This is a genomic window from Streptomyces bungoensis (assembly GCF_001514215.1).
GTDB lineage: Bacteria > Actinomycetota > Actinomycetes > Streptomycetales > Streptomycetaceae > Streptomyces > Streptomyces bungoensis.
Genome location: NZ_KQ948867.1, coordinates 155,258 through 198,358 on the forward strand (window position 1 = coordinate 155,258; position 43,101 = coordinate 198,358).

Sequence of the window (43,101 nt, forward strand, 5' to 3'; positions counted from 1 at the left end):
GCAGAAACCTTCACCCGGCGGCAGTACACAACTCTGTGCCGGCGGCACTAGATTTCCGGGCCGTGCTCGTCCAGCTTCCGGCGCATCTCCTCGTTCGAGCGGAGGGCGTCGTCCAGCCGGTCCTCCAGGTGGACGATGCGGCACGCGGCCTCGACGGGCGTCCCTTGGTCCACGAGCTCACGGGCGCGGGCGGCGACCCGCAACTGGCGCCTGGAGTACCGCCGGTGGCCGCCTTCCGAGCGCAGCGGCGTGATCAGCTCGGCCTCGCCGACGGCCCGGAGGAACGCGGGAGTGGTGCCGAGGACGTCGGCGGCCCGCCCCATGGTGTAGGCGGGGTAGTCGTCATCGTCGAGATTGCCGGCGACAGGGGGGTTCTCGGCGGGCATGGCACCTTCGTTCCGGAGTCACCACAACCCTAACCCCGGCGGACGAGCACATGTGGTCCGGCCATGACAGATTTCCGCGGCACGCCCGGTGGGTCCCCGGCCGTGGCCGGGGAGCCACCGGGCGCCGTCGGTCAGACGTGCCCGAAGAGCAGGCTGCCGGGCGCCTCCGGGTCAGCGACGGGCGCGGCATGCCGGTACCGCGGGTGGTGTCACGGCGCCTGCGTCCTCCAGATGCCGCGGCCGTGCGTGGCCACGTACACCTGGCTGCCGTCCGGGCTCGGCGACAGGTAGACCGCCGGCGAGGTGGGCAGGTTCGTGCCCAGGCGCGCCCAGTGGCCCGCCGAGGTGCTGGTGAACACGCCCAGGTCGGTGGCGACGACGAGCGTCCCGCCCTTGGTGATCAGCGCGGCGTTGGCCGGGGCGTCGGGGAAGGAGTCCGAGGCCGAGGCGTCGCCGCTGACGTCGGCCCAGGTGGCGCCGCCGTCCGTGGTCCTCCAGACGTGGCCGTAGCCGGCGCCCGGGCCCTCGTTCCAGTGCCGCGAGAAGCCGTTGACCACCGCGTACACCGTCCTGCCGGAGGCGTCGGACGGGTCGATGGTCAGGCCGGAGACGTAGCGGCTCGGGAAGGCGGCGGGCAGGTCCACCTGGTGCCAGGAGCCGCCGTGGTTGGTGGCGATGCCCCGCCCGAAGGTGCCGTCGACCCGGGAGCAGGGGCCGCACCAGGCCGCCCACGTCACGTGGTCGCGGCTGGCGATCGCCGTGGCGGAGTGGCCGGCGCCCAGGTCGTACAGCTTGGTCCAGTCGGCGCCGGAGGTGCTCTTCCAGGTCTGGGTGTTGCCCCAGACGTACTGGCCGCCCGCGACCCACAGGCCGTTCGGGTCGGTCTCGTCCGCGCCGAACGGGGCGATGAAGCGGGCCCCCGGGTCGCCGGGCGCGATGTCGGTGATCACGTCCTCGGAGCCGTCGTCGCTGGCGGTGTAGCCGCAGTTGTTCGTGATCTGCAGGGCCAGGTCGACGTACTCGCCGACCGTCTGGCAGCCGTTGTCCGGGTTGACCAGCTGGTCGCCGCCGTCACCGCCGAACGGGGAGACCATCTTCCCGTCGGGGTTCAGCTGCTGCCCCTGGTAGGTGGCGCCCTTGGGCGCGAGCAGCGAGACGCCGTTGTCCTGCAGGCCGCCCCAGACCGCCTCGCCGCTGCCGTCGGTCATCTTCCCCGCGCGCACCGAGTAGTACTGGAGGTTGCGCAGCGTGCCGGACTCGTTGAGGTTGCGCCAGCCGGCGGCGGTCTGCGCGGTGGGCCGGGCGTAGGCGCCGCCGTCGTTGCCGACGAACACCTCCGGCATGCCGCCCTTCCACTGGGAGAGGGCGAGGGCGTGCTGGTCGGAGTGCATCACGTCGCCGTCGCAGGAGTTCGCGGCCGGGTCGTACGAGAAGCACTTCATGCCGAAGTCCCAGTAGCGGCCGATCGCCTTCCAGGTGGCGCCGCCGTCCCGGGACTCGAACATCTCCTCGAGGCCGAGGTAGACGTGGTTCGGGTCGGTCGGGTCGACCGCGATGACCTGGTCGTACCAGGCCTGCGAGCCGGGCTGGTAGCCGGTCCCGATCTCGTTGACCTTCATCGCGGAGCCGGACGTGGACAGCGACGAGGAGGTGGCGATCTGCTTGAACGAGCCGTTCGCGTTGCCGCTCTGGCTGACGTACACGCCGGCGAGGACGGAGTACACCCCGGAGCCGGAGGACTTGTTGAGGAGCTTGGGGGACTCCATAGAGACGTACAGCCTGCTGCCGTCGGCCGCGTAGGCGAAGGCGGCGTTGCCGATCTCGGCGGGGTTGATCGCCCCGGTCGGGTTGGCGCGCTTCCAGGTGGTGCCGGCGTCGTCGGAGTAGTAGAAGCCGTTGTAGTCGGCGCCGCTGCGCCAGGCCACGTTGGCCAGCAGCTTCTTGCCGCCGCTGCCGGGCTGCACGGCGACGTCGTTGGCGATGTCCGCGTAGTGGCTGTCCACTCCGCAGCCCACCCCGCTGATGCCGACACCCGCGCAGGGAGCGAGGACCTTCGTCCAGGCCGCGTCCTGTCCGGCCGACAGCGGCCGCCGGAAGAGGCCGTGCGAGGAGGCCGCGAAGACGTAGCCGGCGGCCTTGTCGAAGGTGACGGTGTGGATGGAGGCGGAGTCCAGTTCCGTACCGCCCACCTTGTCGCCCTCGCCGAAGGTGCCGGTGACCGGGTCGGCGAGCCGGTAGACGCCGCTGCCCAGGTAGTTGTCGGACGCGGTGGTCGCCTCGCCGGTGGCCAGCCACAGCGAGCCGTCGGGCCCGACCGCGAGGGCGCCCACGGACAGGGCGGGCAGCCGGTCGGCGATCGGCGTCCAGGTCTTTCCGTCGTCGGTGGAGCGGAACACACCGCCGCTGGCGGCGCCCGCGTAGACCACGCCCTGGTGCGTCGGGTCGGTGGCCAGCGCGGCGATGCGGCCCGCCGAATGGCCCGCCCCACCGCCGGAGTTGGAGGCCGAGTGGTCGCGGTAGTGCAGCGCGTCCTCGTTGTAGGGCGAGGTGGTGACCTCGGACCAACCGCCGGACCTCACCGGCATGTTCTTGATGTGCGCCCAGGCGTCGGCGTACGCGCCCGGCGCGACCTGGTCGCTGGGGGACAGCCTCGGCTCGTTGAACGCGTCGAGGGACTCCATCAGTTCGTGGGACTCGTCGCCCGCCGTGTCGTGGCGGCTCGATCCCGTCCCGTCCGCTCCGTACGCGGTGACGGATCCCGTCCCCGCTATCAGGAGCGCGGCGGCGACCAGGGCGAACGCCGCCCGACCGCCGCTCTCCGCTCCGCGGCGCGGTCTGCGCCGTGCGGAATACACACGCATGCACTGTCTCCGGCTTCTTCGGCGTAAGCCGCGGCCGCCCCTACGGCCGCACTTGATCTCCTACTGCCGAGCGCCGGAACCGTACTCCCGTGCCCTGCCCCAACCACAGGGTCTTACAGCGAATTTATAGTCTGACAAACGTAACGATTGCCAAAAATGGCCTCGTTCGCCATGTCGCCTTATTCGGTGCAGCGCGGCCGCCCGTTCTTCCGTTACTGGCGACCGGCCCAGGCGCGCCGACTCCGGGCCCCCTCGGGTGCCGCCGGGCGGCACACCTCCTATTATCGAACATGTGAACGACCCCCGTCCGCCGACCCGTCTCGACATGCTGCGCTTCGCCCGCCGTGTCGTGGAGCAGCAGGCCGTGCGGCAGCTGGCCCTCATCGACCGGTGGATCGCGGACGAGGAGCAGCGGGAGGTGGAGCTGCGGGCGGCCCGGGCCCGGCGGGCGAGGGCGGCGGACTGGCTGATCCAGTACGGCCTGAGCAGGGCGAACGTGGACGCGGTGCACGCCGGTGACTGCTGGGCGGCGAAGCGGAGCGGGCGGTGCCGGCCGGTGACCCGGGAGCAGGCGGTGGAGGCGCTGCGGCAGCAGGTTCCGGCGTGCCCGCACTGCCGTCCGGACACCGAGCTGGGCGTCCTGGATTAGGAGCTGCCGCTGTTACTCACTTTCGGGTGAACGCGTTCCGGGTGACGGGGTGGCGGGCGCTGGCGGATGGTTGCCTGGGGCCCTTAATTTCGGGCGTGCCGCCCGCGAGACCCCGTCAACATCGAGCATTCAGGACATAAATGGTCATTGAATGCGAGAGTTACAGAAATCTGCCGGATCAGTAATACCCTTCGCATTTTCCTCACAACGCGGAGGTGCGGGGTGCAGGGTGTGGCTGTGCGGCCGGCCGGTCGTACACCAGCACAGCGCACCCGCCTGACCTGCCGTTCCACGGCTGCGTCGGCCGGGTGTGGGCACCCTCGAAGGGGGACCGAAGTGTCCGTTTCTTCATCCGTCCGTCGCCTGACCGCCACCGCCGCGATCGCGGCCGCCACCGTGGGCGCCGTGGCTCTGCCGGCCGCGGCCGCGGACCACCACCCGGGCGACCACCAGCGCCGCGCGGCGGTCTACATCAGCGGCGTGCGGGCCGACGCCCCGGGCCGCGACGACCGCCACCGCTCCCTCAACAGGGAGTGGGTGGACATCACCAACGCGACGCGCCGGACCGTGAACCTGAACGGCTGGACCCTCTCCGACGACGAAGGCCGCACCTACACCTTCCACCACGTGTGGCTCCAGGGCCGGGCCACGGTCCGGGTCCACACCGGCTTCGGCCGGGACACCCGCACCGACGTCTACCAGGACCGGCGCCGTGAGGTGTGGGACCACAACGGCGACACCGCCACCCTGCGCAACGACCACGGCCGCTTCATCGACGCCGTCTCCTGGGGAGACGACCACCGCCGCGACGGCGACCACCGCCGCGACGGCGACCACCGCCGCGACGGCGACCACCGCCACGACGGCGACCACCGCCACGACGACGACCACCGCGGCGGAAACCGCCACTGACCTCCCGGCCGACGGCTGACACCAGCCGGCGACCGAGCGCGCACGGGTGGGCCACTCCTTCCACGGGGTGGCCCACCTCGCTACGTGCGAAGCCGGTCCCGTGCTGCTGGATCCTGAGAACACCCTGCTCGTTCGCGGTGCCACGCCCGTGCTCCTGCCGGCCGGGGCACCCGTACACGACGCCCTCCCGCCGCTGACCGCGCCGGGCGGGAAGGCGCGGTTGTGCGAGGGATGGAGCATCGTCCCCCGACTCACCCTGTGCGTCGTGGACGGACCGGGCGACCACGGACTCGTCCTCCCCGCTCTCGCCGCGCCGGTGGTCGGCGGGACGGACGCCGGCACGGCACCGAGCGGCATGGGCGACTGGTGCGCGGATGCGGAGCGGGCCGGCGGAGCAGTCGTCATGTCCCTGGACCGGCTGCCCGAGGCACTCGACCGGTCGGCCTTGCTGTCCTCGGGCGCCGCGCGGGGTGGCTTCGTGCCCGCGCTTTCCTGATCGCACACGGCCGGCCCCCGAAAACCTCTCGCACCTGCCTGCCCGGCCCGCTACGGTCTCGGGCGTGTTCCCACCGCGGGGAGCCGCACAGCACCGTGCGGCCGCCTGGCAGTTCCCACGCTGAGAGCAGGTTTCGCCCATGGCATGTCGTATCAGCGAGCTCGTACTCGGTTGCCGCGACCCGGAGGTGCTGGCGCGGTTCTGGTGCGAGGTCCTGGACTTCGTGGTGCTCGACCGCGAAGAGGACGGCAGCATGGAGATCGGGCCGCGCGAGGGCTTCGGCGGCGCACAGCCGACGATCTTCCTCAGCCGCAGGGACGAGCCGGAGCCGGGCAAGTCCCGGCTGCACATCGACGTCAACGCCACCGACCGCGACCAGGACGCCGAACTCGAACGCCTCCTGAAGCTCGGCGCGCGCCCGGCCGACATCGGCCAGACCGGCGAGGAGCAGTGGCACGTCCTCGCCGACCCCGAGGGCAACGAGTTCTGCCTGCTCAAGGCGCGCCTCAACCCGCTCTGACGGCTCCGCGTCCGTGCGGTGCCGGGGCGACCTCGTCGCTGTACGGCACCCGACAGCCGACGCGTGGCGGCGTCGTGGTCGGGAAAGTCCGACCGGCAGGGCAGTCGAACCCTCTTCCCCACCCGTCTTTACAGGGGAACGAGGGAGGGCGCATTGAACGCCGACGAGGAACGCCAGTTCCGCGAGTTCGTGGCGGCGCGGTCGAGATCGCTGCTGCACACGGCCTACCTGCTGACCGGGGACTGGGAGCAGGGCCGGGACCTGCTCCAGACCGCGCTCGCCTCCACCGCTCGGCGCTGGTCGAGGCTGCGTGACCGGGAGCAGCCGGAGATCTATGTGCGCCGGGCTCTCTACCACGCCCAGGTGGATCGCTTCCGGCTCCTCAGCTGGGGGCGGGAGACGGTCACGGACACCCTGCCGGACCAGCCGTCCGGGCAGGTCGCCGACTGGGCCGACACCGTGGTCCAGCGGCAGGACATCATGGCCGCGCTGCGGCGGTTGCCCAAGCGCCAGCGTGCGGTGATCGTGCTGCGTTACTTCGAGGACCGGCCGGACAACGAGATCGCCGCGATCCTGGGCGTCGCCCAGGGAACGGTCCGCAGCCAGACCCACAAGGCCCTCACCTCTCTCCGCGCCACCCTGGCCGAGACAGGGCCGTCGGTCTCCCCTTGCACTGCCTCCGGAAGGGGCGTGATCGCATGAACGACTCGACCGAACACCCGCTGCACGAGACGCTGCTGCACGACGCCTTGCACGCCCATGTCCGGGAGAGCGGCGGTGACGCCGCCGGTGCCCATGCGGTCGGTCTGGCCGACGGCGCGTTGCGGGTCGCCCGGCGGCGGCAGCGGCTGGCCCGCGCCGGGGTCGGCGCCGTCGCGGCCGCCGTGGTCGCCACCGCCTGGGTGGCCGTCGCGGAGGGCACGCCCCAGCGCGCGCACGTGGTCGAGCCCGCCGCAGGGGACGGCACCGGGAACACCGGGACGGCGGCCCCGGTCTCCCTCCTGCCGGTCACTTCGTCCGTGGAGCACGCCTGCGCCCAGGGCAGCGACGGCTACACCGTGCGGGCGACCCCGACCCAGCCGGCGTTGTGCGTCCACGCCGACCGGGCCAGGGGCATGACCGACGTCCGTGTCACCTCCGCGAAGGCGGAGAAGAGCACCGTCGACGGCACCTGGCAGGTCGAGGTGACCCTCAGCCCCGCCGACCGGACCCGTTTCGCCGCCCTCACCGGCTCCATCGCGGCGGCTCCGGCCCCGCGCAACGGATTCGCCGTCGTCATCGACGGCAGGCTCTGGGGCAACCCCTTCGTGACCACCTCGATCACCGGCGGCCGTTTCGAGATCGTCGGGGCGCACGTCGGTGACCTCACCAGCGCCACCGCCCACGACCTCGCCCGCCGGCTGGATCCCGGCAGGTGAGCGGCCGCGTCCTTCGAGCGCTACCTCTCGACCGTCACCTGAAGCGGCGTCAGGTCCGGGCTCGGAGCGGGCTTGTCGCTCCCGGCGGCCAGGGGCTGGGCCGTGGGGCTCTGCGGTGCGACTCCCTTGTAGTAGGGGGTGCAGACGTAGTGGTCACCCACGCTGACGGACGAACCGATCTTCGCGAGGACCGATGCGCTGACCGAGCCGTTGCCACCGAAGACGGCCACGCGGTTCACGCTCGCCGACGTCCGTTCCGGGTAGTCCTTGGTGGAGAACGGCAGCGAGGTGACGTCGGTCCACAGAAGCGGGCCGAACGTGGTCATCACCGACGACGCTCATAGGTGGTCCGTGCGCGTACCGTCACTCTGGACCATGGGGGTGAAGGTCTGTGTTGTACGCACACGAGGTGATCCTGAACGAACTCGCACAGGGGCGTAGACCGGTGACCGAGGGCGTGGAGTGGTTCGAGGGCCTCTCAGAGGACGACCAACGCAAGGTCCTTCGCGCACTGGTGCTGTTCTGCGGGCAGGCCCGAGCCCGCGAGGGGGACGTGCCGGAGAGCATCGCGCGTTTCCGGCATCCGCCCCACCCACACGCCGGCGGTGATGCTGACGGGAACGCAGACGGATAGGCCAAGGCCTTGGGCGCTGAAGTTCGGGCGCCTCGTGAGCTTGAATATCGCCGGGGCTTCCGTCTGACCTTGGAGCCAGCCCATAATCTGTCCGATCGGGGGTGGGGTGTCCGATTTCTTCCTCTGGTTCCAGGCGTTCTTCTGGGAGTATCTGGCTTTTGCAGCTTTGCTCGCCCTTGTTTTCCTGGTCGGCGGCGCAGGCTGGCGGGGCAGTGTCCTATGGGGGCTGGTGCTCGGCACGCTCCTGCCCTTGTCGATCTTCGTCGGATTCCGCGTCTTGGGGGTCTAGCCGTTGGCGTCGTGGTTCGCGGCGCGGGCACCAAGCAGTGCGGCCGTGCTGCTGAGCAACGACTGTGCCGCTCTCCGGGCTGGCCTGGCACGTCAGTACCCGAAGAAGTGAAGGGCTGGGGCCCTGACCTGCGGCCGTGTAATCGATCACGGCCCGTCAACCGGTGATATCAGGAGAGCGGATGCTCCTGTGGCAGTGGCTCCCCGAACGAACTGGATGCGCCGCTCGTCGCAGGCGCCGATGGCGTGGAAGTTCCGACGGGCCTCAGTCAGACTCAGCCGGCCGTTCGGTCCACCGCGTACCCTGTCGGCGTCGTGATCGTCCTGGCCGTCGTCCTCCCAGAAGCACACGGGGCAGATCTCATAGAGGCCGCGCTCGGCAAGCGTCAGGTAGCCACAGCACGGACACCGATAGGGCCCGCCCTGTGGGCCGCGGTTCACGTTGATGAAGGGTTCAGTCACGGCCGCATCCTGGCGAAGTGCCGCTGCCTGCGCATCCGGATATGCCGCCCGATCTACAGTCCTGGTTTTGGAAGATCGCGTACGCGGAAAGCGCTCACCTGGGACCACGCCTGTCCCACCGGGGCGTGCCGCTGGACGAGATCAAGCGGCTCGTCGGGCACTCGGGGACGGCCGTGACCGAGGAGGTCTACCGGAAGCAGATCCGGCCCGTGATCCAGACCGGCGCCGTGGAATGGACGGCATCTTCGGCACGCAGGAACGGCGGCCGTAGGCACGCGGGAAGCGGTAGTCACGCAGAGAGACACCCGGCAGAAACAAGAAGACCACCTAGGAACGTTCCTAGGTGGTCTTCTTGCTGTTACGGCTGTCGGGGTGGCGGGATTTGAACCCACGACCTCTTCGTCCCGAACGAAGCGCGCTGCCAAGCTGCGCTACACCCCGGTGTCGCTGCTCGTCGCGGCGACGTCGTTTACTTTAGCCCACTGGTGGCCGGAGACGAAATCCGATTCAGAGGTGGCGCCGGACCGGGGTCGGGCGGGTGTGGTCCAGGGCGACCAGGAGGGCCGCGAGGCCGTAGACGGCGAGGCCGAGGAGGAGGGCGTTGGCGAGGGTGCTGCGGTAGCCGTGGGCCTCGGCGTCGAGGAAGGGGTAGAGGTAGCGGGCGGGGGCGGACGGTGCGAGGACGGCACCTCGCGTGAGGTAGAAGGCCAGGTAGGCCAGGGGGAAGAGCAGCCAGGTCGCCGTGTGGCGCAGGTGGAGGCGGGGCGCGGGGGTGAGGAGCAGCCAGTCCAGGAGGGCCGCCGCGGGGGCCACCGTGTGGAGCAGTTGGAGCGTGCCCCACGGGGCGTGCCAGCGGGCTGGGGGAGCGGTCGCGTCCGTCATGGAGAACGGGGGCGTCGTGTGGGGCAGCAGCAGGTGGTACGACAGGGCCGCGACCAGTACGTAGAGGAGCGCCGCGCCGGTCACGGACGCCGGCAGGGGACGGCGGGGCCGCCACGCCCGGTACGCCGACAGGAGCATGACCGCGGCCAGGACGATGTTCGCCTGGACGCTGAAGTAGGTGAGGGCCCGGGCCGGGGTGCTCACGAGCATCGCCAGGGTGACGCCGGCCGCTGCCGTGAGGGCGGTGGCGAGGCGGAACGCCGCCGCCAGGGGGCGGCGGACCGGGGCCACCACCGCCGAGGCCGGCACCGGGGAGGGCTGCAGGAAGGGCGCGCCCGGGATCGCGGGGAGGTCCGGGATGTCCCTGGGTATCGGGGCCGTCATGCCCCCACGCTAGGGAGGCGAGGACCGATGGGGCGATATGGGATGACCTGTACGGGTGAAGGCCTGTTCCTCGAGCCGTTCCGTACGGCTCCCCGCCGCCCCAGCCCCTACTCCCGCCCCACCAGCGTCAGCAGCGTCGCCTCCGGAGGGCAGGCGAAGCGGACCGGGGTGTAGCGGTTGGTGCCGCAGCCCGCCGAGACGTGGAGGTAGGACGTGCGGCCCTCGGCGGTGTGGGTGGAGAGGCCCTTCACCCGGTCGGTGTCCAGGTCGCAGTTGGTGACCAGGGCGCCGTAGAAGGGGACGCACAGCTGGCCGCCGTGCGTGTGGCCGGCCAGGATCAGCGGGTAGTCGTCCGCCGCGAAGGAGTCGAGGACGCGCAGGTACGGGGCGTGCACGACGCCCATCGAGAAGTCGTACGTACCGGACGGGCCGCCCGCCACCCGGGCGTACCGGTCCCGCTTGATGTGGGGATCGTCCAGGCCGGTGAGCTCGATGGAGACGCCCTCGACCTTCAGGACGCCGCGGGTGTTCGTCAGGTTCAGCCAGCCCGCCGCGTCGAAGCCGTCCCGCAGGTCCTCCCAGGGATTGTGGATCACCCCGACGGCCGGCGCGTTGCCGTTCAGTCCGTGGCGGCCGCTGGCCTTCTCGAACAGGTAGCGGGCGGGATTGCGGAGCCTGGGGCCGTAGTAGTCGTTGGAGCCGAAGACGTAGGCGCCGGGGAACTCCATCAGCGGCCCCAGGGCGTCCATGACCTCGGGGACGCCCTCGGGGTCCGAGAGGTTGTCGCCCGTGTTGATCACGAAGTCGGGGCGCAGCCCCGCCAGCGACTGCAGCCAGCGCTGCTTCTTGCGCTGGCCGCCGACCATGTGGATGTCGGAGACCTGCAGGACGCGCAGCGGGCGCATGCCCGGCGGGAGGACCGGGACCGTCACCCGCCGCAGACGGAAGGAGCGGGCCTCGAAGCCTGCCGCGTAGACGAGACCGGCGGCGCCGGCCGCCATGATTCCCAGAGGTACTCCGTATCGCGCGCGCATATGACCATCGTGTCAGATACGGCGGCGGCCCCGGGATCGCCGCCCGGCAAAACGGAGCGCGTGCGGACCGCCGTACCTGCGACAATCGATCGCATGACCACCACGCTCAAGTCGAAGCTGCAGGAAGACCTCAACGCCGCGATCAAGGAGCGCGACGAGCTCCGCTCCTCGACGCTCCGGCTGACGCTCACCGCGATCACCAAGGAGGAGGTCGCGGGCAAGGAGAAGCGGGAGCTGTCCGACGACGAGGTCCTCAAGGTGATCACCAAGGAGGCCAAGAAGCGCCGCGAGGCTGCCGAGGCCTTCGCGCAGGGTGGTCGCGCGGAGTCGGCCGAGCGGGAGAAGGCGGAGGGCGAGGTGCTCGCCGCGTACCTGCCCAAGCAGCTGTCCGACGAGGAGCTGGACGCGATCGTCGCCCAGGCCGTGCAGGAGGCGAAGGCGGCCGGTGCCGAGGGGCCGCGGGCCATGGGCGCCGTCATGAAGATCGTCAACCCGAAGGTGGCCGGCCAGGCCGAGGGCGGCCGCGTCGCCGCCGCGGTGAAGAAGCTGCTGCAGGGCTGAGAAGCCGCACGCCGGAAGCCCGGAAGCCCGGAAGCCCGGAAGCCCGGAAGCCCGGAAGGCCGTGACGCGATTACGGCGGCGGGGCCGCACCCCTTGATCGGAGTGCGGCCCCGCCGCCGTGTCGGAAGGCCCGAGCCCCGCCGCCGTGTCGGAAGGCCCGAGGGCCCGGAGGGGTGACGCGTCAGCCGCGCTGGCCCCCGTTGCCGTTCCCGTTGGTCCCGCCGTTGGTCTGGCCCTGGATGAAGTTGCCGGGGAGGGAGAAGGTCGGCGTCGGGAAGGCGCCGCCGGTGGTGTCACCCGTGCTTCCCCCGGTTGTTGCCCCCGTTGTTCCCCCGTCCGTCGGTCCGCCGATCAGTCCGCCGATCAGTCCCCCCGAGTTGTCCCCGTTCTTGCCCCCGTTGTCCCCCCCGCTGCCTTTTCCCTGGCCGTCCCCGTTGTTGTCGTCGGGGATGTCGACCAGGTTGAAGTCCTCCACGGGCTTGCCCGACAGGGCGCCGGCCATCATGTCGCGCCAGATCGGTCCGGGGACCGCACCGCCGAAGACCTTGTCGTACGGGACGCCGCCGATGGTGATGCCCACCATCTGGCGCCGGTGCGCGGGGTCGCCGACCCAGACCGCGCCCGCCATGTTCGGGGTGTAGCCGACGAACCAGGCCGCGTAGCGCTTGTCCGTCGTACCCGTCTTGCCCGCGCTCGGGCGGTCCTCCAGGCCGGCCTGCTGACCCGTACCGTCCTCGACGACGCCCCTGAGCAGCGTGCTCACCGTGTCGGCGGTCTTCTCCGACATCGCGCGCGAGCAGGTCGACTTGGGCACCTGGAGCGACTTCTGCCGGCTGCCGATCTTCTGCGTGATCGACTCGATGGCGATCGGCGTGCAGTACATGCCGCGCGAGGCGAAGGTGGCGTACGCGTTCGCCATCGTCAGCGGGGACATCTCCTGGGTGCCGAGCGCGATGGACGGCGCCTGGTCGATCTTGCGGCCGTCCGCGCGCTCCACGCCCATCTTCTTGGCCATGTCGATGACGGGGCAGATGCCGATGTCGCTGATCAGCTGCACGTAGTAGGTGTTGACCGACTTGGCGGTCGCCTCCTTCATGCCGTACGGCCCGTGCTCCGAGGTGTTCTCGTTCGTCAGCTTGGCCGGCTTGCGCGGGTCGTTGCGCCACGTCTTGCCGTCGCACGCGGCCACGGGGCTCGGGTAGGGCATCTGGTACGGCGACGAGTACTGCTGGGTCGCCGGCTTGCCGCCCTCGATGGCCGCCGCCGCCACTATCGGCTTGAACGTCGAACCGGGCTGGTATCCGGCGCCGCCGCCCATGCCCTGGTTCACGGACAGGTTGATCTGCGTCTCGTGCTTGTCGAAGCCGTACGGCCGCGACTGCCCCATGGCGAGGATCTTGCCGGTGCCGGGCTCGACGATGGTCGCCGCGGTCGCCACCGCGTCGCTCTTGTAGACGTGGTTCTTGATGGACGACTGCGCGGACTGCTGTGCCTGCGGGTCGAGCGTCGTACGGATCGTCAGGCCGCCCTTGTTCCACAGCTTGGCCCGGACCTGCCGGGACTTGCCGAAGACCGGGTCGTTCAGGAAGACCTCGCGCACGTAGTCGCAGAAGAAGCCGGCGCCGTCGGTCGCCGTGATGCAGCCGTTCCTCGGCTTGCTCGGGTGCAGGCCGAGCGGCTTCTCCTTCGCCCGGTCGGCCTCCGCCTGGGAGACGTCGCCGACCTCGGCCATGCGCTGCAGGACGGTGTTGCGCCGCTTGGTCGCCTCGGCCTCGTCGTTGACCGGGTCGTAGCGGCTCGGGGACTGCACGATGCCGGCGAGCAGCGCCGACTCCTGCAGGTTCAGGTCCTTGGCGTGCTTGGAGAAGTAGCGCTGGGCGGCCGCCTCGACGCCGTAGGCCTGCTCGCCGAAGAAGGTGATGTTCAGGTAGTTCTCGAGGATCCTCTTCTTGCCGAGCTTCTCCTCGATCTGGATCGCGTACTTCAGCTCACGGATCTTGCGGCCGAGGGTCTGCTGGGTGGCCTCGGCGACCTTCGTCGGGTCGTCGCCGGCCTCCTCGATGAAGTAGTTCTTCACCAGCTGCTGGGTGAGCGTGGAGGCGCCCTGCGCGACCCCGCCCTCCTGCGCGTTCTTGTTCAGGGCGCGCAGGACGCCCTTGAGGTCGATCGCGCCGTGCTTGTAGAAGCGCGAGTCCTCGATCGCGACGATCGCCTTCTGCATGTACGGCGAGATGTCCTTGAGGTCCACCACCGTGCGGTCGCGGGAGTAGACGGTCGCGATCTGGTTGCCCCGGCTGTCCAGGATCGTGGTGCGCTGGCTGAGCTGGGGGCTCTTGAGGTTGGCCGGGATCTCGTCGAAGCTCTGGACCGATCCCTTCGCCGCGAGACCGAGGGCGCCGGCCGCGGGCAGCGCGATGCCCGCCATCACGGCTCCCGCCAGCACACTGACACCGAGGAACTTGGCGGCCTGCTGCGTTGCCGAGAGTCCGCCGCCCGAGCGCTTCTTTGGCATGGGGGCAGCCTAAACCGTACTGATGATCGTTCCGGTGAGGCGGCCGTTCCCGAAGTGTTTGGGTGCCGGATCGTGATGTCCGGGACATATGCCCGCATCACGGCACGGCGAAGCGGGGACGCCGACCTTCTCATTCGCCGGACAGGCGTACAGGCCTTGGCCTAAGCTGCTGCCAACTGTCACAGCGGCGCGGCCACGTATCAATACGTCCGGCGACCCCGAATCGTTCCGGAAGTACCCCGGCTTTCTGGTGGGGGCGTGTCCGAATCCGCCTCGTGTGTCATCCGGTGCCCCTTGTGGCGCACCACAGCCGTCCCGGTTTGCCGGGTTGATCACGCTTGTCACCTGCTCACTCCCGCGGGTGATCTGCCGCTGACCCATAGTCCGTTCGGGCCATTCAAGATTGGGCCCGCAGGGGCTGTTGCGCTGTGCCCACCTTCCGTAACGTCCTCAACTGGCGGCGGTGAATATGCCGCTGCCGCCGTGGGGGAGCCTCGATTCGGGAGAGGACGGCGCCGGTATGGGCTGGGTAACCGACTGGAGTGCGCAGGCCGCCTGCCGCACTACCGATCCGGATGAACTGTTCGTTCAGGGAGCAGCGCAGAACAGGGCCAAGGCGGTGTGCACCGGATGTCCGGTACGCACGGAATGCCTTGCGGACGCGCTGGACAACCGCGTCGAATTCGGCGTGTGGGGAGGCATGACGGAGCGGGAGCGCCGCGCACTGCTGCGCCGGCGGCCCACGGTGACCTCCTGGCGCAGGCTGCTGGAGACCGCCCGCTCGGAGTACGAGCGCGGAGCGGGCATCGTGCCGCTCGACAACGACGAGGTGTACGAGAACTACGCGGCGGTGAGCTGAGGCCGTCGCCCTTCCGGCACCCCGGCACGAGCCCCGCACGGGGCGACTCCGGCCGGCCGTCGGGCAGGGGAGGCCATGGCCGGGTCCACGTCTTGGGCTGCGTCATCCGCCGTCAGGGAGCGGCAGCGGATGATGGCCTGTCGCGCCCGCAAGCGGCAGCCGGCCCGCCCGGTCTGCGCCCGCGTGCGCCCGGTGCATGCCGGTTGGGCGTGCGCCACTCGGTGACGGCACGACAGGCCGGCCGCGTGCGCCCCGGCGCTACGACGGCTCCGTGCGCCCCAACGCCAGCCGGTCCCCGATGTCGCGCAGGCCCGTGAGGTCGTGCACGTCGCCGGGCAGGGCGGGCACCTCGACGACCGACACCTCGGGGTGGCGGGCGGTGAACCGGTCACGTGTGCGCTGCTCACGCGCGAGCAGGTGCATGCGCTCGGCGTGCAGCCGCAGCAGGCCGGCGGCCAGCTGGTCGACGGAGCGCTCCGAGGCGGCGGGGGAGCCTTCTTCGGACGCCGAAGCAGGTGATTCTGAAGCGGATGATTCTGAACTGCCGTGCGTGTCGGGAGAGTTACGAAGTCCAGCTTTCCCGTCCCCCTGATCCACAATGCCGGGGTCCTCAAGATTTTCCGCGGCGGCGAGCGCGCGCTCGGCCGACAGGCCGCCCGCGCCACTGCCGTGGACCCGGTTGAGCACCAGACCCACCAGCGGCATGTCCTCCGCGGCCAGCCGCTCCACGAAGTACGCGGCCTCGCGCAGCGCGTCCCGCTCCGGGGCCGCCACCACCAGGAACGCCGTGCCGGGCGCCTGGAGCAGCTTGTACGTGGCGTCCGCGCGCGTACGGAAGCCGCCGAAGGTGGTGTCCATCGCGGACACGAACGTCTGGACGTCCTTCAGCAGCTGACCGCCCAGCAGCTTGCCCAGCGTGCCGGTCATCATCGACATGCCGACGCTGAGGAACTTCATCCCCGCGCGGCCGCCGAGCTTCGCCGGAGCCGTCAGGAGGCGGATGAGCCGGCCGTCCAGGAAGGAGCCGAGCCGCTTGGGCGCGTCCAGGAAGTCCAGCGCCGAACGGGACGGCGGGGTGTCGACCACGATCAGGTCCCACTCGTCCCTGGCCCGCAGCTGGCCCAGCTTCTCCATCGCCATGTACTCCTGCGTGCCCGCGAAGCCCGCCGAGAGCGACTGGTAGAAGGGGTTCGCCAGGATCGCGGCCGCCCGCTCGGCGTCCGCGTGCGCCTCGACGACCTCGTCGAAGGTGCGCTTCATGTCGAGCATCATGGCGTGCAGTTCGCCGCCGCCCTCCGTGCCCTTCACCCGCCGCGGCACGTTGTCCAGCGAGTCGATGCCCATCGACTGGGCCAGCCTGCGCGCCGGGTCGATGGTGAGGACGACCACCTTGCGGCCCCGCTCGGCCGCCCTGAGGCCCAGCGCCGCCGCGGTCGTCGTCTTGCCGACGCCGCCCGAACCGCAGCACACCACGATCCGGGTCCCCGGATCGTCCAGCAGGGCGTCCACGTCGAGCACGCGCGCGGAGGACAGGTGGGGGCGGCCGGTCTCCTGGGCGCCCCCGGTCTGGGCCGGGTCCGGACTCATGACAACCCCTGCTTCCGCAGCTCGGTGGCGAGTTCGTACAGTCCCGCGAGGTCCATGCCCTCCGCGAGCAGGGGCAGTTCGCCCAGCGGCAGGCCCAGCTCGCCGAGGACCGCGCGCTGCTCCTGCTCCAGCGCGTACCGCTCGGCGTACTCCGTGGCCTGCTCCAGCAGCGGGTCCACCAGCCGCTCGGCGTGCCCGCCGCGCCGCGCCCCGCCGAGCCCGGCGGCCGACAGGGACTGCGCGAGGGAGGAGCGCGGCACCGTCCGTACGAGTTCCAGGTCGGCCTCGTCCAACACCTCGGGCCGCACCATGTTCACGATGACCCTGCCCACCGGCAGCCGCGCCGCGCGGAGTTCGGCGATGCCGTCGGCGGTCTCCTGGACGGGCATCTCCTCCAGCAGCGTCACCAGGTGCACCGCCGACTCCTGCGACTTCAGCACGCGCATGACCGCCTGCGCCTGATTGTGTATAGGGCCGATCTTCGCCAGGCCCGCCACCTCGTCGTTGACGTTCAGGAAGCGGGTGATGCGCCCGGTGGGCGGCGCGTCCATGACGACGTGGTCGTAGACGAACCGGCCCGACCTGTCCTTGCGCCGCACCGCCTCGCACGCCTTGCCGGTGAGGAGCACGTCTCTCAGTCCGGGCGCGATGGTGGTGGCGAAGTCGATCGCGCCGAGCTTCTTCAGGGCCCGGCCGGCGCCGCCGAGCTTGTAGAACATCTGGAGATAGTCCAAAAGGGCCAGTTCGGGGTCGATGGCCAGGGCATACACCTCCCCGCCCCCGGGAGCCACCGCGATCTTCCGTTCTTCGTAGGGCAGCGCCTCCGTTTCGAAGAGCTGTGCGATGCCCTGCCGGCCCTCGACCTCGACGAGAAGCGTCCGCTTCCCCTCGGTCGCGAGGGCCAGCGCGAGTGCGGCGGCGACCGTCGTCTTTCCGGTCCCGCCCTTGCCGCTGACGACCTGGAGCCTGCTCACGTCTTCGAGCCTAACCAGTCCGGCTGACACTCACGCGGGAGGCCGTGGATGACAACGGCTACAGTCGGCCCCATGACCAAGTGGGAATACGCAACCGTGCCACTGCTCGTCCACGCCACGAAGCAGATCCTGGACACCTGGGGCGAGGACGGCTGGGAGCTGGTCCAGGTCGTGCCCGGGCCGAACAACCCCGAGCAGCTCGTGGCCTACCTGAAGCGGGAGAAGCAGGCGTGAGCGCGGTCGAGGCCCGGCTGGCCGAACTGGGGCTGACCCTGCCGGAGGTCGTGCCGCCCTTGGCCGCCTACCAGCCGGCCGTGCGCTCCGGCGCGTACGTGTACACCGCCGGCCAGCTGCCGATGGTGGAGGGCAAGCTGCCGGTCACCGGCAAGGTGGGCGCCGAGGTCACCGCGGAGGAGGCCAAGGACCTGGCCCGCACCTGCGCGCTGAACGCGCTGGCCGCCGTGAAGTCCGTCACCGGCGACCTGGACCGCATCGCGCGCGTGGTGAAGGTCGTCGGCTTCGTCGCCTCGGCCGCCGACTTCACCGGGCAGCCCGGTGTCCTCAACGGCGCCAGCGAGCTGCTCGGCGAGGTCCTCGGCGACAAGGGCGTCCACGCGCGCAGCGCGGTCGGCGTCGCGGTGCTGCCGCTGGACGCGCCGGTGGAGGTCGAGATCCAGGTCGAGCTGGCCCCCTGAGGCCGCCGGGCGGTGCCCGCGGAGGTGCCGCCGGGCCGCTGACCTCGGGCAGCCCTCGAACATTCGCCCTACACGGGATAGCCTCCGGCCATGGCGAACGGTCAGTGGTACCCCCCGGAGTGGCCGGACCGCATCCGCGCGCTCGCGGACGGCACTCTCACCCCGGTGTCCCCCCGGCGCGCGGCGACGGTGCTGCTCCTGCGGGACACCACCGCCGGGCCGGTCGTCCACATGCTGCGCAGACGCGCCTCCATGGCCTTCGCCGGAGGCGCGTACGCCTATCCGGGTGGCGGCGTCGACCCGCGTGACGACGACCGCCTGATCCGCTGGGCCGGCCCCCCGCGCGCGTGGTGGGCCGAGCGCCTCGGCGTCGACGAGAGCGGCGCGCAGGCCATCGTCTGCGCGGCCGTCCGGGAGACGTACGAGGAGGCGGGCGTCCTGCTCGCCGGACCCGGCCCGGAGTCGGTCGTCGGCGACACCACCGGCGCGGACTGGGAGGCGGACCGCGCCGCCCTGGTCGCGCGCGAGCTGTCCTTCGCGGAGTTCCTGGACCGCCGCGGCCTGGTGCTGCGCTCCGACCTGCTGGGCGCCTGGACCCGCTGGATCACCCCGGAGTTCGAGGCCCGCCGCTACGACACCTGGTTCTTCGTGGCCGCCCTGCCAGAAGGCCAGCGCACCCGCAACGCCTCCACCGAGGCCGACCGCACGGTGTGGATCCGTCCCGAGGAGGCCGCCGCCGGGTACGACCGGGGCGAGCTGCTGATGATGCCGCCCACCATCGCCACCCTGCGCCAGCTGCTGCCGTACGCCACCGCAGCCGAGGCACTCGCCGCGGCGCCCGCGCGCGACATGACCCCGGTACTGGCCAGTGCCCGCCTGGAGGACGGCCGGATCGTGCTGTCCTGGCCGGGGCACGACGAGTTCACCAAGCACGTCCCGACCGCCCCGACGATTCCCGGTGGAGGCCCCGCATGACCGACGCAGCGGCCCTGCCCGGCCAGCCCCGGGGCGGGGTCCTGTCCGGCCCGGCCACCGAACGGGCCGTCAACGTGCTCGCCCCGAACGCCTCCGCGATGACCCTGGACGGCACCAACACCTGGATCGTGGCCGAGCCCGACTCCGACCTGGCCGTCGTGATCGACCCGGGCCCGCTGGACGACGCCCATCTGCGGGCCGTCGTCGACACCGCCGAGAGGGCCGGCCGGCGCACGGCCCTCACCCTGCTGACCCACGGCCACCCCGACCACGCCGAGGGCGCCGCCCGGTTCGCCGAGCTGACCGGCACGCGCGTGCGTGCGCTGGACCCGGCGCTGCGGCTCGGGGACGAGGGCCTGGCCGCGGGGGACGTGATCACGGTCGGCGGCTTGGAGCTGAGGGTCGTACCGACCCCCGGCCACACCGCGGACTCGCTCTGCTTCCACCTCCCGGCCGACCGGGCGGTGCTGACCGGCGACACCGTCCTCGGGCGCGGTACGACGATGGTGGCGCACCCGGACGGCCGCCTCGGCGACTACCTGGACTCCCTGCGCCGCCTCAGGTCGCTCACCGTCGACGACGGCGTCCGCACGGTCCTGCCGGGCCACGGGCCGGTCCTGGAGGACGCCCAGGGCGCCGTCGAGTACTACCTAGCGCACCGCGCCCACCGCCTCGCCCAGATCGAGACGGCCGTGGAGAACGGCCACCGCACCCCCGAGGAGGTCGTCGCCCACGTCTACGCCGACGTGGACCGCTCCCTGTGGCCGGCGGCGGAGCTGTCGGTACGGGCCCAACTGGATTACCTGCGCGAGCACGGGCTCATCTAGGGCCTCTCGTTCGGATCAGGCCGGGCTCGCGGGCCCTGGAGCCGGGGCCGGTCGGTCCCCGGGGCGCGGGGCCTTCACGCCGTGCACGCGCGCGTACTCCGCGGCGAGCCAGGGGCCGAGGTCGTCCACGTACGACGCCAGGACGGCCGGATCGCCGACCGGCTCGTAGCCGTACTCCGCCGCCGTGCGCAGCTGCCCGGCGCGCTCGGGGTGGTAGGCGCCGCACACGGCGGCCATCTCCCGCAGGTCGCTCGTCCAGCCCTGCCAGCGGGGCATGACGAGCGTGAAGCCGGTGCGCACGAGGTGCCGGGACAGGAAGCGGACGAGCGGCCTGCGGGCGTCCTCGGTGTCCTCGGCCGCCGCGATCCGGCGGCGCCAGCGCGGCAGCAGCCGGCCCAGGTCGCCGTTGGTCTCGCGGGCCAGCAGCGAGTCGGGGCGGTAGCGGGGCAGGTGCGCGGCGAGGTCGTCCCCGAGCAGCGGGGTGCACAGGCAGGCCACGAACCAGCCCAGGTCGTACGTCTCCGGCTCGCTCAGCAGCCGCGCCCGGCCGTACAGCAGCGTGCCGACGCCGTCGATCTGCGCGAACTCCCCGTCCAGCGCCGCCCCGAGGGCGCGTACGGCCTCCCGGTCGGCGTCCTGCGGCTCCTCGCCGAGGGCGACCAGCAGGTCCAGGTCGCTGCGGCCCACGCGCGCGGTGCCGCGCGGGATCGACCCGTAGAGATACGCGCTGTGCAGGCGGGCGCCGAACAGACCGGTCAACCGGTCGCGCGCGGCGGCCACCACCGGGCGGAAGACGGGTGCCACGCGCGCGAGGGAGCCTTCGCGCGCGATGAAGCCCTGGGCGTCGAGACCGTGAGGGGCGGGAGGTTCGGGCAGGCGCATGCGGTCACTGTGCCCGAACCTGCCCCTTCGGGGCGGCAGTCCCCGGGACGGTCAGCGGGAGCGCTTGGCGAGCCTCTCGACGTCCAGCAGGATGACGGCCCGCGCCTCCAGGCGCAGCCAACCGCGCTGGGCGAAGTCCGCCAGCGCCTTGTTCACGGTCTCGCGCGAGGCGCCGACCAGCTGGGCCAGCTCCTCCTGCGTGAGGTCGTGGACGACGTGGATGCCCTCCTCGGACTGCACGCCGAAGCGGCGGGAGAGGTCCAGCAGGGCGCGCGCCACACGGCCGGGGACGTCGGAGAAGACCAGGTCGGACATGGCGTCGTTGGTCTTGCGCAGACGACGGGCCACGGCGCGCAGCAGGGCGCCGGCCACCTCGGGGCGCACGTTCAGCCAGGGCTGCAGGTCGCCGTGGCCGAGACCCAGCAGCTTGACCTCGGTCAGCGCGGTCGCGGTCGCCGTGCGCGGGCCCGGGTCGAACAGCGACAGCTCGCCGATCAGCTCGCCGGGTCCGACGACGGCGAGCATGTTCTCGCGGCCGTCGGGGGAGGTGCGGTGCAGCTTGACCTTGCCCTCGGTGACGACGTACAGCCGGTCCCCGGGGTCGCCCTCGTGGAACAGGGAGTCGCCGCGCGCGAGGGTCACCTCGCTCATGGAGGCGCGAAGCTCCGCGGCCTGCTCGTCGTCGAGAGCCGCGAAGAGCGGGTTGCGCCGCAGAACGTCGTCCACTGAGTTCTCTCCTTGTCGACCTGCTCAGGGGATCTTGCTCCCCCGTGTGCCAGGGGACCGTGTTCCCCATTTTGCCGGACGGTCCAAACAGTGTGATCTGTCACAAGGATGCCGTACAGGTGTCCCAACGTAAGCGGCAGGGGTCCAATCGGGGGCCGATCTTCGGGGAGCGGGGCGATTGTCGGTGCCGGGCTTTAGGCTGGCCGGGTGTCCAAATCGCCGGTGAAAGCACGGGACAAGGGGGCTGAGCGGGTGGTTGCACGTCGCGATTCCGCTGTGGGCGAACAGAGTTCCGGCAGTAGTAATAAAAACGGCAAAGCGGACAAAAAGGAAAAGGTTGCGGCGAAGCCTCCGGCCGCGGAGTCCCGGACCGCGCTCGTCCGCCGCGCCCGCCGCATCAACCGCGAACTCGCCGAGGTCTACCCGTACGCCCACCCGGAACTGGACTTCGACAACCCCTTCCAGCTGCTGGTGGCCACGGTCCTGTCGGCCCAGACCACCGACCTGCGCGTCAACCAGACGACCCCGGCGCTCTTCGCCAAGTACCCCACCCCCGAGGACCTCGCCGCCGCCAACCCGGAGGAGGTCGAGGAGATCCTGCGCCCCTGCGGCTTCTTCCGGGCCAAGACCAAGTCGGTCATAGGGCTCTCCAAGGCGCTCGTGGCGGAGTTCGGCGGCGAGGTCCCCGGGAAGCTGGAGGACCTGGTCAAGCTGCCCGGGGTCGGCCGCAAGACCGCCTTCGTGGTGCTCGGCAACGCCTTCGGACGGCCCGGCATCACCGTGGACACGCACTTCCAGCGGCTGGTGCGGCGCTGGCGGTGGACCGAGGAGACCGACCCCGACAAGATCGAGGCGGCCGTCGGCGCCCTGTTCCCGAAGAGCGACTGGACCGACCTCTCCCACCACGTGATCTGGCACGGCCGCCGCATCTGCCACGCCCGCAGGCCCGCGTGCGGCGCCTGCCCCGTCGCCCCGCTCTGCCCGGCCTACGGCGAGGGCGAGACCGACCCGGAGAAGGCGAAGAAGCTCCTGAAGTACGAGAAGGGCGGCTTCCCCGGCCAGCGACTGAAGCCCCCGCAGGCCTACCTCGACGCGGGCGGCAGGCCGGCGCCGCCGCTGGGGGCCGGATGACGGAACGATCTCGGTGCCCTCGGGCGTTGGACACGGCAGGACGGGGGTGGCGATGACGTACACGCACGACACGCAGGGCGGCCCGGTGGCGCTGAGCAAGGCGGGCCTGCCCGACTGGCTGGACCCGGTGGTGCGGGCGGCGGAGACGGTCCAGCCGATCCAGCTCAGCCGCTTCCTGCCGCCGGAGAACGGCGCGGGACGCCAGTCGGCGGTGCTCATCCTGTTCGGCGAGGGCGAGCGGGGCCCGGAGCTGCTGCTGATGGAGCGGGCCGGCTCGCTGCGCTCCCATGCCGGCCAGCCCGCCTTCCCCGGCGGCGCCCTCGACCCGGAGGACGGCGACCCGGGCGGCGACGGCCCGCTCAGAGCGGCGCTGCGCGAGGCCGAGGAGGAGACGGGCCTCGACCCCGCCGGCGTCCAGCTCTTCGGCGCGCTGCCCGCGCTCTACATCCCGGTCAGCGACTTCGTCGTGACCCCCGTGCTCGGCTGGTGGCGCGAGCCCAGCCCGGTCGGTGTCGTCGACCCGAACGAGACCGCCCGCGTCTTCACCGTCCCCGTGGTGGATCTCACGGACCCCGCCAACCGCGCCACCACCGTCCACCCCAGCGGCCACCGGGGCCCGGCATTCCTGGTCGAATCCGCCCTGGTGTGGGGCTTCACGGCCGGCGTGATCGACCGCCTGCTGCACTTCGCGGGCTGGGAGCGCCCCTGGGACAGGAAGAAGCAGGTCCCGCTCGACTGGCGGTCATGACAGGGTGAACCCCGTGCCGTGTCGTCCCGGGGGCGGTGTGCCCCGCCACCGTGGTGCGCGGGGCCGGGTTCCCGGCCGACCTGCTGGGACCGGAGTGGATAGGCGAGGCCTGAAGCGGTGAACGTGCTGGACATCCTGTTGCTGGTCGCGGCCGTGTGGTTCGCGGTCGTCGGCTACCGCCAGGGCTTCGTCGTCGGCATCCTGTCGGTGATCGGGTTCCTCGGCGGCGGTCTCGTCGCCGTGTACACGCTGCCCGTCATCTGGGACGCCGTGACCGGCGACGCGGAGGTCGGCATGGTCGCCGTCGTCGTCGCCGTGGTCGTCGTCATCGTCTGCGCCTCCGTCGGACAGGCCCTGACCACCCACCTCGGCAACAAGCTGCGCCGGTACATCACCTGGTCCCCGGCCCGCGCCCTGGACGCCACCGGCGGCGCGCTGGTCAACGTCCTGGCGATGCTCCTGGTCGCCTGGCTGCTCGGCTCGGCCCTCGCCCAGACCACGCTGCCCACGCTGGGCCGTGAGGTGCGCGGCTCCAAGGTGCTGCTGGGCGTGCAGGAGGCGCTGCCCGACGAGGCCAACACCTGGTTCAAGGACTTCACCTCCGTCCTCGCGCAGAACGGCTTCCCGCAGGTCTTCAGCCCGTTCTCGAACGAGCCGATCAAGGAGGTCCAGCCGCCCGACCCCGCCCTCGCCCGCAGCCGGGTCGCGACGGGCGCCCAGCGGTCCATCGTCAAGGTGACCGGCACCGCGCAGAGCTGCGGCAAGGTGCTGGAGGGCACCGGCTTCGTGTTCGCCGACCGCCGCGTCATGACCAACGCGCACGTCGTCGGAGGCGTGGACGAGCCCACCGTGCAGATCGGGGGAGAGGGCCGCCGCTACGACGCGAAGGTCGTGCTGTACGACTGGAAGCGCGACATCGCCGTCCTCGACGTACCGGACCTGAAGGCGACCGCCCTCCGGTTCGCCCCGCGGGACGCGGGCGGCGGCGAAGGCGCGATCGTCGCGGGCTTCCCGGAGAACGGGTCGTACGACGTGCGCGCCGCGCGGGTCCGCGGGCGCATCACCGCCCACGGCCCGGACATCTACCACCGCGGCACGGTCAGCCGCGACGTCTACTCCCTGTACGCGACCGTCCGCCAGGGCAACTCCGGCGGCCCGCTGCTCACCCCGGACGGCAAGGTGTACGGCGTCGTGTTCGCCAAGTCCTTGGACGACGCCGACACCGGCTACGCGCTCACGGCCGACGAGATCCGGCAGGACATCGCCCGGGGCCGCACGGCGAACGAACAGGTGGGCACCGACAGCTGCGCCCTGTGACGGCCTGAAGTGCCCGCGGCGTCCGCGTCCGCAGCGGAGGAGTCAGCCGCGCGGGTGGCGCAGGCGTACCGAGACCCAGCGGGCCCGGCGGCGCAGGATGCGCGGAATCCCCACCCTCAACTCCGCCTCCACGAGCTGCGGAGTGCCTCGCTGCGCGGAGACCGGCCCGGCGGCCGGGCGGCGGTTGCGGGGTGCGTCACTGTAGTCGTGCGTCCAGCCCATACCCGGACTTGTGCCCTGCCCCAAGGTCGATAACCGCCTGCGCGCCCCCCAATTGGCCTATGCGGCAGGCATGTGGCCGTTCGACGGACAAGTGTTCAGCAACCGGATACTCCCCGCACCGGTCCGCTCACCGGTCCGGTTCGGGATCCTCCAGCCAGTTGACCAGCTCGGTGGAGAACGCCGCCGGGTCCTCCTCGTGCGGGAAGTGCCCGAGCCCGTCGAACAGGCGCCAGCGGTAGGGCGCTTCGACGTACTCACCGGAACCGGCCGCGCTGCGCGTGCGGGTCACCGGGTCGAGGGAGCCGTGCAGATGCAGCGTCGGCACCCGGACCGGCCGCTTCATCCGGCGGTTGAACTGGATGCCGTCCGGGCGGGCCAGCGAGCGCACCAGCCAGCGGTACGGCTCGATCGAGCAGTGCGCGGTCGACGGGATGCACATGGCCCGCTGGTAGGTCTCCACGGCCTCGTCCTCCGGCAGCCGCGGCCCGGACCACTCCCGGATCAGCCGGCCCACCAGAGCGCCGTCGTCGGCCGTCAGCTGCCGCTCGGGGATCCACGGCCGCTGGAACCCCCAGATGTAGGAACTCGCCGCCGTCTGCCGGGCGTCCCGCAGCATCGCGGAGCGCCAGCGCCGGGGGTGCGGCATCGAGACGACCGCGAGCCGCCGCACGAGCTTGGGGCGCATCGCCGCCGCCGTCCACGCCAGATAGCCGCCGAGGTCGTGCCCGACCAGCGCGGCGTCCGGCTCGCCGAGCGAGCGGATGACGCCGGTGACGTCGAGGGCGAGGTTGGCGGGGTCGTACCCGCGCGGCGTGCGGTCGCTGCCGCCGACGCCGCGCAGGTCCATCGCCACCGCCCGGTAGCCCGCGTCGGCGAGCGCGACCAGCTGGTGGCGCCAGGTCCACCAGAACTGCGGGAAGCCGTGCAGCAGCAGGACCAGGGGTCCGTCGCCGAGTTCGGCGATGTGGAAGCGTGCGCCGTTGGCGGCGACGTCTCTGTGCGTCCAGGGTCCTTCGAGCCGTACGGCCGAAGAAGCGGCGGGCTCCGTCATGACGACGAGCGTGCCACGGCCTCGATGGCCTGCGGCGTCCGGCCCTCGACCGGCTCCGGACGCGGATGCGGCTTGGCGTTCTGCAGCACGCCGGCCGTCTCCTTCACCGACGCGGCCACCTTCTGCGGGCCCTGGCTCTTCTTGGCCTTCTTCGCGAACACCGTGCCGATGAGGGCGAGCAGACCGGCGATCAGCACGTTGGCCGCGAAGGACAGCAGGAAGCAGACGGCCAGGTTCCAGCCGCTCCAGGTCCGGATGCCGTACGCCAGCGCGAAGTTGAGCATCGGCAGGGAGAACAGCAGCACCGCGCCGGCCACCGAGAAGGCGCCGCCGCTGACCGCGCCGCGCTTGACGTCCTGCTTGAGCTGGGCCTTGGCCAGCGCGATCTCGTCGTGCACCAGTGCCGACATTTCGGTCGTCGCCGAGGCGAACAGCTGGCCGATGCTGCGTTCGGCGCCGACCGGGCTGCCGTCGGGTGCGCTCATCGCGTTCTCCCTGTGAAGTCGTGTCTGCCGCATGGGGGCCGTCTTGTTTTGTACCGTCTCGTCAGATCATGCCGGACGACGGTCCTCCTCGCCTGCCCCGCCCGGCACTTCTTATAGCCCGTGGCGCGCCGCCTCGGCCTTCTCGGCGGCGAGGCGGCGGTGCTCGGCGGCCTTGTCCTCGTAGATCCGTGCCATGCGCAGGTGGTAGGCCGGATCGTCCTCCTCGTAGACGTCCGGGATGCCGTCCTGGTCCTCGTCGCGCTCCTCCTCCGCACACAGGCCGCGGTACTTGGCGTTGCGGAGCTTCAGCAGCACCGTGGCGCACAGGGCCGCCAGCAGCGATCCGATGAGGACGGAGGCCTTCACCTCGTCGGTGAGGACCGGCTGCCCGTCGAAGGCCAGTTCGCCGATGAGCAGGGAGACGGTGAAGCCGATCCCGGCGAGGGTGGCCACGGCGAACACGTCGGCCCAGGCGAGGTCCTCGCTGAGGGAGGCGCGGGTGAACCGGGCGGTCAGCCAGGTGCCGCCGAAGATGCCGAGCGTCTTGCCGAGGACCAGGCCGAGCACCACCCCGAGCGTCTCCGGCCGGGTGAACACGTCCACGAGCGCCCCGCCCGAGACCTTCACACCCGCGCTGAACAGCGCGAACAGCGGCACGGCGAGCCCGGCCGACAGGGGCCGCACCAGGTGGGCGATCCGCTCGCCCGGCGCGTGCTCCTCGCCCTCCCGGGTGGTGCACCGCAGCATCAGGCCCATCGCGACGCCCGCGATGGTGGCGTGCACGCCGCTGTTGTACATCAGCGCCCAGATGACGGCTCCCAGCGGCACGTACACGTACCAGCCGCGCACCCCCTTGCGCAGCAGCAGCCAGAAGACCACCAGGCCGGCGGCGGCTCCGCCGAGCGCGGGGAAGTCGATCCGGTCGGTGAAGAACACCGCGATGATCAGGATGGCGATGAGGTCGTCGACGACCGCGAGGGTCAGCAGGAAGGCGCGCAGGGCGCTCGGCAGGGAGGTGCCGATGACCGCGAGGACTGCGAGCGCGAAGGCGATGTCCGTGGCGGTGGGCACCGCCCAGCCCTGGAGGGAGCCGCCCCCGGTCAGGTTGGTGAAGGTGTACACCAGCGCCGGTACGGCCATCCCGCACAGCGCGGCCACCACGGGCAGGACCGCCGCCCGGGGATCGCGCAGGTCGCCCGCGACCAGTTCGCGCTTGAGCTCGATGCCGGCCACGAAGAAGAACACCGCGAGCAGCCCGTCGGCGGCCCAGTGGGCGACCGACAGGTGCAGACCGAGGGCGCCTGGGCCGAAGTGGAGGTGGCTGAGGGACTCGTAGCTGGAGCGCAGCGCCGGGATGTTCGCCCACAGGAGCGCGGCCACGGCCGCGACCAGCAGCAGGAGACCGCCGACGGTCTCGGTGCGCAGCGCGTCCGCGACGACGGTCCGCTCGGGCAGGGACAGGCGTCCGAGGACCTTGCGGGCGGGGTGCGGGGTGCGGGGCGCGGCCACGGTGGCGACCTCCGGGTCGGTACGGCGTCTGTCAGCCGTCGCGGGGTCGCCGACGGCCTCGCCGACCAGACTTCCCGGCACACCATGGAGCTGCCAGTTTACCCGGCTTTACCTTGTGCGGTCGGTGCGGCGCGCGAGAGGGGGCGCTCCACCGGCGCTCGCGCCCCCTCTCGGCACTCTTTCTCAGCTCCTCGTGAGCTCTCTGTCAGCCCTCCGTCAGTCCTCCGTCAGTCCTCGCTCGGTGCCGCCGGGAGCTGGGACTGGATGAGGTCCATGACCGTGGAGTCGGTCAGCGTGGTGACGTCACCGAGCTGGCGGTTCTCGGCCACGTCCCGCAGCAGCCGGCGCATGATCTTGCCGGAGCGGGTCTTCGGCAGCTCCGCCACCGGCAGGATCCGCTTCGGCTTCGCGATCGGGCCGAGCGTGGCACCGACGTGGTCGCGCAGCTCGCCGATCAGCTTCTCGTCCTCCGACGCGGTGCCGCGCAGGATGACGAAGGCGACGATGGCCTGGCCGGTGGTCTCGTCGGTGGCGCCGACGACGGCCGCCTCGGCGACCGACGGGTGCGAGACGAGCGCCGACTCCACCTCGGTGGTGGAGATGTTGTGACCGGAGACCAGCATGACGTCGTCCACCCGGCCGAGGAGCCAGATGTCGCCGTCGTCGTCCTTCTTCGCGCCGTCACCGGCGAAGTACTTGCCCTCGAACCGCGACCAGTAGGTGTCGATGAACCGCTGGTCGTCGCCCCAGATGGTGCGCAGCATCGACGGCCACGGCTCGGTGAGCACCAGGTAGCCACCGCCGCCGTTGGGCACCTCGTTGGCCTCGTCGTCGACGACCGTCGCGGAGATGCCGGGCAGGGCGCGCTGCGCCGAGCCGGGCTTGGCCTCGGTGACGCCGGGCAGCGGCGAGATCATCATCGCGCCGGTCTCGGTCTGCCACCAGGTGTCCACGACCGGCGTCCGGTCCGCCCCGATGTTCTTGCGGTACCAGATCCACGCCTCGGGGTTGATCGGCTCGCCGACGGACCCGAGCACCCGCAGGGAGGACAGGTCGAAGTCGGCGGGGATGTGGTCGCCCCACTTCATGAACGTGCGGATCGCGGTCGGCGCGGTGTAGAGGACCGTGACCCGGTACTTCTCCACGATCTCCCAGAACCGGCCCTGGTGCGGGGTGTCCGGCGTGCCCTCGTACATGACCTGGGTCGCGCCGTTGGCCAGCGGGCCGTAGACGATGTACGAGTGGCCGGTGACCCAGCCGACGTCGGCCGTGCACCAGTAGACGTCGGTCTCCGGCTTGAGGTCGAAGACCGCCCAGTGCGTGTACGCCGTCTGCGTGAGGTAGCCGCCGGAGGTGTGCAGGATGCCCTTCGGCTTACCGGTCGTGCCCGAGGTGTAGAGGATGAACAGCGGGTGCTCCGCCTCGAACGCCTCCGGGGTGTGCTCGGCGGACTGCCGTCCCACCAGGTCGTGCCACCACACGTCCCGCTCGCCGTCCCAGGCCACGTCCTGGCCGGTGCGGCGCACCACGAGCACGTGCTCGACGTTGTCGACCTTGGCGATCGCCTCGTCGACGGCCGGCTTGAGCGCGGACGCCTTGCCGCGCCGCCAGCCGCCGTCGGAGGTGATGACGATCCTGGCATCCGCGTCCTGGATCCGGGTCGCGAGCGCGTCGGCCGAGAAGCCGCCGAAGACGACCGAGTGCGCGGCGCCGATCCGGGCCGAGGCCAGCATCGCGATCGCGGTCTCCGGGATCATCGGCATGTAGATGGCGACCCGGTCACCCTTGCGGACACCGAGCTCCAGCAGGGCGTTGGCGGCCCTGCAGACCTCGTCCTTCAGCTCCGCGTAGGTGATCGACCGGCTGTCGCCGGGCTCGCCCTCGAAGTGGATGGCGACCCGGTCCCCGTGCCCGGCCTCGACGTGCCGGTCCACGCAGTTGTACGCGACGTTCAGCTCGCCGTCCTTGAACCACTTCGCGAACGGCGGGTTGGACCAGTCCAGCGTCTCGGTCGGTTCCTTGGCCCAGGTCAGCCGACGGGCCTGCTCCGCCCAGAAGCCGAGCCGGTCAGCCTTGGCCTCTTCGTAAGCCTCCGCCGTGACGTTGGCGTTCGCGGCCAGGTCAGCGGGCGGCGCGAAGCGTCGCTCCTCCTTCAGAAGGTTGGCCAGGCTCTCGTTGCTCACGACATCTCCCTTTCCCGGGGTGTCCATTGTGTCCCAGGCCACAGCTCATCAGACGTGACGGGTCGATGACAAGGGTTGACGGGAATATTGGTTTAGACCTGTCGTGCGGTGGGCTGCTCACGACCGGCCGTGCACCTTCTCCGCCGCCTTCATGGCCCCTCCGACCTCGTCTCTCACTTCTTCCGTCACCCCTTTCCCATGCCGTTCTCCTGCCTCCTGCGGCACGTGCTCGAACACCTCGCCGTCCGCCTTCCCCGCGAGCAGATACGCCTGTGCCTCGCCCACGTGGAAGTACATCCCGTGCAGCTCGAGCGCACCGGCCGCCAGCGCCCGTGCGACCGGGGTGTGGGCCCGCAGGTGCTCCAACTGCTGGACCACGTTGGTCAGGCACAGCTGCTCCACAGCGTCCGCGGGCGCCCGCGCGGCCAGCCGGGGCCGGGCGCGGAGGTCGCCGGCCATCCGCTCCAGGCTCGGCAGGCCGTGCCTCAGCCACCGCCGCAGCGGGGTCGGCGCACCCCCGGGCCCGGCGGTCAGCAGCGCCTGCATGGCCCCGCACCCGGAGTGCCCGCACACCGTGATGGACCGCACCCCGAGCACGTCCACCGCGTACTCGACGGCGGCCGCCACCGAGTCGTCGCCGTGCTCCTCGCCCGGCGGCGGCACCAGGTTGCCGACGTTGCGGACGACGAACAGGTCGCCGGGACCACTGGCCGTGATCATCGACGTGACGAGCCGGGAGTCGGCACAGGTGAGGAAGAGCTGCGAGGGCCGCTGCCCCTCCCGCGCCAGCCGAGCCAGCTCCTCGCGCACCAGCGGCGCGGTGTTGCGCTGGAAGGAGCTGATGCCGCGGGCGAGCTCGTGGGAGGCCGGCGTGGCGGGGGCCGCCGGCACCCCGGTGAAGCAGGTCTGGTGGTTGCGCCAGGGCGTCCAGGGCCGGCACCGGCACGCCGGCCGCGGGGTCGGGGCGTCGGCCCGGACCGCGCTGCGCCGTCCGGTCAGCTCGGCGGTACCCCCGCGCGCGGTGTGGGCGCTGCGCCAGTCCTGCAGTGACTCGTACGCCGCGTGGTCCATGAACGAACCGTCCAACTCCACCACGGCAGGGGCGCCGTGGGGCACGAGGTGCAGGGCTCTGCTGAGCCGGGGGACGGCCAGGAACGTCAACTGGCCTCTTACGCGGACGTGATGGACTCCTTCCTTCTCGTCGTGCGTGATGCGGGTGCGGGTGAGGCGGCGCAGGGCGAGGGCGACCGCCACGGCGACCCCGAGGGCCACGCCCTGCAGGACGCCGAGGAACACCACCCCGAGTGTGGTGGCGGCGTACACCGGCACTTCACGGTGGCGGGTCACCGTGCGGATGTGGTGCAGGGACACCATCTGGATGCCGACGGCCATCACCAGGGCGGCGAGCGAGGAGAGCGGGATCCGTTCCAGGAGCGGGACCATCAGCAGCGCGGCGACTACTACGAGAACGCCGTGGAACATCGTCGAGTTCCGGCTCACGGCACCGGAGTTCACATTCGCCGAACTCCGCACGGCCACACCCGCGACGGGCAGTCCGCCGAGCGCTCCGGAGACGATGTTGGCGGCTCCCTGCCCCAGCAGCTCGCGGTCCAGGTCCGAGCGGCCTACGCGGGCCTGGGGTCCGGGACGGGACGCGACCAGCTTGTCCACGGCGACCGCGCCGAGCAGCGACTGCACGCTGCACACCAGGGTCGTGCTGAGCACGGCGGCGGCGATGCCGAGCACCGGCCCCTCGGGCAGTCCGGCCAGGGCGTGACTGCGCCAGGACGGCAGGTCGACCCGGGGCAGCGCCAGCCCGGCCAGTGCCGCTGTGGCGGTGGCCCCGGCGACGGCGACCAGGGGGGCCGGGATCCGGCGCAGCAGGCTGCCGGCGCGGCCGGGGACGCGCGGCCAGGCCAGCAGCAGGGTCAGGGTCAGTGCGCTCATCGACACGGCGGCCGGGTCCAGGCGGGCCAACTGGGCGGGGAGGGCCAGCAGGTTGGCGAGGACAGAGCTGTCCGGGCTGCCGCCGAGGACGATGTGCAGCTGGGCCACGGCGATGGTGATGCCGATGCCGGCGAGCATCCCGTGGACCACGGCGGGGCTGACGGCGAGCGCGCCGCGGGCCACGCGCAGGCAGCCGAGGCCCAGTTGGGCGAGTCCGGCGAGGACGGTGATGCCGCAGGTGGCCTGCCAGCCGTAGCGGTGGATCAGGTCGGCGGTGACCACCGTGAGCCCGGCGGCGGGGCCGCTGACCTGCAGCGGGCAGCCGCCGAGCCGTCCAGCGACGAGCCCGCCGACGGCGGCGGCGACGAGGCCGGCCCGCAGCGGGGCACCGGTGGCCAGGGCGATGCCGAGGGACAGGGGCAGCGCGATGAGGAACACCGCGACGGACGCCGACACGTCGGCGCCCTGCGGGCGGAAGCGGCGGCGCCGGGCGGGCGGCGGGCTGTGCGGCGGGTGGGAGTGCTGGGTGTGCGGGGGTGCGCAGGCTGACATGGTCCCGTCTCCTCCGGGTGGCGCGGTCGCGGACTGGTTGGGTGCCCCGTCGGGTGCGGGGGTCGGTCGCGGCCGTGGGGTCACGGCGTACAGCGGCGGGATGAGATCAACGCTCGGTAAACGAACCGTAATGCAGAGTAAAGGTCAGGCATAGCTTTTCAGTGCGAATGGACCGCTTTGTCACCTCTGCGTGTGAACCAAGCAGTTCATCGGCTTGTCGTATTAATTCCCCTTTTGGTCCCGTGCGACCTTGACCGCACTGTCGGCACAGAACCGGCAGAACGCCAGAAAACACCCTCATCAGCGTGTGCCTGAGAGAAGGAAGAAGGTGGGCGGAACATGGCCGCCACCCAGAGGATCGCCGCCGGCGCCATGGCCGCCGCGGCCTGCGCCGCGTCGTTGGCCGGTTGCTCGACCGGCTCCCACGGCTCCGAAGAAGGAACGTCCGGCCCGCAGAAAGGAGCTCCGGCACCCAACAGCGTGCTCCGCCTGATCGGCGACGGATCCACCGCCTACACCGGTGCGCAGCCGCACCTGCCCGTCCCGGAGCGGCTGAAGCCCGGTGAGAAGCCCCCGCAGTTCGTGGTCTTCTCCTGGGACGGGGCGGGGGAGGACAGTCAGAAGCTGTTCTCCCACTTCCGCAAGGTCGCCAAGGAGAACCACGCGACGATGACCTACTTCCTCAGCGGCGTCTACATGCTGCCGAAGGAGAAGCGGGACCTGTACAAGCCGCCGCAGCACGAGCCGGGCAGCTCGGAGATCGGCTTCAACGACGAGCAGGGCATCGCGGACACCCTCAAGCAGGTGCGGCTGGCCTGGCTCGAGGGCAACGAGATCGGCACGCACTTCAACGGCCACTTCTGCGGCCCCGACGGCGGGGTCGGCGAGTGGTCCGTGGAGGAGTGGAAGAGCGAGATCGCCCAGGCGAAGGCGTTTGTGAAGAACTGGAAGACCAACACCGGCATGACGAGGTCCGCCCCGCTGCCCTTCGACTACGACAAGGAACTGATCGGCGCCCGCACCCCCTGCCTCGAAGGCCAGAAGAACTTCGTCAAGGCGGCGAGCCAGATGGGCTTCCGCTACGACTCCAGCGGGGTCAACAACCAGGTGTGGCCCAAGAAGCGGGAAGGGCTGTGGGACGTGTCGATGCAGCTGGTCCCCTTCCCGGGACACACCTACGAGCAGCTGACCATGGACTACAACTTCATGGTCAACCAGTCCGGCACCCAGACCCAGGGCGACCCGGACAAGTTCGACTACTGGGGCGACCAGATGCGCGACGGCCTGCTCAAGGGCTTCTACCGCGCCTACGACGGCAACCGCGCGCCCCTGATCATCGGCAACCACTTCGAGTCCTGGAACGGCGGCACCTACATGCGGGCCGTCGACGAGGTGGTGAAGGAGGTGTGCAACAAGCCCGAGGTGCGCTGCGTCTCCTTCCACCAGCTCGTCGACTGGCTGGACGCACAGGACCCGCAGACGCTGAAGCGGCTGCGCACCCTGGAGGTGGGCGAGGCGCCCCGGCAGGGCTGGGCGTCCTTCCTCTCCGGCCATCCGGCCCCGGCGCCGAAGGGCGTTCCCGGGGCCCCGGCCGTCAGACAGTAGGCCTCACGCGGGAGTTGCCACGCCCTCGCTGAGGACGAAGCCGGGGTCGACCTGCGCCGCCAGGTCGGCCCCGGTGCGCTCGTTGCCCCACGCCTCGGCGTTCTTCACGTGGAAGTGCACCATCTGGCGCGTGTAGCGCTCCCAGTCGCGCAGTTCGTAGGTGGCGTCGGCGGCGGCCCGCAGTGTCCTCAGCGCACGGGAGTTGGCCTCCTCCAGGAGGTCGAACCGGGGCGGGCGGCCCTTCTCCATGGCGCGCACCCAGTCCGAGTGCCCGACCGTCACCAGCAGGTCGTCCCCGGCCTCCGCGCGGAGGAAGTCGATGTCGTCCTGTGCCTGGACCTTGTTCCCGACGACCTTCAGGGCCACGCCGAAGTCGCGGGCGTACTCCTTGTACTGGCGGTAGACGGAGACCCCCTTCCGGGTCGGCTCGGCGACGACGAACGTCATGTCGAAGCGGGTGAACAGGCCGGAGGCGAAGGAGTCCGAACCCGCCGTCATGTCGACCACGACGTACTCGTCGGGGCCGTCGACGAGGTGGTTCAGGTACAGCTCCACCGCTCCCGTCTTGGAGTGGTAGCAGGCGACCCCCAGGTCGGCGTCCGTGAAGGGGCCGGTGACCATCAAACGGGCGGCGCCGCCGTCGAGTTCCACCGGGCGCGCGCAGGCGTCGTAGATCGCGTTGGGCTCGCGCACCCCGACCAGCCGGGAACCCTCCCCGGGCGGGGTCGTCTTGATCATCGTGGCGGCGGAGCCGATACGCGGGTTGCAGCCGCGCAGGTAGTCCTTGATCAGCGTCAGCCGTTCGCCCAGGGCGGGCAGGGCGGCCGCCTCCGCGTCCTCGAGGCCGAGTGCGGGGCCGAGGTGCTGGTTGATGTCCGCGTCGATGGCGACCACCGGCGCGCCGGCGGCGACGAGGTGGCGGACGAACAGGGAGGAGAGCGTGGTCTTGCCGCTGCCGCCCTTCCCGACGAAAGCAATTTTCATGTTCACCAAGCGTAGTAGCGTGATTGCTCTATGTGGCGTTCGGAGTGAAGAAGACCACTCCTTCGTGGGGTGCGGGCGAGAGGTGCGTAGGGTCGTACTCATGAGTACGACAGGCGCGTCCGCCGATCCGCTCGCGGCCCTGGGCTCGCTGCCCGGCGTGGCCGAGTCCGTGGAGTCCGTGCGCAAGGCCGTGGACCGGGTGTACGGGCACCGCGTCATGCGGCGCCGCAGCAACGAGATCACCTCCGAGGCCGCGCTGCGCGGCGCCCGCGGCTCGGCGGCGCTGTCCGGCGCCGACTGGGCGCTGGAGGAGGTGCGGCGGCGCACCGACTTCAGCGCGGACGCCGAGGCGCGCGTCATCGGAGCGGCGCTCAGGCTGACGGCCGAGGCGGGCCAGCTGCTGTCCATCTGGCGCCAGTCGCCGCTCAGGGTGCTGGCCCGGCTGCACCTGGTGGCCGCGGCGAGCGAGGACGGGGCGGTCGGACGGCCGCGGCAGGCGGGCGAGCCGGTCGACGAGCCGCTGATCGAGCTGCCGCTGCCGGACGCCCGGGAGGTCTCGGGCCGGCTCGAGGGACTCGCGGACCTGATCATCGCGGGCAGCTCGGCCCCGGCGCTGGTGACGGCCGCCGTGGTGCACGGCGAGCTGCTCGCGCTGCGGCCCTTCACCTCGTACAACGGCGTGGTCGCGCGCGCGGCCGAGCGGATCGTGCTGATCGGCAGCGGTCTCGACCCGAAGGCGGTCTGTCCGGCGGAGGTGGGTCACGCGGAACTCGGCCGCGCCTCCTACCTCGCCGCGCTGGACGGGTACGTCTCGGGTACCCCGGAAGGCATGGCGGCGTGGATCGGCCACTGCGGCCGCGCGGTGGATCTGGGCGTGCGCGAGTCGACCGCGGTGTGCGAGGCGCTGCAGCGCGGGGCGGCCTGAGCGCCGGAGCGCGTGCGCCGGGGCGGCTGAGCGAACGGAATCCGCCCGGAAACGGAATGCGGCGGTACGAGTGCTCGTACCGCCGCTGGCATTCCCACCGGGTTACCAAGCGTCCTCGATATATCGCCCATCAGGTCGGGAACTTCGCCCGTCACCTGGTGCGGCTGGCCCGTAATCGACGGGTCGACGTCGCGTGGGTGCCCGGTGTTCCTGCGCGGTCCGTGGGGCCAGTGCGTCGTGATAGGGGATCCTCTCGGATGTCCTGTGGTCACGCGGGCCGTTGCATCCTTTGTACTGCAAGCCGGGAGCAAGCGGAACCCCTGCCCGCACTTCTTCACTTTCACTGCAAACAGGGGTGAACCGGTCAGGAGGCGACGTTGCGGCGCCGGCTGGTGTACCAGACGAGGCCCGCGGTCGCGGCCGCCGCCCCTATGGCCGCCGCCGCGACCAGGGCCGGGCGGGGCGGCACGGAGAACCCGGGCAGTCGCTGCTTGAGCCGGACCGGCCGGCGGAACTCGAGGATCGGCCACTCGCGCGCGAGTGCCTCGCGGCGCAGCGCCCGGTCCGGGTTCACGGCGTGCGGATGCCCGACCTCCTGGAGCATCGGCAGGTCGGTCGCCGAGTCGCTGTAGGCGTAGCAGCGGTCGAGGTCGTACCCCTCGGACGCGGCCAGCTCCCTGACCGCCTCGGCCTTGGTCGGGCCGTAGGCGTAGTACTCCACTTCCCCCGTGAAGCAGCCGTCCTCGCCGACCACCATGCGGGTCGCCACCACCCGGTCCGCGCCAAGCAGTTCGCCGATCGGCTCCACCACCTCGGCGCCCGAGGTGGACACGATCACGACGTCGCGGCCGGCCGTGTGGTGCTCCTCGATGAGGGAGGCGGCCTCGTCGTAGATGATCGGGTCGATCAGGTCGTGCAGGGTCTCGGCGACGATCTCCTTCACGTGCTGGACGTTCCAGCCGCGAACCAGCGCGGACAGGTACTCGCGCATCCGCTCCATCTGGTCGTGGTCGAGGCCGCCGGCCAGGAAGACGAACTGGGCGTACGCGGTTCGCAGTGCCGCCCTGCGGCTGATCAGGCCGCCCTGGTAGAAGGACTTGCCGAAGGTGAGTGTGCTCGACTTCGCAATGACCGTCTTGTCCAGGTCGAAGAAGGCCGCTGCGCGGGGGAAGGAGTGGTTTTCCACGTCCCTGAGCATAGGCGCCCACCATTCGGCGTAAGGTGGGGCGCGTGGGTTTGCCTGAGAGGGCTCTCGGGTACACCATGGAAGTCACGGATCGTTCGCGACCGTGCTAACCCGGCCCGACTCCTCCCCCCCCGAGTCGGCCGTGGGGACGACCCCCGCTCTCCCCCCCGGCGGGGGTCGTCGCATGTCCGGGTGGGTTTTCCTTTCTTCTTCAACCGACTGGGCCGCTGCCCGTGGGGCTTCACGCCCGGCTCTGCTGCACCCATGATCCGTTACTCAGGGTAATCGCTGCGCTGCGCTGCGGCAGTTCCGCGGGCTGCCCGCGGCAGCCCGTACAGGCGCCGGCGGGAGGTCACCGGTTTGGGTGACGGAGATATTCACAGCCGCTGAGTTCTCCACGGTTTTCCACCAAGATCCACACGATTTCCCGGTTCGCTGCACCGTGATTCCAGCGCGCTCCGACCGCGGCAGTTCATGGCCGGTTCCGATTGCCGGGGCGTGTTTGGCCGGTTCCATTCGGCCGTTCATATGGAGGCCGCCCTGCCGGTTCTCCACATCTATCGGAATCACGCGGCCCGAGGGGCTGCGCGGAAGGCACAGCGAAGGGGGACCACACGTGACCGGAACCGTCACCCACGACCCGTCGTCCGGCACCGCGGGCCGGCCGGGCCGGCCGCTCATCGTCACCGAGGACGCCGGGCTCCTCGACGACCTGCTGCGCCTGTGCGCGGCCGCGGGCGCCACACCCGAGGTGCACCACGGGGTGCCCGACCACGGCGGGGGCTGGGAATCGGCCCCGCTCGTCCTGGTCGGCGACGACGCCGCCCGCCGGGTGCGCGGGGCCGCGCGCCGGCGCGACGTGGTGCTCGTCGGCCGGGACCAGGACGACTCCGGGGTGTGGCGCCGGGCCGTCGAGATCGGTGCCGACCACGTCCTGATGCTGCCCGACGGCGAGCAGTGGCTCGTCGACCGGATCGCCGACGTCGCCGAGGGCGTCGGCCGCCCGGCCCTCACCGTCGGGGTCGTCGGCGGCCGCGGCGGGGCAGGGGCGTCCACACTGGCCTGCGCGCTCGCCGTCACCTCAGCGCGCGAAGGGCTGCGCACCCTCCTCGTGGACGCCGACCCGCTCGGCGGTGGGCTCGACGTCCTCCTCGGCGGGGAGAGCGCGGACGGGCTGCGCTGGCCCGCCTTCGCCGCCTCGCGCGGCCGTCTCGGCGGCGGCGCGCTGGAGGAGTCGCTGCCCCGGCTGCACGCCCTCCGGGTGCTCAGCTGGGACCGCGGCGACAGCGTCTCCGTGCCGCCCCAGGCCGTGCGCGCGGTGCTCGCCGCCGCCCGGCGGCGCGGCGGCACGGTCGTCGTCGACCTCCCGCGCCACCTGGACGACGGGGTCGCCGAGGCCCTCGCCCAGCTCGACCTCGTCCTGCTCGTCGTCCCGGCCGAACTGCGCGCGGTGGCGGCCGCCGGACGGGTGGCCTCGGCGATGGGCATGGTCGTCCGGGACCTGCGGGTCGCGGTGCGCGGGCCGTACGCGCCGGGACTCGACGACCGTGAGGTGGCCCGGCTGCTCGGCCTGCCCCTGGCCGGCGAGGTGCCCGTAGAACCGGCCCTGCTGCGTCCGCGCGGCACCGCGAAACCGCCCGGCGCCGGCGGCCGCGGGCCCCTGGCCCGGTTCTGCGCCACCTTCTGGGAGCAGACCCTGGTCGAGGCGGGAGGCACCCGATGACGCTCCCCGGGCTCGACCGGGCCGACGGCGCGGCCCTGCTCGACGGAGTACGGCGCCGGCTGGCCGAGAGCGGGGCCGAACCCACACCCGCGCGCGTGGCGCAGGCGCTGCGCGACCAGGGCCGGGTGCTGGGTGACGCGGAAGTCCTCGGCGCGGCGGAGCAGTTGCGGTCGGAACTGGTCGGCAGCGGCCCCCTGGAGCCGCTGCTCGCCGACCCGAGCGTCACCGACGTCCTGGTGTGTGCCCCGGACCGGGTCTGGGTGGACCGCGGCGGCGGCCTGGAGCGGACGGGGGTCACCTTCCCCGACGCGGCGGCCGTACGACGCCTCGCGCAGCGGCTGGCCGCCGTGGCCGGACGCCGGCTGGACGACGCGCGGCCCTGGGCCGACGCCCGGCTGCCCGACGGGACCCGGCTGCACGCCGTGCTGCCCCCGGTGGCCGTCGGCTGCACCTGCCTGTCCCTGCGGGTCGTCCGGCCCCGGGCGTTCACCCTCGAGGAACTGGTCGAGGCGGGCACCGTGCCGCCCGGCGGCGAGCGGATCCTGCGGGCGCTCATGGCGGCCCGGCTGTCCTTCCTCGTCAGCGGCGGCACCGGCAGCGGCAAGACGACCCTGCTCAGCGCCCTGCTCGGGCTGGCCGGGCCCGGCGAACGCATCGTGCTCGCCGAGGACTCGGCCGAGCTCCGACCGGACCACCCGCACGTCGTACAGCTCGAGACCAGACCCGCCAACCAGGAGGGCGCGGGACTGGTCACCCTGGAGGACCTCGTCCGGCAGGCGCTGCGGATGCGGCCCGACCGGCTGGTCATCGGCGAGGTGCGCGGGCCCGAGGTGGTGCACCTGCTGGCCGCGCTCAACACCGGCCACGACGGCTGCGGCACCGTCCACGCCAACGCGGCCGCGGACGTGCCCGCCCGCCTGGAGGCCCTCGGTACGGCGGCAGGGCTGGACCGGGCCGCCCTGCACAGCCAGGTCGCGGCCGCCCTGTCGGTGGTGCTCCACCTCGTCCGGGACGGGTCCGGGCGGCGCCGGATCGCCGAGGTGCACGTGCTGGAACGGGACGGCTCGGGGCTGGTGCGGACGGTACCGGCGCTGCGCTGGGACGCGCGGGCCTTCGTCCGCGAGCGCGGCTGGGAGCGGCTGCGGGAGTTGCTGAGCGGCGGGTTCGCGAGTGGGGAGGCGGAGAAGTGACGGACGTGAGCACGGAGACCTCTCTGGGCGCGGCGCTGGCCTGCGTGGGGGCCGCGGTGTGGCTGCTGGGCGGCAGGCACTACGGGATGCGGCGGGCGCGGCTGCTGCTGGCCGGCGGTGGCGTGGTGGCGACCGGCCCGCCCTCCTGGGAGCAGGCTCTCGGTGAACTGCGCGGGCGGTACGAACGGTTGGGCGCCGAGTGGTGGTCGCTCGTGGCCGGTCTGCTGCTCGGGCTGCTGGGCGCCTCACCGATTCCGGTCGTCGCGGGGGCGGCCGGGGTGCCGGTGCTGCGCCGGCTGCGGCTGGCCCGTCGGGCCGGACGGGACCGGGAGCGGCGCGCGGATGCGGTGATCGGCCTGTGCGGGGCGCTCGCCGGGGAGGTGCGGGCGGGACGGCAGCCCGGTGAGGCCCTGCTGCGGGCCGCGCGCGACTCCGGCGGACTCGGGGAGGCGCAGGCGGCCGTGGTCGCCGCGGCGCGGTTCGGCGGTGACGTGCCGGGCGCGCTGGCTGTCGCGGCCCGGCAGCCGGGCGCCGAGGGGCTGTCGGGCCTCGCCGCCTGCTGGCGGGTGGCCGTGGACCAGGGCGCAGGGCTCGCGGCCGGCCTCGACCGGCTGGACGGTGCCCTGCGCGCCGAGCGGGACCAGCGTGCCGACCTGCGCGCCCAGTTGGCGGGCGCCCGGGCGACGGCACTGCTGCTGGCCGCCCTGCCCGCCGTCGGGCTGCTGCTCGGCTCGGCCATGGGCGCCCGTCCGCTGCGCGTGCTGCTGCACAGCGGAGCCGGTCTGGGCTGTCTGGTGGCCGGAGCGGTGTTCGAAGGGGCCGGGATGTGGTGGGTGGCGCGGATCGTACGGGGAGCTGAGGCGGTATGAGCGGGGACGTCGTCCACAGGCTGGGGACGGCCGCGGCCGTGGCCCTGGCCGCTGGCTGGGCGGTGTGGCGGGTGGATCTGACCCGGCGCCGGCGGCGGGCACGGCGGCGGGTGGCCGAACTGCTGGCGCTGAAGACCGCCGAACCCGAACCCTCCCCGCCTGTCGCGGACCTGGCGCGGCGATGGCTGCCCGTGGTGGGAGCCGGGTGTGGTGCGGGGGTGCTGGTCGGTGGGGTGCCCGGCGCGTTCGTGGGCCTCGCCGTCGCCGCGGGGCTGTGGCGGTGGCGGTGCCGGCAGGCGGCTGCGGGTCCGGCGGAGCGGACCGGCACCGAGTCGGCCGCCCGGCAACTCCCGCTCGCCGCGGACCTGCTGGCAGCCTGCATCGCGGCCGGCGCCGGACCGGTGATCGCCGCGCATGCCGTGGGCGAGGCCCTCGGCGGCCCCGTCGGGGAGGCGCTGGCCCGGGGAGCGGCCGAGGTACGGCTCGGGGGCGAACCGGCGGACGCCTGGCTCCGGTTGGCCGCACTGCCCGGCGCCGGGCCGCTGGCCCGCCTGCTGGAGCGCGCCGACGAGTCCGGGCTGCCCGCGGCCGGGCCGGTGGCCCGGCTCGCCTCGGACGCACGCGCGGAGTGGGCCAGGACCGCCACGGCCAGGGCACGCCGGGCGGCCGTACTGGTCTCCGCGCCGGTGGGCCTGTGCTTCCTGCCCGCGTTCATCGCCATCGGTGTCCTGCCCGTGGTGATCGGCCTGGCGGGCGGCGTGATGGCAGGGGGTGGTGGCTGACGGAAGCGGCTGGCAACGCAGGCGATGTGGACAACGGATCCGGACGGAAGGTGCTTGAGATGCGTGAGAAGGCAGGAAAGCTGTGGACAGCCCTGCGGCAGCGGTGCCGGCGGGACGCGGGAATGGTGACGTCCGAGTACGCGATGGGGATCGTCGCGGCGGTCGGGTTCGCGGTGCTGCTCTACGAGGTCGTCACCAGCGGCCAGGTCAAGGCGGAGCTGCAGGCCATCGTGAAACGAGCCCTCAGTGCGCGGATGTGAGCGCGGCGGAGACCGGGGCTTCGTGACCGCGGAGGCGGCCATGGTGCTGTCGGTGCTGGTGGCGTTCACCATGGCGCTGGTCTGGTCGCTGCTCGTGGTGGCGGCCCGGATCCAGTGCGTGGACGCCGCCCGCACGGGCGCCCGGGCCGCCGCCCGGCAGGACCCGCGCGCGGCGGTGGTGCGGGTGACCCGGGACGCGGCACCGCGTGGGGCGCGGGTCACGGTCGGCCGCTCGGGTGATCAGGTCCGGGTGACGGTGGTGGCCAGACCGCCCGTCCTGAGCGGACTGCCGTTCGAGCTGCGGGAGGTGGCCGTGGCGGCTGCCGAGGACGCCGTCGCAGCGGCGCCGGGCGGATCCGCGCCGACGACGGAGAAAGTGCCGGGGGCGGGCTCCCGCGCTGCCCCGGACGAAGCCCGGGGAAGAGCGGACGCCGGCTCGGGTACGACCGCCGGAGCGGGGGAGCCCGGGCGATGAAGCGGATGCCGGTGATGAACCGGACGCGGCGCCCGAGGCGCGGGGAGCCGCTGACGCGTCGGTTGCGAGCCCTCCGGCGCGCCGATCGCGGGTCCGCCAGCGTCTGGAGTCTGGGGGTGATCGCCGTGCTGTGCGTGGTCTTCGGCGCCGACCTCGCCCTAGGTCAGGCCGTCGTCGTCCGGCACCGGGCGGCCGGCGGCGCGGACCTGGCGGCGCTCGCGGCGGCGGACCACTGGGCCGAGGGCGGCGCGGCGGCCTGCGCCCGGGCGGAGCGGGTGGCGGCGGCCCAGGCGACACGGCTGGTGCGGTGCGCGCTCGTGGGCGAGACCTCCGACGTGACGGCGGCGTCGGGACGGGGGCCGTTCACGGCCCGGGTCCGGGCCAGAGCGGGGCCGGCCGACTCGGGCCCCGAGCGGCCACCGCCGGCCGCCGG

General features: G+C 72.1%; 45 protein-coding genes, 1 tRNA gene and 1 pseudogene. 27 read left to right on the forward strand and 20 right to left on the reverse strand.

Annotation, left to right across the window (positions count from 1 at the left end; all coding sequences use genetic code 11):
- Positions 1 to 47: 47 nt before the first annotated feature.
- Both AQJ66_RS27945 and AQJ66_RS27950 read right to left on the reverse strand, forming a co-directional pair.
- Positions 48 to 386, reverse strand: a complete 339-nt coding sequence (locus tag AQJ66_RS27945) for a MerR family transcriptional regulator (RefSeq protein ID WP_061927586.1) — start codon at positions 384 to 386, stop codon at positions 48 to 50.
- 209 nt (positions 387 to 595) lie between these two features.
- Complete coding sequence (locus tag AQJ66_RS27950; RefSeq protein WP_061927588.1) at positions 596 to 3,247, reverse strand: WD40/YVTN/BNR-like repeat-containing protein; 2,652 nt, start codon at positions 3,245 to 3,247, stop codon at positions 596 to 598.
- A gap of 292 nt (positions 3,248 to 3,539) precedes the next feature.
- Between AQJ66_RS27950 and AQJ66_RS27955 the strand changes: the two genes are divergently transcribed.
- The 6 genes from AQJ66_RS27955 (at position 3,540) to AQJ66_RS27980 (ending at position 7,242) form a co-directional block, all read left to right on the forward strand.
- On the forward strand, positions 3,540 to 3,896 hold the full coding sequence (locus tag AQJ66_RS27955) for a DUF6233 domain-containing protein (RefSeq protein ID WP_061927590.1): 357 nt from the start codon (positions 3,540 to 3,542) through the stop codon (positions 3,894 to 3,896).
- Between the two features lie 336 nt (positions 3,897 to 4,232).
- Positions 4,233 to 4,808 carry a lamin tail domain-containing protein gene (locus AQJ66_RS27960; protein WP_061927592.1) on the forward strand — a complete coding sequence of 192 codons (576 nt, stop codon included), beginning with the start codon at positions 4,233 to 4,235 and terminating at the stop codon, positions 4,806 to 4,808.
- A 100-nt stretch (positions 4,809 to 4,908) separates the two neighbouring features.
- Complete coding sequence (locus AQJ66_RS27965; protein ID WP_061927676.1) at positions 4,909 to 5,304, forward strand: hypothetical protein; 396 nt, start codon at positions 4,909 to 4,911, stop codon at positions 5,302 to 5,304.
- 139 nt (positions 5,305 to 5,443) lie between these two features.
- Positions 5,444 to 5,824 (forward strand): VOC family protein, encoded by a 381-nt coding sequence (locus tag AQJ66_RS27970; RefSeq protein ID WP_061927594.1) that lies wholly within the window; start codon positions 5,444 to 5,446, stop codon positions 5,822 to 5,824.
- A gap of 153 nt (positions 5,825 to 5,977) precedes the next feature.
- A complete protein-coding gene (locus AQJ66_RS27975) occupies positions 5,978 to 6,526 on the forward strand; it encodes a SigE family RNA polymerase sigma factor (protein WP_061927595.1) in 549 nt (182 codons plus the stop codon).
- Positions 6,523 to 7,242 (forward strand): SecDF P1 head subdomain-containing protein, encoded by a 720-nt coding sequence (locus AQJ66_RS27980; RefSeq protein WP_061927597.1) that lies wholly within the window; start codon positions 6,523 to 6,525, stop codon positions 7,240 to 7,242. The genes AQJ66_RS27975 and AQJ66_RS27980 overlap by 4 nt, the downstream gene beginning before the upstream one ends.
- A gap of 20 nt (positions 7,243 to 7,262) precedes the next feature.
- Here AQJ66_RS27980 and AQJ66_RS27985 read toward each other — a convergent pair whose 3' ends face one another.
- On the reverse strand, positions 7,263 to 7,568 hold the full coding sequence (locus tag AQJ66_RS27985) for a hypothetical protein (protein ID WP_061927599.1): 306 nt from the start codon (positions 7,566 to 7,568) through the stop codon (positions 7,263 to 7,265).
- 131 nt (positions 7,569 to 7,699) lie between these two features.
- Between AQJ66_RS27985 and AQJ66_RS40370 the strand changes: the two genes are divergently transcribed.
- A complete protein-coding gene (locus AQJ66_RS40370; RefSeq protein WP_244162961.1) occupies positions 7,700 to 7,876 on the forward strand; it encodes a DUF5958 family protein in 177 nt (58 codons plus the stop codon).
- 106 nt (positions 7,877 to 7,982) lie between these two features.
- A complete protein-coding gene (locus tag AQJ66_RS27995) occupies positions 7,983 to 8,165 on the forward strand; it encodes a hypothetical protein (RefSeq protein WP_061927602.1) in 183 nt (60 codons plus the stop codon).
- 146 nt (positions 8,166 to 8,311) lie between these two features.
- Here AQJ66_RS27995 and AQJ66_RS37840 read toward each other — a convergent pair whose 3' ends face one another.
- Positions 8,312 to 8,626, reverse strand: coding sequence for a CPCC family cysteine-rich protein (locus tag AQJ66_RS37840; protein WP_107119067.1), 315 nt, complete (start codon positions 8,624 to 8,626; stop codon positions 8,312 to 8,314).
- Positions 8,627 to 8,736: 110 nt separating this feature from the next.
- Here AQJ66_RS37840 and AQJ66_RS40375 point away from each other — a divergent pair.
- Positions 8,737 to 8,897: pseudogene (locus tag AQJ66_RS40375) on the forward strand (site-specific integrase); the annotation flags it as partial.
- Between the two features lie 96 nt (positions 8,898 to 8,993).
- Here the strand turns inward: AQJ66_RS40375 and AQJ66_RS28000 are convergent.
- From AQJ66_RS28000 to AQJ66_RS28010, 3 genes are all read right to left on the reverse strand, one after another.
- A tRNA-Pro gene (locus AQJ66_RS28000) sits at positions 8,994 to 9,067 on the reverse strand.
- 66 nt (positions 9,068 to 9,133) lie between these two features.
- The gene (locus tag AQJ66_RS28005; RefSeq protein ID WP_061927604.1) at positions 9,134 to 9,892 is read right to left on the reverse strand and encodes a Pr6Pr family membrane protein; all 759 of its coding nucleotides are present in this window, start codon (positions 9,890 to 9,892) and stop codon (positions 9,134 to 9,136) included.
- A gap of 107 nt (positions 9,893 to 9,999) precedes the next feature.
- Entirely contained in the window at positions 10,000 to 10,926 is a 927-nt protein-coding gene (locus AQJ66_RS28010) for a metallophosphoesterase (RefSeq protein ID WP_061927606.1), read from the reverse strand.
- A gap of 93 nt (positions 10,927 to 11,019) precedes the next feature.
- On the opposite strand from AQJ66_RS28010, the gene AQJ66_RS28015 reads away from it, so the two are divergent.
- Positions 11,020 to 11,487, forward strand: coding sequence for a GatB/YqeY domain-containing protein (locus AQJ66_RS28015; protein ID WP_061927608.1), 468 nt, complete (start codon positions 11,020 to 11,022; stop codon positions 11,485 to 11,487).
- Between the two features lie 181 nt (positions 11,488 to 11,668).
- Here the strand turns inward: AQJ66_RS28015 and AQJ66_RS28020 are convergent, their stop codons facing one another.
- Positions 11,669 to 13,999 (reverse strand): transglycosylase domain-containing protein, encoded by a 2,331-nt coding sequence (locus tag AQJ66_RS28020; RefSeq protein WP_061927610.1) that lies wholly within the window; start codon positions 13,997 to 13,999, stop codon positions 11,669 to 11,671.
- A 520-nt stretch (positions 14,000 to 14,519) separates the two neighbouring features.
- Here AQJ66_RS28020 and wblA point away from each other — a divergent pair.
- Positions 14,520 to 14,858, forward strand: a complete 339-nt coding sequence (gene wblA / locus AQJ66_RS28025) for a transcriptional regulator WblA (protein WP_018547931.1) — start codon at positions 14,520 to 14,522, stop codon at positions 14,856 to 14,858.
- A 258-nt stretch (positions 14,859 to 15,116) separates the two neighbouring features.
- Here wblA and bagB read toward each other — a convergent pair whose 3' ends face one another.
- Positions 15,117 to 16,445, reverse strand: a complete 1,329-nt coding sequence (gene bagB, locus AQJ66_RS28030) for an ATPase BagB (RefSeq protein WP_061927612.1) — start codon at positions 16,443 to 16,445, stop codon at positions 15,117 to 15,119.
- Complete coding sequence (gene bagA / locus AQJ66_RS28035; RefSeq protein ID WP_061927614.1) at positions 16,442 to 17,419, reverse strand: ATPase BagA; 978 nt, start codon at positions 17,417 to 17,419, stop codon at positions 16,442 to 16,444. The genes bagB and bagA overlap by 4 nt, the downstream gene beginning before the upstream one ends.
- Before the next feature lie 72 nt (positions 17,420 to 17,491).
- On the opposite strand from bagA, the gene sp36 reads away from it, so the two are divergent.
- The 4 genes from sp36 (at position 17,492) to AQJ66_RS28050 (ending at position 19,916) form a co-directional block, all read left to right on the forward strand.
- A complete protein-coding gene (sp36, locus tag AQJ66_RS38555; RefSeq protein ID WP_003975360.1) occupies positions 17,492 to 17,653 on the forward strand; it encodes a Sp36 family protein in 162 nt (53 codons plus the stop codon).
- Positions 17,650 to 18,114 carry a RidA family protein gene (locus tag AQJ66_RS28040; protein ID WP_061927616.1) on the forward strand — a complete coding sequence of 155 codons (465 nt, stop codon included), beginning with the start codon at positions 17,650 to 17,652 and terminating at the stop codon, positions 18,112 to 18,114. Before sp36 ends, AQJ66_RS28040 begins: the two co-directional genes overlap by 4 nt.
- A 90-nt stretch (positions 18,115 to 18,204) precedes the next feature.
- Positions 18,205 to 19,089 (forward strand): NUDIX hydrolase, encoded by an 885-nt coding sequence (locus AQJ66_RS28045; RefSeq protein ID WP_061927618.1) that lies wholly within the window; start codon positions 18,205 to 18,207, stop codon positions 19,087 to 19,089.
- Positions 19,086 to 19,916, forward strand: coding sequence for an MBL fold metallo-hydrolase (locus AQJ66_RS28050; protein WP_061927620.1), 831 nt, complete (start codon positions 19,086 to 19,088; stop codon positions 19,914 to 19,916). Before AQJ66_RS28045 ends, AQJ66_RS28050 begins: the two co-directional genes overlap by 4 nt.
- A gap of 15 nt (positions 19,917 to 19,931) precedes the next feature.
- Here AQJ66_RS28050 and AQJ66_RS28055 read toward each other — a convergent pair whose 3' ends face one another.
- The gene (locus AQJ66_RS28055) at positions 19,932 to 20,798 is read right to left on the reverse strand and encodes a nucleotidyltransferase domain-containing protein (RefSeq protein WP_061927622.1); all 867 of its coding nucleotides are present in this window, start codon (positions 20,796 to 20,798) and stop codon (positions 19,932 to 19,934) included.
- A 51-nt stretch (positions 20,799 to 20,849) separates the two neighbouring features.
- The gene (locus tag AQJ66_RS28060; protein WP_030734182.1) at positions 20,850 to 21,524 is read right to left on the reverse strand and encodes a Crp/Fnr family transcriptional regulator; all 675 of its coding nucleotides are present in this window, start codon (positions 21,522 to 21,524) and stop codon (positions 20,850 to 20,852) included.
- 276 nt (positions 21,525 to 21,800) lie between these two features.
- Between AQJ66_RS28060 and nth the strand changes: the two genes are divergently transcribed.
- The 3 genes from nth (at position 21,801) to AQJ66_RS28075 (ending at position 24,720) form a co-directional block, all read left to right on the forward strand.
- Positions 21,801 to 22,655, forward strand: coding sequence for an endonuclease III (nth, locus tag AQJ66_RS28065; RefSeq protein ID WP_061927624.1), 855 nt, complete (start codon positions 21,801 to 21,803; stop codon positions 22,653 to 22,655).
- A gap of 52 nt (positions 22,656 to 22,707) precedes the next feature.
- Complete coding sequence (locus tag AQJ66_RS28070) at positions 22,708 to 23,403, forward strand: NUDIX hydrolase (protein WP_061927626.1); 696 nt, start codon at positions 22,708 to 22,710, stop codon at positions 23,401 to 23,403.
- 117 nt (positions 23,404 to 23,520) lie between these two features.
- Complete coding sequence (locus AQJ66_RS28075) at positions 23,521 to 24,720, forward strand: MarP family serine protease (RefSeq protein ID WP_061927628.1); 1,200 nt, start codon at positions 23,521 to 23,523, stop codon at positions 24,718 to 24,720.
- 42 nt (positions 24,721 to 24,762) lie between these two features.
- On the opposite strand, the gene AQJ66_RS37850 is transcribed toward AQJ66_RS28075, so the two are convergent.
- The 6 genes from AQJ66_RS37850 to AQJ66_RS28100 form a co-directional block, all read right to left on the reverse strand.
- Positions 24,763 to 24,942 (reverse strand): hypothetical protein, encoded by a 180-nt coding sequence (locus AQJ66_RS37850; protein WP_079060476.1) that lies wholly within the window; start codon positions 24,940 to 24,942, stop codon positions 24,763 to 24,765.
- A 127-nt stretch (positions 24,943 to 25,069) separates the two neighbouring features.
- Complete coding sequence (locus tag AQJ66_RS28080) at positions 25,070 to 25,993, reverse strand: alpha/beta fold hydrolase (RefSeq protein WP_061927630.1); 924 nt, start codon at positions 25,991 to 25,993, stop codon at positions 25,070 to 25,072.
- On the reverse strand, positions 25,990 to 26,478 hold the full coding sequence (locus AQJ66_RS28085; RefSeq protein ID WP_061927632.1) for a phage holin family protein: 489 nt from the start codon (positions 26,476 to 26,478) through the stop codon (positions 25,990 to 25,992). Before AQJ66_RS28085 ends, AQJ66_RS28080 begins: the two co-directional genes overlap by 4 nt.
- A 111-nt stretch (positions 26,479 to 26,589) precedes the next feature.
- On the reverse strand, positions 26,590 to 27,987 hold the full coding sequence (gene nhaA / locus AQJ66_RS28090) for a Na+/H+ antiporter NhaA (protein ID WP_061927678.1): 1,398 nt from the start codon (positions 27,985 to 27,987) through the stop codon (positions 26,590 to 26,592).
- Between the two features lie 227 nt (positions 27,988 to 28,214).
- Positions 28,215 to 30,170: an acetate--CoA ligase gene (acs, locus tag AQJ66_RS28095; RefSeq protein ID WP_061927634.1), complete on the reverse strand. Its 1,956-nt coding sequence runs from the start codon at positions 30,168 to 30,170 to the stop codon at positions 28,215 to 28,217.
- A gap of 117 nt (positions 30,171 to 30,287) precedes the next feature.
- Positions 30,288 to 32,669, reverse strand: coding sequence for a SulP family inorganic anion transporter (locus AQJ66_RS28100; RefSeq protein ID WP_061927636.1), 2,382 nt, complete (start codon positions 32,667 to 32,669; stop codon positions 30,288 to 30,290).
- 339 nt (positions 32,670 to 33,008) lie between these two features.
- Here AQJ66_RS28100 and AQJ66_RS28105 point away from each other — a divergent pair, with 339 nt between their 5' ends.
- Entirely contained in the window at positions 33,009 to 34,274 is a 1,266-nt protein-coding gene (locus AQJ66_RS28105) for a polysaccharide deacetylase family protein (RefSeq protein ID WP_061927638.1), read from the forward strand.
- 3 nt (positions 34,275 to 34,277) lie between these two features.
- Here AQJ66_RS28105 and AQJ66_RS28110 read toward each other — a convergent pair whose 3' ends face one another.
- Entirely contained in the window at positions 34,278 to 35,258 is a 981-nt protein-coding gene (locus tag AQJ66_RS28110) for an ATP-binding protein (RefSeq protein WP_208611475.1), read from the reverse strand.
- Between the two features lie 100 nt (positions 35,259 to 35,358).
- On the opposite strand from AQJ66_RS28110, the gene AQJ66_RS28115 reads away from it, so the two are divergent.
- Complete coding sequence (locus AQJ66_RS28115) at positions 35,359 to 36,183, forward strand: Fic family protein (protein ID WP_061927641.1); 825 nt, start codon at positions 35,359 to 35,361, stop codon at positions 36,181 to 36,183.
- A 364-nt stretch (positions 36,184 to 36,547) separates the two neighbouring features.
- Here AQJ66_RS28115 and AQJ66_RS28120 read toward each other — a convergent pair whose 3' ends face one another.
- Positions 36,548 to 37,381, reverse strand: coding sequence for an HAD family hydrolase (locus tag AQJ66_RS28120; protein ID WP_061927642.1), 834 nt, complete (start codon positions 37,379 to 37,381; stop codon positions 36,548 to 36,550).
- Positions 37,382 to 37,985: 604 nt separating this feature from the next.
- On the opposite strand from AQJ66_RS28120, the gene ssd reads away from it, so the two are divergent.
- The 7 genes from ssd to AQJ66_RS28150 all read left to right on the forward strand — a co-directional run.
- Entirely contained in the window at positions 37,986 to 39,092 is a 1,107-nt protein-coding gene (ssd, locus tag AQJ66_RS28125) for a septum site-determining protein Ssd (RefSeq protein WP_061927643.1), read from the forward strand.
- Entirely contained in the window at positions 39,089 to 40,282 is a 1,194-nt protein-coding gene (locus AQJ66_RS28130; RefSeq protein ID WP_061927644.1) for a TadA family conjugal transfer-associated ATPase, read from the forward strand. Before ssd ends, AQJ66_RS28130 begins: the two co-directional genes overlap by 4 nt.
- A 5-nt stretch (positions 40,283 to 40,287) precedes the next feature.
- A complete protein-coding gene (locus AQJ66_RS28135; RefSeq protein WP_061927680.1) occupies positions 40,288 to 41,151 on the forward strand; it encodes a type II secretion system F family protein in 864 nt (287 codons plus the stop codon).
- On the forward strand, positions 41,148 to 41,933 hold the full coding sequence (locus AQJ66_RS28140) for a type II secretion system F family protein (RefSeq protein WP_061927646.1): 786 nt from the start codon (positions 41,148 to 41,150) through the stop codon (positions 41,931 to 41,933). Before AQJ66_RS28135 ends, AQJ66_RS28140 begins: the two co-directional genes overlap by 4 nt.
- 59 nt (positions 41,934 to 41,992) lie before the next feature.
- Positions 41,993 to 42,193 carry a DUF4244 domain-containing protein gene (locus AQJ66_RS37855; RefSeq protein ID WP_079060477.1) on the forward strand — a complete coding sequence of 67 codons (201 nt, stop codon included), beginning with the start codon at positions 41,993 to 41,995 and terminating at the stop codon, positions 42,191 to 42,193.
- 22 nt (positions 42,194 to 42,215) lie between these two features.
- On the forward strand, positions 42,216 to 42,668 hold the full coding sequence (locus AQJ66_RS28145; protein ID WP_244162959.1) for a TadE family type IV pilus minor pilin: 453 nt from the start codon (positions 42,216 to 42,218) through the stop codon (positions 42,666 to 42,668).
- Positions 42,669 to 42,682: 14 nt separating this feature from the next.
- Positions 42,683 to 43,101: Rv3654c family TadE-like protein (locus AQJ66_RS28150; RefSeq protein ID WP_079060483.1), on the forward strand; the 419-nt coding region annotated here is incomplete at its 3' end.

Bases quoted from the DNA above. Each gene is read 5' to 3' on its own strand.
- AQJ66_RS27945 (WP_061927586.1), bottom strand. From the start codon at position 386: ATGCCCGCCGAGAACCCCCCTGTCGCCGGCAATCTCGACGATGACGAC.
- AQJ66_RS27950 (WP_061927588.1), bottom strand. From the start codon at position 3,247: ATGCGTGTGTATTCCGCACGGCGCAGACCGCGCCGCGGAGCGGAGAGC.
- AQJ66_RS27970 (WP_061927594.1), top strand. From the start codon at position 5,444: ATGGCATGTCGTATCAGCGAGCTCGTACTCGGTTGCCGCGACCCGGAG.
- AQJ66_RS27980 (WP_061927597.1), top strand. From the start codon at position 6,523: ATGAACGACTCGACCGAACACCCGCTGCACGAGACGCTGCTGCACGAC.
- AQJ66_RS27985 (WP_061927599.1), bottom strand. From the start codon at position 7,568: ATGACCACGTTCGGCCCGCTTCTGTGGACCGACGTCACCTCGCTGCCG.
- AQJ66_RS28005 (WP_061927604.1), bottom strand. From the start codon at position 9,892: ATGACGGCCCCGATACCCAGGGACATCCCGGACCTCCCCGCGATCCCG.
- AQJ66_RS28010 (WP_061927606.1), bottom strand. From the start codon at position 10,926: ATGCGCGCGCGATACGGAGTACCTCTGGGAATCATGGCGGCCGGCGCC.
- AQJ66_RS28015 (WP_061927608.1), top strand. From the start codon at position 11,020: ATGACCACCACGCTCAAGTCGAAGCTGCAGGAAGACCTCAACGCCGCG.
- AQJ66_RS28020 (WP_061927610.1), bottom strand. From the start codon at position 13,999: ATGCCAAAGAAGCGCTCGGGCGGCGGACTCTCGGCAACGCAGCAGGCC.
- wblA (WP_018547931.1), top strand. From the start codon at position 14,520: ATGGGCTGGGTAACCGACTGGAGTGCGCAGGCCGCCTGCCGCACTACC.
- bagB (WP_061927612.1), bottom strand. From the start codon at position 16,445: ATGAGTCCGGACCCGGCCCAGACCGGGGGCGCCCAGGAGACCGGCCGC.
- sp36 (WP_003975360.1), top strand. From the start codon at position 17,492: ATGACCAAGTGGGAATACGCAACCGTGCCACTGCTCGTCCACGCCACG.
- AQJ66_RS28045 (WP_061927618.1), top strand. From the start codon at position 18,205: ATGGCGAACGGTCAGTGGTACCCCCCGGAGTGGCCGGACCGCATCCGC.
- AQJ66_RS28050 (WP_061927620.1), top strand. From the start codon at position 19,086: ATGACCGACGCAGCGGCCCTGCCCGGCCAGCCCCGGGGCGGGGTCCTG.
- AQJ66_RS28055 (WP_061927622.1), bottom strand. From the start codon at position 20,798: ATGCGCCTGCCCGAACCTCCCGCCCCTCACGGTCTCGACGCCCAGGGC.
- AQJ66_RS28070 (WP_061927626.1), top strand. From the start codon at position 22,708: ATGACGTACACGCACGACACGCAGGGCGGCCCGGTGGCGCTGAGCAAG.
- AQJ66_RS37850 (WP_079060476.1), bottom strand. From the start codon at position 24,942: ATGGGCTGGACGCACGACTACAGTGACGCACCCCGCAACCGCCGCCCG.
- AQJ66_RS28080 (WP_061927630.1), bottom strand. From the start codon at position 25,993: ATGACGGAGCCCGCCGCTTCTTCGGCCGTACGGCTCGAAGGACCCTGG.
- AQJ66_RS28085 (WP_061927632.1), bottom strand. From the start codon at position 26,478: ATGAGCGCACCCGACGGCAGCCCGGTCGGCGCCGAACGCAGCATCGGC.
- AQJ66_RS28100 (WP_061927636.1), bottom strand. From the start codon at position 32,669: ATGTCAGCCTGCGCACCCCCGCACACCCAGCACTCCCACCCGCCGCAC.
- AQJ66_RS28105 (WP_061927638.1), top strand. From the start codon at position 33,009: ATGGCCGCCACCCAGAGGATCGCCGCCGGCGCCATGGCCGCCGCGGCC.
- AQJ66_RS28110 (WP_208611475.1), bottom strand. From the start codon at position 35,258: ATGAAAATTGCTTTCGTCGGGAAGGGCGGCAGCGGCAAGACCACGCTC.
- AQJ66_RS28115 (WP_061927641.1), top strand. From the start codon at position 35,359: ATGAGTACGACAGGCGCGTCCGCCGATCCGCTCGCGGCCCTGGGCTCG.
- AQJ66_RS28120 (WP_061927642.1), bottom strand. From the start codon at position 37,381: ATGCTCAGGGACGTGGAAAACCACTCCTTCCCCCGCGCAGCGGCCTTC.
- AQJ66_RS28130 (WP_061927644.1), top strand. From the start codon at position 39,089: ATGACGCTCCCCGGGCTCGACCGGGCCGACGGCGCGGCCCTGCTCGAC.
- AQJ66_RS28140 (WP_061927646.1), top strand. From the start codon at position 41,148: ATGAGCGGGGACGTCGTCCACAGGCTGGGGACGGCCGCGGCCGTGGCC.
- AQJ66_RS37855 (WP_079060477.1), top strand. From the start codon at position 41,993: ATGCGTGAGAAGGCAGGAAAGCTGTGGACAGCCCTGCGGCAGCGGTGC.